Here is a 57,671-nt window from a genome sequence, read left to right as displayed (position 1 = left end):
ATCGGGACGTTTTGGTCTATTTATTTGCATGGTACGAGTAGTCAACAAGCCTGGCTTTTGTTTAGTCGAACGTATGCCTTTGCCGGTTTAGGACTAGCTTTTGCTGTAGGCGTTGATTTTGAAGAATTATTGTTGTTATTGGAACAAAAGGGGCTAGCACCAAACTTTGTTTATGGAATTTTAGTGGTGGTTCACGCCTTACCGGAAGTGAAAAGAGAAATTAATGATTTAAAAGAAGCAAGCCTACTCCGTGGCAAAACGTTTCATTTTTGGTCGCCGATGCTTTATGTTAAAACACTGCTCGTTGCTGTTTCTTGGCGAGATAAATATACGGAAGCAATGTCTGCCCATGGATATGAAGAAGGAGCCACCAGAAGTCGAAAAGAGCATTTTGTGTCAGCAAAAGTCAGTCTTGGGCTTGCTATTTTAATCATCATTTTTACCAATTTGTTTATTTTTCTAACGTAAAGGAGAAACCTATGACATTTACAGAACAAGCTAAAGAACAAGCGCAAGCTTCTTGGCAAGGGAGTTTTCAGCATCCTTTTATCACAGAATTACATGAAGGAACCTTGAATCCAACGATTTTTCGCTACTATTTAATTCAAGATCATTACTATTTAAAACACTTTAGTCAGCTTTATCGCTTGATTGCGGCACAAACGCAACAACCTCGATTGAAAAAATTACTCTTAACAAATGCGGAAAATCTTGCGTTGGGCGAATTAGCTATTCGTGAAACTTTTTTTGAAGAACTAGCAATTACGGAAGAAGAAGTTGCAGCGACACCGATTGCACCAACCGCTTATCACTATGTTTCTCATATGTATCGCCAACTTATTGAAGGAACGCCTAAGACGGCCGCAGCAAGTATGTTGCCTTGTTCTTGGCTCTATCAAGAAATTGGTGCACAGTTAGTCAAACAACACTCACCAGAGCCACTGTACCAACGTTGGATTGAAACCTATGCTGGGGAGGAAGCGTACCAACACGTCCAAGAGGAACGCCAACTGTTAGACCAATTATATGAAGAAAGTTCACCACAAGAACAAGCAGCTATGATCACCGCTTTTGTTATCAGCAGTGAGATGGAATACGCTTTTTGGGAAATGGCCTATACACACGAAACCTGGATACAAAAAGAAGAGATGAACATGTGGTAAAATAAATTTATCAAAATAGGAGGATAAATTTATGAAAAGTGTTGGTATACTATTGTTCATTGTTGGCATTGGAAATTTTGTTTATCAAGGGATTTTGACCTTACGGAAACTGCGTAAAGAAGCAAATGAGGTACGCACAACGCATAGGTTTTGTTGCACGGCTTGTGGTGAAAAATATGAGTTAAGTACTGTGGAAACAAAGGAAAAAATCAAGTGGAGTATTCATATCCGCAAAGAGACGTTGAATACACAAAAAAGCTTGTACAAATTTATTTGTCCAATCTGTGGTGAAAAAAATTTTCAGGAACGATTGTATGATTTGAATATTACCAAATTGAAAGGTAGAATTCGGTATCAAGGTACAGAATTTCAGCTAAGAGAATTAGTTCTTTTTTTCTTGAAAGGTGTATTACCATTATTACTAGTACGTTATCTATTGCGATTTTTAATTTGAGCAAAATAAAAAAACTTCCATTTTGTCACAACAAAGTGGAAGTTTTTTTGATTCTTTAAATAGCGGTTAAATATTGCTTTTTTGACAGGGCGTGATAAGATATTCAGTGACGCAAAATCTGTTGTAACTCGCTCAGTAATAACAGAAACGCCTTGCTAAGAAAGGACTGTAGAAGCCTCATGAATTATCCAGAACCGATTGCAAAATTGATTGAAAGTTATATGAAATTACCAGGAATTGGTCAAAAAACAGCGACACGGCTTGCTTTTTATACAATTGATATGAAAGAAGAAGATGCTAATGCTTTTGCAAAAGCGCTAATTAGTGTCAAGAGAGATCTCCATTTCTGTAGTATTTGCGGAAATATTACTGAAGAAGATCCTTGTGAAATTTGCCAAGATAAAAATCGTGACCGTAGTATTATTTTAGTAGTGGAAGAACCAAAAGACGTTATGGCAATGGAAAAAATGCGTGAATATCAAGGCTTGTATCACGTACTCCACGGGGTGCTTTCACCGATGGAAGGAACAGGACCAGAAGATATTAATATTGCCTCTTTGATCAAACGATTGCACGATGATGAAGTGAAAGAGGTCATTATAGCAACCAACGCTACCACTGAAGGAGAAGCGACGGCGATGTATTTATCACGGCTCATTAAACCAGCTGGAATCACCGTTACTCGTTTGGCACACGGCTTGTCTGTCGGCAGTGATATTGAATATGCAGACGAAATAACCTTGTTGAAAGCAGTTGAGGGGCGTCGAGAAATTTAAAAGAAACATCGTTGGAAAAAGAGGTTGAAATCGAAGTAGGTCGTTTCTGTGAGAAAATGTCGCAGTTCAAGCTTTTCCGTACTTCTTTTTCAGTTTCTTTTTTTCAGCGGATGCATCACTTTAAATAGGACATAAGGATTTCAATTAGACTGATAGAGCAAGATGAAGTATAATAGATACAAGTAAAAATTGATTGGAGTTTTCGCACGTGCAGGGTATTTTTATCACATTTGAAGGTCCAGATGGCGCTGGCAAAACCAGTGTTTTGAAGGAAGTTTCTGAAAGATTAGCTAAAGAGTCAAAACGAAAAATTGTCACTACAAGAGAACCAGGCGGCATACCGATTGCCGAAAAGATTCGAACAGTTATTTTAGATCCAAGAAATGACAGAATGGATGAGCGAACAGAAGCTTTACTTTACGCAGCTGCTCGTCGTCAACATTTAGTGGAAAAAATCTTGCCAGCTTTGGAAGCAGGTCATTTAGTCCTATGTGATCGTTTTGTTGACAGCTCATTAGCCTACCAAGGCGCTGGGCGTAGAATTGGGATTGCCCCCATTGCTTCAATTAATGCGTTTGCGACAGAAGGTGTCTCACCAGATTTTACAATTTATTTAGACGTTGACTCAGATACTGGCTTACGGCGGATTCAAGAAAATCGAACACAGCAAATTGATCGCTTAGATTCAGAAGGATTAGAATTTCATCAACGTGTTCGTCATGAATATTTGAAATTAGCAGAAGAAAATCCACAACGTATCAAAAAGATTGATGCACGGATGAGTTTAGAACTTGTCGTAGAAGCAACGTATCAGGCGATTATTGAACGTTATCCAGAAAACTTTTAATTATAGGAAGGTGTAGACCATGAAGATTATTTTAGCCATTGTACAAGACAAAGATAGTAACCGATTAGCCAACGAATTTATTGATGCCAATATTCGTGCTACAAAATTATCCTCAACAGGTGGATTCTTAAAAGCGGGAAACAGCACATTTATTATTGGGATTGATGATGAACGTGTCGACGAAACATTAGCTTTAATTAAAGAAACATGTCAATCAAGAAAACAATATGTTTCAACACCTGTGACTTTAGATATCACAATGGATGGCCAAATTCCTTATCCTGTGGAAGTTGAAGTAGGCGGCGCTACTTGCTTCGTCTTACCAGTTGAAGGATTCCATCAATATTAAGATGAATGAAGCACAACAGCTACAGCAAATGCAACCTTTGCTGTACAAGCAACTCCAAAAAAGTTTTGAGCATGGTCGTCTTGCCCATGCTTATCTTTTTGAAGGAGATACAGGAACTGGAAAACAAGAATTTGGCTTATGGATGGCGAAACATGTCTTTTGTACGAATTTAGTAAATCAACAGCCTTGTAACGAATGCCATAATTGTGTGCGGATTAATGAAAATGAACATCCAGATGTTTTAAGAATTGCGCCAGATGGGCAAACCATCAAAGTGAACCAAATCCGTGAATTAAAAGCGGAGTTTTCTAAAAGTGGGGTCGAGACTGCTAAAAAAGTTTTCTTAATTCAAGAAGCAGATAAAATGAGTACCGGCGCAGCCAATAGTCTCTTAAAATTTTTAGAAGAACCAGAAGGACAAATTTTAGCTATTTTAGAAACCACTTCGCTCTCTCGAATTTTACCAACGATTCAATCACGATGCCAAACCTTACATTTTCAACCATTAGTCAAAAAAATATTAATTGATCGCTTAATCAAACAGGGGATTGGTGAAAAGACTGCAACCCTTTTAGCTGAGCTGACAAATAGTTTTGAGAAAGCAGTTGAAATCTCTCAAGATGAATGGTTTAATGAAGCTAGGGAAATCATTTTGCAATGGTTTAATTATCTAAAAAGTAATGATTTACAGGCATTTATCTACGTTCAGAAGAAAATGGTCAAAGTATTTAAGGAAAAAGAACAACAAGCGCTTAGCTTTGACTTGCTCATGGTTTATTACCGTCAATTATTGGAAGAAAGTGTTGCGACACAGCAAGCCAAAAAAATAACGGAAGAGCAGGCGGAACGGTTGGCGCTAATTTTGAAAGCACGCCAAAAATGGACTGCCAATGTTAGTTGGCAAAATGTTTGTGAACAATTAGTTATCCAAATGATTCACCCTAAATCATAAAGGAAAAAAGTGCCAAGTGGCATTCAGTTTCATAATATAGTAGGAACTTAGTTGTTTCAGCAAGTTCCTTAACCGATTGAAGCGACGTTCACTTGAACTAGATTAGGAGGAATAAAATGGTAGAAGTAGTAGGAGTTCGCTTCCGTGAAGCCGGTCATATCTATTATTTTGCTCCTGGAAAATCTGAGTATATTTATAATGAGAAAGTACTCGTTGAATCTCAACAGTCAAAACAATTAGCTACTGTTGCTATTCCTAAAAAAACAGTCGATTCAGACGATTTACCAGAGGACCTAAAACCCATTTTAAATAAAGCAACAGCCAATGATTTAGAAAAAGAACAAAAAAATTTGGCTGATGCAGAAGCTGCCAAAAGCATTGCCAATGAAAAAATTCGAGCTCATGATTTAAAAATGAAATTAGTGCGAGTAGAATATACCTTCGATCGTAGCAAAATGATTTTTTACTTTACGGCAGATGGGCGAATTGATTTTCGTGAATTAGTCAAAGATTTAGCGGCTATTTTCCGGACGCGAATTGAGTTACGTCAAATTGGTGTCCGAGATGAAGCGAAAATATTAGGTGGCATTGGCCCTTGTGGCAGACAACTGTGTTGCTCAACATTTCTAGGAGATTTTATGCCAGTTTCAATCAAAATGGCTAAAGATCAAGGGTTATCTTTAAATCCTGTCAAAATTTCGGGATTATGTGGCCGCTTAATGTGTTGTTTGAAATATGAAAACGACGAATATGAAGCCGCTAAAAAAGAATTACCAGATTATGGAAAAGAAGTAATAACACCAGATGGCAAAGGCAAAGTCGTCGGGTTGAATCTATTAAGTCGGATTGTCAAAGTTCGTCTGCATGGTCGTGAAATCGCAGCGGATTATGATTACGAAGAAATCAAAGAAGCTACTGCGAAAGTTGCTGCTGAAAAAGGTGATCAAAATGGATAAACGTTCGCTCTATGATGGATTAAATTCGTTGGAAACTGATTTAGACAGTTCCGTGACACAATTAAGAGAAATTAAAGCAGCACTCCATGAGTTGGTAGAAAAAAATACCACGTTGGAAATCGAAAACCAACGCTTACGAGAGCATCTCCAAGAACTGAATAAGTTAGCAGGAAATACAACTGAAACTGAAAAACAAGAGCTATCAAAATCACGTATGAATTTGGAAAAACTTTATGAAGAGGGCTTCCATGTCTGCAATATTTTATATGGTTCAAGACGTGAAAATGATGAAGAATGTGCCTTTTGTCTTGATGTTATTTATGGGGAACGTACGCGTTAAGTCTAATGGACACTGCAAATAAAAAGGAAAGGTTTGGTTTGACAGTCAATCGATTGTCAAATCAAACCTTTATCTATTTATAGAACGAAAAAGGAAAATGAGGGATGCGCTATGCAAAAACAGAAAAGTTTTGATAAGCAAACAACAAAAGGAAAATTGTATCTTGTCCCAACACCAATCGGCAATTTAGAAGATATGAGTATTCGTTGTTTAAACATATTGAAAGAAGCAACGGTGATTGCTAGTGAGGACACAAGAAACACACAAAAATTGCTAAATCATTTTGAGATTACAACACCACAAATTAGTTTACACGAACATAATTACAAAGAGCGAATTCCTCAACTGATTACACGATTGCTGAGTGGTGAAACGATTGCCCAAGTTAGCGATGCAGGTATGCCTTCAATTAGTGATCCTGGTCATGAATTGGTTACAGCATGTCTTGAAGAAGAACTGGCAGTGATTGCCTTGCCAGGACCTACGGCAGGAATGACCGCCTTGATTGCCTCGGGTCTTTTACCACAGCCATTTACGTTTTATGGTTTTTTACCAAGAAAGAAAAAAGAACAGAAAGACGTGTTATCAGCATTAAAAGAAGAACGGCCGACACAGATTTTTTATGAGTCCCCCTATCGGATTGCTAAAACGGTCGCAACGTTTGCTGAAGTCTATGGTCAAGAACGCTCCGCTGTGATTTGTCGAGAATTAACGAAACTTCATGAAGAGTATTTGCGTGGTACCTTAGGAGAACTAACAGAATATTTAGCAGAAAATACGCTAAAAGGCGAGTGTTGTTTATTAGTTAGCGGATTTACTGGTGAGAAAGAGACAATAGCAGCAATGCCGGCTATTTCCCTCAAGGAACATGTACAAGTTTTAATGGAGGAAGAGGGACGGAGTTCCAAAGAGGCAATCAAAGAAGTGGCCAAATTGAGAAATGTAAAAAAACAAGAAGTATATAAAGAATATCATTCCATTTAAAAAAGGAGAGAAACATGAGTAATTTATTGCGAGCAGAAGGCGTGTCTTATCAAGTAAATGGTCGTAGCATTCTTTCTGATATTGATTTGTCATTTGAAACAGGCAGCAATACAACAATTGTTGGTCCTTCAGGTAGCGGGAAAAGTACATTTTTAAAAATTTTATCTTCATTATTAAGTCCTACAGAAGGCGAAATTTTTTATCAAGAAGCGCCAATTACTACAATGCCAATCGAAACATACCGCCAAAAGGTTTCTTATTGTTTTCAGCAGCCAACTTTATTTGGTGAAACCGTGTATGATAATTTATTATTTCCATTTACCGTCAGACAAGAAGCGTTTAATCAGGAAAAAGTCGTGGCATTGCTCCAACAAGTGAAATTGCCCGCTGCTTATCTTGAAAAGAAAATAGCCGAACTCTCTGGTGGTGAGCGACAACGGGTTGCTTTGCTACGAAACATTATTTTTGTACCAGATGTTTTATTATTAGACGAAGTTACAACGGGATTAGATGAAGAAAGCAAACAGATTGTCAATCAATTGTTAAACCAATTAAACAAAGAGCAAGGAGTCACGCTGGTTCGTGTCACGCATGATACCGAAGAAATTCAGCAAGCACAGCAAGTGATTCGTATTGTAGCAGGAAAGGTGGCGCCGACAGATGGATTTAGCAGTTAATAATTTATCCTTATTTTTTTCAGCCATGCTAGTGGTGGTCGCATTAATTATTAGTACTAAAGAAAAATTAGGTTTTACCAAAGATATTATTATTAGTGTGATTCGAGCAGTCATTCAATTAGTCGCAGTCGGCTATTTATTAAAATATGTTTTTCAAGTCAATAACCTGATTTTAACGCTCATCATGGTTTTGGTGATTGTTTCCAACGCAGCCTTTAATGCAAAAAAACGCAGCCAGCAATTACAAAAGGGCTTTTTGATTTCTTTCATTGCAATTGGTTGTAGCACAGGAATTACCATTGGTATTTTGATTTTTTCTGGTTCTATTAAATTTATTCCTTCTCAAATCATTCCTATCAGTGGGATGATTGCCAGCAATTCGATGGTGGCAATTGGTTTATGCTATCGCAATTTAGATACTCTTTTTCAAAACCAACGGCAAGCGGTAATGGAGAAACTAGCATTAGGTGCAACTATCAAACTCGCCTCTTTACCAATCATCCAACAAAGTGTGAAAACCGGGATGGCGCCGACGATTGATTCTGCCAAAACTGTCGGAATTGTTAGTTTGCCTGGGATGATGTCAGGCTTGATTTTTGCGGGCGTTGATCCGGTCCATGCGATAAAATATCAGATTATGGTGACTTTTATGTTGCTATCAGCAACAAGTATTGGTTCAGTGATTGCAACTTATCTTGCCTATAAAGGCTACTATAATCAACAAAAACAATTGGTTGTTTAATTAAAAAGCTGGAAATCTGTGTTTATAACTTCACGGATTTTCAGCTTTTTCTGGTTGAAATAAAGAAGTTTCAATTTGAAAAAGAACGGACGTTCGTATATAATGGAGGGAGGAGGCGAATCAAAATGATGAGCGAATTACGTTTTCCCTTAAAAAAAGATACGTCGAGAAAAATTATACATATAGATATGGACGCGTTTTTTGCTTCAGTTGAAGAACGAGATCATCCAGAGCTAGTAGGACATCCGTTAGTTATTGCGCGCCATCCAAGTGATACTGGGGGCAAAGGAGTGGTGACCACAGCGAATTATATTGCTCGACAGTACGGTATTCACTCGGCTATGAGTGCTCAAAAGGCGTATGAACTATGTCCAAGTGCCATTTTTAAGCCAGGTAATTATCAGAAATATAGTGAAATTTCTCAAGAAATCCGTGAAATTTTTCGCCGCTATACAGATGTGATTGAACCAGTATCTATTGACGAAGCGTATTTAGATGTAACTGAAAATAAGGTCAACAGTAAGTCGGCTATTAAAATTGCGAAAATGATTCAATATGATATTTGGCATGAATTGCAGTTAACTTGCTCGGCAGGTGTTAGTTACAATAAGTTTTTAGCCAAGTTAGCATCAGATTTTCAGAAACCAAAGGGCCTGACGGTTGTCTTACCAGAAGAGGCCGAAGATTTTTTGAAAGCATTACCGATTGAAGATTTCCACGGAATCGGGAAAAAAACAGTGCCTAAAATGCATGAACTAGGGATTTTTACTGGAGCAGATTTATACAAGCAAGATGAGATGACGTTGATTCGGTTATTCGGTAAAATGGGTTATTCATTGTATCGTAAAGTCCGTGGTATCCATGATGCGCCAGTTCAAGTGACTAGAGATCGTAAGTCGGTAGGCAAGGAACATACTTACGGCACCCCTTTAACGACGGAAGAGCAGGTTACGGCTCAATTGAGACAATTAGCAGCAGGTGTTGAGCATGCATTGCAACGAGTGCAAAAACATGGCAAAACAGTAGTCCTGAAAGTTCGTTATACTGACTATACGACGATTACGAAACGTGTGACATTACCTGAATATATTTCTAAAAAAGAAGAACTTTTCTATCAAGCGAATTTAATTTGGGAAGATATTTTAGGTTTAGAACAAGGAATCCGTTTATTAGGCATTACTTTAACGAATTTAGATCCACTAGCGTATGAAAACATTGTTTTACCTTTATGGGAAAAAAGTTAGCCCTTTAGCCACATCCTCAAGAGATGGCTAAAGGGCTAACTTTTTTAAATTGATTTTTTGATTTGTTCATAAGACGTTTCGGCGTCATGACATTTTTCCCAAATAACAGCTTTGCCAGCAGCAAGTGATTTGGGTACATCAATAATCCGTTGATTACTACTGCCACGAAATTGTAAATTTAAATTACGTTTTGCCAGTTCAAAGCGCCCATCAACTAAAATGTCAATTGAATGGAGTAGTTCAAGCTTATCAGGCGTTTCTAAAAGTAGTTCTTCAAAGGTATACCCAGACCAAGACCAGATATCTTTGGCTGAGCCAAATGTTTCCCGCACACGTTTGACTACACTAAGACAAACATCTGTATTCAGAAAAGGTTCACCACCCAAAAGAGTCAAACCTTGGACATAGTCATGGGACAAATCTTCAATAATTTGATTCATTAAAGATTCTGTAAACGGCGTACCGTAATTGAAATTTTGGACAGCTTTGTTAAAACAACCTTCACAAGCAAAGAGACAGCCACTCACGTATAAACTATTGCGTACACCTTCGCCATCAACAAAGTTGAACGCTTTGTAATCGGCAATCTTTTTTTGGCTGTAGTCTTCGGTTTTCCATTCTTGTGGTTTCGGATTACGCATCAGCAAAACTTCTTTCTATAGAATAATCGAGTTTAATTTTTTAAATGTTTCACACGAGAGGAAATTTCTTTGTGACGACCATGTACCATTGGGCGAGCTTGCGGGTTACCTAAATAACCACAAGTCCGTTTAACGACATCACAAGTCTTAGGATCATGATTGCCACATTCTGGACATTCAAAGCCACGTTCAGTTGGATGGAAGTCCCCTTCAAAACCACAGGCATAACAATGATCAATTGGCGTATTGGTTCCTAAATAGCCAACTTTGTCATAAGCGTAATCCCAGACAGCTTCAAGCGCTTTGGGATTTTGCTGTAACATGGGGTATTCACAGTAGTGGATAAAACCACCAGAACAGTATTTTGGATAATCCTTTTCAAAATCAAGTTTTTCAAAAGGCGTTGGATTTTTGCGTACATCATAATGGAAACTATTTGTGTAATATTCTTTATCTGTAATATTTTCGACGATGCCAAATTTTTCAGTATCTAAACGGCAAAAACGGTCAGTCAAGCTTTCGCTCGGTGTAGAGTAGACACTAAAATGATAGCCGTATTCATTGCCCCAGTTGTCGGCATTTTTTTTCAGTTCTTTTAAAATATCCAGTGTAAAGTTTTTGGCCTCTTGATTGTCCTCCCAAGCACCGCCGTAAAAGGCAGAAGCCACTTCATACAAGCCAATATAGCCAAGTGAAACCGTGGCACGTTTGTTTTTAAACAGTTCATCTACGGCATCCTGTGTAGCTAAACGTTTTCCAAATGCACCATACATGTATAAAATCGGTGCATTCGCTGGTTTAGCTTCTTTAACACGTTCAACCCGATAAACCAAAGCATCTTTAACGATCGCTAAACGTTCATTTAAAATTTGCCAGAACTTTTCTTGGCTTCCTTGCGCTTCTAAAGCGATTCTTGGTAAGTTCAAGGTCACAACGCCTAAATTCATTCGGCCAACATTTACTTCTCCACCTTGTTCGTCTTTCCAGCCTTGTAAAAAGGAACGACAGCCCATTGGTACCTTAAAACTACCTGTTAGTTCAACGATTTTATCATAGTTTAAAACATCAGGATACATGCGTTTCGTTGCGCATTCCAGTGCCAGTTGTTTAATATCGTAGTTTGGATCAGTAGGTTGCGCATTGACGCCGCGCTTAATTGTGAAAATCAGTTTTGGGAAAATAGCTGTTCGTTTTTCAATCCCTAAACCATTAATTCGGATTTGTAAAATCGCCCGTTGAATTTCTCGCTCAAACCAGTTGGTACCTAAACCAAATCCCAGAGAAGTAAAAGGGGTTTGTCCATTGGAAGTAAATAAGGTATTAATTTCATACTCAAGACTTTGCATGGCATCAAAAATATCTTTTTTCGTTTTCTTCCGAGCGAATGCTTTTTGGCGTTCTTCTCCTTCAATCCATTCTTGCGCATCTGCTAAATGTTTTTCATAATTACGTTCCGCAAAAGGCGCTAATAATTCATCAATCCGATCGGCAGAGCAACCACCATATTGACTGGAAGCTACATTGGCAATAATTTGAGAAATTTGTGCAGTGGCCGTTTGAATTGATTTTGGTGATTCGACATCAGCGTTCCCAATTTTAAAGCCATTGTTTAGCATGCCTTTAAAATCAATTAAACAGCAGTTTGTCATGGGCGTATATGGATGATAATCTAAATCGTGGTAATGAATGTCGCCTTTTTGATGGGCATTAGCCACGTGTGAAGGCAACATCTTTAAACCAATTGATTTTCCAACAATCCCAGCGGTTAGATCACGTTGCGTATTAAAAACGTCACTGTCTTTGTTGGCATTTTCGTTCACGACAGTCTGATCTTTATTAATTAATTTGCCGATAGATACATTAATATCAGTCGCTTTACTACGCTCAAAATCACGTTGGGTTCTGTAATGAATGTATTCTTCGGCTAAGGCATATTCATTGTTGGATAGCAGAGTATGTTCCACAATATTTTGAATTTCATAAATTTTTACGTTATTGGTAAAACGTTCGGCAATTTCTCGATTGACATCGGCAACAATCGATTGGACTTTTTGATGTGTCAAAGGAGTGACTTGGTCATGTATTTTTTGTTCAGCTTTGATCAAAGCGTCGTATATTTTTTGATCATCGAAAGTCACTAAACGACCATCCCGTTTGACGACTTTAATTGTTGAGAGATTAACATCCTCGGCTTTTTCATCAGTAATCTTCATCATTTTATCCAGCTCCTTATATCTCGTTAGTAACTATCCTAATACAAAGGTCGGCTAAATTCAATCGATATATTGCGTATTTTTAGTAAAATATCACTAGACAAACACTATATATTGTGCTTGTGCTGTTTTGAAAAAATATGAAAACAAATGAAGAAAAGGATTGAGCAAATTTTTTTGTGTGAAAAAAATTCTTTGTCAAAATTAAAAAACAGCAAAGAGTTTTTTGCCAAATTGCTAAAAGCAACACTAAAAAATAACAATTATTAAATAATAATTGTTTGCGGATTTATTCACGAAATGCCAATTATTCTTTGACTACCGAACGATATTGTAAGATAAAACGATGTTCATTCAGATTTTTTCTTGGTAAAATAAGAGTAATAACAAAACGTTGGAGCGAGAAAAATGAAAAAAATTGTAGAAGTAAACCATGTCAGCAAGACATATGGTCGTTTAAATAATAAAACAGAAGTATTAGATAATATTTCGTTTACCGTTGATGAAGGCGAATTTGTGGGGATTATGGGTCCCAGCGGTGCTGGGAAATCGACACTGTTGAATGTCTTATCCTCGATTATTTTGCCAACCGCAGGAATCGTGCGCATCGCCGGACAAGATATTTTAAAAATGCGAGATAATCAATTAAGTGATTTTCGGAGAAACGAAATGGGGTTTATTTTTCAATCGTTTAACCTAATTGATACGTTAAATGTGAAGGACAATATTCTGTTGCCTTTAGCTGTAGAAAAAGTTTCATTAGAAGAAATGGATAAACGTTTGTTACATGTGACTTCGATTTTGGGGATTCAGGAGCTTTTATCTGCTTATCCACCAGAGATATCTGTGGGACAAAAACAACGGGTAGCAGCTGCTCGTGCTTTGATTACGAACCCTAAAATTATTTTTGCAGATGAACCAACTGGCTCACTGGATTCAAAATCAGCAACAGAATTGTTGAAATATTTAGCTGAAATTAATCTGCATGATGATGCCACAATTTTGATGGTGACACATGACCCGTACACGGCCAGTTTTTGCAATCGCATCTTATTCATTAAAGACGGTGCGATTTTCTCAGAAGTTGTTCGTCAAGGATCACGTAAGGAATTTTTTAATCGTGTGATAGATATGCAAGCAACGATTGGTGGAGGCGGGCGCGCAAATGATTTTTAAACTATCATTAAAAAATTTAAAAGCTCATGTACCTAATTATCTGGTTTATTACATTAGTATGACTTTTGCAGCGGTCGTTTATTATTGTTTCCGTGCGATTGCTTACAACCAGCCTCTTGTCGCAGGTGCAGGCCGTGATATCGAAATTAAGCGATCTTTAGGACTCGGTAGTACCTTAGTCACCATTATTATTTTGGGCTTTATGTTGGCAGCAAATCGTTTTTTTATAGGAAAACGTAGCCAAGAAATTGGCTTGTATCGATTAATTGGCTTGAGAAAGAGCCAAGTTTCACTAATTTTTTTAGTAGAAAATTTAGTTTTAGGCTTTGTTTCACTAATTAATGGAATTATTTTAGGAGTGATTTTCACCAAGTTGTTTTCAATGATTTTAGCCAAAGTTATGTTTTTAGAAGTCCCCAGTTTCTTCTATATTTCTTGGCGTTCCGTTATTGAAACCGGTGTAGCTTTTGCATTTATGATTTTGATTGTCTGCTTAAGAAGTATTTGGATGATTTATCGTTATCCATTGTCGCAGCTTATGCACCAAGAAAAAATTGGTCAAATTAATTATAGTCGTTTAACGAAACGGCGGCAGTTTCTAGGTATTTTAGGACCTATTTGTTTACTGGCTGGTTATTTTATTGCGTTTGATTTTCGGAATTTAGCGACAGGTATTGTGTATAAACAATTAAATGATTCATTGGATATCTCGATTCCGATGATTATTACATTGACGCCTTTTATCATTTTGGGTCTATGTGTGGTGGGAACTTATTTATTTTTCCGTTATACCATGTATTTTATCATTCGCTTATTTAATCATAGAAAAAAATGGTATTACCAAGATTTACGCATGATTACTTTAGGCAATGCCAAACGCTACTTATTTAAAAGTAGCAAAACACTCACTGGTTTGACCTTGTTAATTGCGACAGCCTTGAGTGGGATCGGCGTGATGGTTTTTGTGTATACGATTAGTATGCACACGGTCAACAGTGATGGCCCCGTGGACTTTTTAGTTTCACAGGAAAGCTATCCTAAATTGAAGAAAGTTCTCGATGAAGCGAAGGACACCAAAATAAAAAATGAAGTGACACTTTCTTATAAAATTACTGGAATTGAACGAAGTTTGCGAATTGGTCAAGCGCAAGAGGAACAAGAAACGATTGAAGCAGTTAATGTTTTATCCTTCTCAAATTACCGCAACTATCAAAAAATTAATCCTTATTTAAACGATTTACATTTAAAAAATGACCAAAGTGTTATCTATATGGATAGCTTTACCAATATTTTAAGTGGTATGTCTCGTTATGAATCGAAACTGCAATTTGTTGAAGGAGAGAAGGCACAACTGCAACAAGTGCTGCCTAACTATCTAGGCAATTTTTTATTGCAATATTCCTTACCAACGATTGTCGTTTCCGATGCCCTTTATCAGAAAGTGACAAAAAATTCCATTCAGTATCAGATTAACGCCGTAAATGTTGACACGAAAAGCCGTGAAAAACTTTATGAAGCCGTAAATAAACAGATTGCCACAGAATGGCAAGCGCCAATTTTGTATAAGTATGAAAAAAATAACCAGCAGTTGAGTGGTTTTGCCAAACAAATGCCTAACGAAGAGGTAAAGAATACGCAAGATGATGTCACAGAAACTTGGCGGCTAAATATGAATGATCGCTACGCCTCTTTACGCTATGAACGAAAAATTAACGGCTTGACTTTATATGTCTCCATGTTTGTGGCAATTTTAGCGTTGTTTATTACGGGCAGTATTTTGATGTTACGACAACTCTTTTCAGCTGTAAGTGAGCGTCAAGATTACGTGACTTTAAAACGGATGGGTGTTTCTAGTAAAGCGATAACTAAGCAAATTTATCGACAGAATAGTTTGATTTTCTTTCCGCCGATGGTCATTGGGATTTTGCATACCACCTTTGCCATTTATTTGTTAAGCCAATTTATTAAGAGTCCAGGATATTTGTTAGTATATCTTTCTTGTGGAATCTTAATAATTGTTTATCTAATTTTTTATATTTTAACGTCTGCCATTTATGCGCGGATGATTCGACACATCCATTTTTAAAAAACTGTAAAAGCCGTTGTGAAGCGGTTTTTACAGTTTCTTTATGCGAAAAAATTATGAGAGTTCCGTTTATGAAAATCATGAAAATTTAAGAAGTGACGAAATTGTTAGTTTTTTTATTAAATTGTAAGAAATTTCAATGGACTTTGCTGAAATATAGCATAAAATAATGGATAGCGATTAACCTTAGGAGGTGAATGATAATGAAAACAACTTTTCAGAAAATTCTCAATAACGAAAGTCTTAAATTCATCGGTAAAACGTTATTTTATTCTTTCATTGTCATTGCATTAATTTATCTTTATCATTACAAGAATATCAATGGAGGAACCTTCATTTATAACGAGTTTTAAGGAGGCGGCTATACATGGAAAAAGTAATTAATATGATTCAAACGATTGATGAATGGGCACGTAAAGAACCCCAACGTCCTGTTTATTTAACCGAAGAAAAAGTCTCTACGTATGGAGAGTTAAAAGAAAAGTCAGACAATCTAGCCGCTTATTTAGCTGAGCTGAAAACGGACAAGTCAGCGATTGTCGTATACGGAGAATTAGATTTTGAAATGATTGTGAGTTTTCTAGGCGCATCGAAAGCTGGTTTTAGCTATATCCCCATTGATGCACATACACCAAAAGAACGCATTGAACTAATTCTAAACGTAGCCAAACCAACCGCAGTGATTGCTGTGCATGAATGGCCTGAGTTAGCCACCGAAGTGCCAGTAATTACGGCGGAAGAATTAACAGAAATGATGATGCATGCACCTCGGCATGCGCCTGCGTTAATACCTGTCACAGGAGCAAGTAATTACTATATCATTTTCACTTCAGGGACAACTGGCGTACCAAAGGGTGTGCAAATCAGCCATGATAATTTAGTTAGCTTTACGAATTGGTTGTTGCAAGATTTTGGTTTAGAAGAAGGGGCCCGCTTTTTAGCACAGGCACCTTATTCGTTTGATTTATCGGTGATGTCTATTTATCCCGCATTGGCGTTAGGTGGCTCATTAACTCCGTTACCCAATGAAATCATTAACGATTTTAAACAATTATTTACGCGTTTGCCACAATTAACAATCGACGTCTGGGTTTCAACACCGTCCTTTATTGAATTGTGTCTAATGGAACCAAGCTTCGATGGTGAACATCTACCAGCACTGCGCACGTTTTTATTCTGCGGAGAAGAATTACCAAAACCAACGGCTGAGAAATTAGCCGCTCGTTTCCCAACTGCGCATATTTATAATACGTATGGGCCGACAGAAGCGACTGTAGCGATTAGTGCCATTGAAATCACTCAAGAAGTTTTAAAAAGTGTCCAACGTTTACCAATTGGGTATGTGAAAGAGGATACGCAAATTTATATTATGGAAGGCATGTCAAAATTACCTGCAGGTGAAATTGGTGAAATCGTCATTGCTGGACCAAGTGTTTCCAAAGGATATCTAAATAATCCTGCGAAAACAGCTGAAGCTTTTTTCCAATTAGATGGCGTACCAGCTTATCGCACAGGCGATGCTGGAAAGTTAGTCGATAACCTATTGCAGTATGAGGGACGCTTAGATTTTCAAATTAAATTGCATGGCTACCGCATTGAGTTAGAAGAAGTGGATCATCACTTAACGAATGTTTCCTACGTGAAACAAGCAGTCGTTGTGCCGAAATATCAAGGAAATAAAGTCCAACAATTAATTGCCTATGTCGTTCCGCAAGCACATGAATTTTCAAGTGATTTTCAATTAACTAAGGCAATTAAACAAGAATTAGCCACGTTGACAATGGACTATATGATTCCGCAAAAATTTGTATATGTTGAACAATTACCTTTGACAAGTAATGGCAAAATTGATCGGAAAGGGTTGATGAATGAGGTGAATGCCACATGATGAATTTTCCTCATATGATTCCCTATAATGCACCGTATTACTTTGTTCTGCTAATTGCGGCTCTGTTGCCAATGATTTTAACTTTAGCCATTAAAGGGACACGTTGGCCTTGGTACCAAACACTCGTGACACTGGTCTTTCTATATATCAGTTTTGGTGGCGAATTTTGGCAACAAGGAGTCGCTCTGATTGTATATGTTATTTATCAGACGTTACTAACGTGGGGCTATGCGGCTTATCGAAAAAATAAAAATGCAGGTTGGGTCTTTTATCTGGCTGTCTTTTTAGCTATATTACCGCTTGTTTGGGTGAAAGTTTCTCCCTTCATGACAGGCAAAACAACCTTACTTGGCTTTTTAGGGATTTCTTATTTAACCTTTAAAGCGGTCCAAGTGGTCATGGATTTACGGGATGGCGTAATGAAAGAATATCATCCGTTTCGTTACATTCAGTTTCTCTTGTTTTTCCCGACTATTTCTTCAGGACCCATCGATCGTTATCGGCGCTTTGAAAAAGATTTGAAAAACCCGCCGAGTGCGGAGAAATATTTAGACTTTTTAGAAAAAGGAATTTTCTATTTATTTCTAGGATTTTTATATAAGTTTATTATCAGTCATTATCTTGGTGGTGTCTTTTTACCACATGTGGAAAAAATGGCCTTGGCACAAGGTGGTTTATCCTGGTGGACAGTCGGCTATATGTATAATTACAGTTTGTATCTATTCTTTGATTTCGCAGGCTATAGTTTACTGGCCGTTGGCACAAGTTATTTAATGGGCTATGATACACCAATGAACTTTAACAAACCGTTTCTAAGTTGGAATATTAAAGAATTCTGGAATCGTTGGCACATGACCTTATCTTTTTGGTTCCGTGATTACATTTACATGCGCTTAATGTTTTTCTTAATGAAAAAGAAAGTCTTTAAAAGTCGGATCGTGACTTCTAATATTGGTTACTTTGCGTTGTTCTTAATCATGGGCATTTGGCATGGATTAACGTGGTTCTACATCGCTTATGGGCTCTACCATGCAACACTAATTTGTGTAACAGATGCTTGGCTACGTTTTAAGAAAAAACATAAAGACAAGATACCATCAAACAAATTTACACATGCATTTGCAGTCTTTTTAACTTTCCAAGCGGTTTGTGTCAGCTTCCTGATTTTCTCAGGATTTTTAGACAAACTATGGTTTAAATAAATAAAAATAAAAATATAAAGGGGCAATTTATAATGAACATTCAAGAAACAGTATTAAACATTTTAGAAGATATTACAGGAACAGACGAAGTTGTGAACAATCAAGACATTCAATTATTTGAAGAAGGATTATTGGACTCTTTAGCGACGGTTCAATTATTAGTAGAAATTGAAGGACAATTAGGAATCCAAGTTCCTGTATCAGACTTTGACCGTGAAGTATGGGGAACACCAAAACAAATCATTCAACAAGTGGAAGCTTTACAATAATGTCTAGAAAAAAACGACTAATCAGAATCTTAGGTCCAGTGCTTTGTTCAGCGGTCTTGGTTGCAGTGTTCTTTTTTGCACCGTTCAGAATCAATTTAACTTCCGAAAAAACGTTGAAGGAAGCATCAACGTCAATGGCACCGAACGTTTTAAAAGGCAATGTGATTAAAAACAAAGCAGTGGCTTCTGGTAAATATGTTCCTTTTTTTGGCTCTTCTGAATTAAGTCGATTTAGTGCTTTCCACCCTAGTGTGCTCTCTGAAAAGTATCAACGGAACTACCGACCGTTTTTACTAGGAGAAGCGGGCACACAGTCATTAACCCAAGCAATGGTCATTCATTCGATGGGCGATGCGATTGCCAATAAGAAAGCGGTCTTTATTTTATCTCCGCAATGGTTTGTCAAAAAGGGTGTACCTAATGATAGTTTTGGTGCGCACTATTCACAATTACAAACCTATCAATGGTTAGCTAATTTAACCGAATTAACCAGCGGTGACCAATATCTAGCACAACGTTTGACCAAATTTCCAGTTGTTCAAAAAGACAAAGTCTTAATGGAAACCTTGGCAAATCTGCAGGCAGGGCAACTTCCCCAACGCTCTCAACGAGATTATTTTATAATGAATCTCCGTTTCTTGAATCGTGAAGATGAATTGTTTAGCCAAATTGGCATGGTTAGCAGAGAACCAATTGTTGAAAAAGATATGAAACAATTACCTGCTACGTATAATTTTAATGAATTAGATCAGCTAGCTGGAAAAATTGCGGCAAAAGCCATTAATAATAATAAATTTGAAATTAGTAACGGTTTTTATCGCCAACGGATTAAACCAGTTTTACCGAAATTAGCTCATTCACAAAAGAAATGGGATTATCGTTTTTCTCCAGAATATGGTGATTTCCAAGCTGCGTTAGAACAGTTAGCAGAAAAAAATGTCGATGTTTTATTTGTAATCCCACCTGTTAACAAACGTTGGTCGGACTATACGGGCTTGTCACAAGATATGTTGCAACAAGTAGCACGCAAGCTGAAATATCAACTTCAAGAGCAAGGGTTTACTAACATTGCTGACTTCTCAACATGTAGTAATGAACGCTACTTTATGGCGGACACGATTCATTTAGGTTGGCGTGGTTGGCTCGCTGTTGATCGTCAAGTAGATGAATTTATGAAACAACCTGCGTCTAAAAAGTTAGCGTATCAAATTGATGATCGTTTTTATCAGACAGATTGGCAACAACAAAATCCATTGGTCTTACCTCAATTTTAAGAAGGCAAGATGGATCAAGTACCAATTATCTGAAGCGGACTAGAAGCGCTTCGTAACAATGAAAATAGCCTGTACCTGCCGTTGAATAACGAGCGTGCAGGCTGTTTTTTCGTTTATTTTTAGTGGAGAACGTTGCTCAATTTATTTTTTGTAAGTATTTTTTTAGTTCGTGGTATAATGGATAAAATTGGTTTTTGAGGGGAGTTATTTTTATGGATGCAAAAGAAGAAAAAATGTTAATTGATTTAACAAGTGCTAAAGGGATTGCTGGGAATGAAGACGAAGTACGTTCGTTATTTAAAAAGTATGCAGCACCGTATGCGGATAAATTTTTATATGATGGCCTTGGCAGTATTATTGCAAAAAATGTTGGTGATAAAGAAGGACCAAAAGTCTACATTTCTGGGCATATGGATGAAGTCGGTTTCATGGTTACCCAAATCACAGAAAAAGGCTTTTTAAAATTTCAAACCGTTGGTGGTTGGTGGGGGCAAGTGATGTTGGCCCAACAAGTTCAGATTAAAACCACGACTGGTAAGGTTTACCATGGTGTCATTGGGTCTAAACCACCGCATGTGTTAACAGCGGAAGTTCGTAACAAACCCTATGAGATTGCAGATATGTTTATTGATATTGGTGCAAGTAGCGATCAACAAGTTGCAGAATGGGGGATTCATCCAGGGGATATGGTGACACCATATATTGACTATCGTCGCATGAATGATACAAAATTTTTATTGGCAAAAGCGTGGGATAACCGAATTGGTACGGCCGTTTCATTAAAAGTTTTAGAAAATTTAGCGACAGAAGGGCACCCCAATATTTTATTTGCAGGCAGTGATGTGCAAGAAGAAGTGGGGCTACGCGGTGCGCAAACAAGTACGCATCTTGTGAATCCAGACATAGCGTTTGCTTTAGACACAGGAACAGCTGGTGACACACCAGGAATGACACCTAAAGAAGCCGACTCTGTTTTAGGTGAAGGGCCACAAATTTTGATTTATGATGCATCAATGATTCCGCATAAAAAATTACGTGATTTTGTTATTCAAGTGGCGGAAGAAAATAACATTCCCTTCCAATATACAGTGATTACAGGGGGAGGTACGGATGCTGGCCGCATGCATTTAACGCGCAACGGGATTCCATCATTAGCCATCACGGTGCCTGTTAGATATCTGCATTCACATACCTCAGTTATTCATGAAGATGATTATTTCAACACAGTCAAATTAGTCACAGAAGTGGTGAAACGTCTAGATAAAGAAACAGTCGCTAAATTGACTAGTTATTAGTTTCAGAAAGGATGGAATGAATGAAAAGTTTAGTAACAAATTCGCAACATCGTGCCAATGCTCGCAGAGCTCTTGATGGGCAATGGGGGATCATGGCTTGGTTAACTTTCTTAGGAGTGGTTTTACAGAGCTTCTTAACATCGATTGTGCAAAATTTATTTTCTGGTGAAAATCAAGTTTTTCAAAGTAGTTTTGCCGCAGTATTACTGCAAATTTTTGTTTTATTCGCGTTAAGTTATGCGCTATATTACGCAGCCTTGAAGGTGTTACGTGGTGAAAAGGTGCGGGTCAATATTTTAATGAGTGTTTTTCAAGGAAAATATTATGGTCCGCTATTTGTGGTCAACCTACTTCAAAAAGTACTTGAACGTGTAATTGGTTTGTTATTTTTGTTACCAATTTTATTTGGGGCAGGGACAACCTTGTATTTCAAATTGATGTTTAATACAGTTACACCAGAGGAAATCCAAGCCTTTTTCTTAAATGATTTTTCCTTTTTCCTAGCATTTGGCGTTGCCACTATCTTGATCTTTTTAATTGGTTTATTTGTGAGTGGCGTTTTTCAATTTGCTGTGTGGCTACGTTTTGATAATCCAGAACTGCCAATTATGATGGCATTGAAACAGGCGTTATATTTAATGAAAAATCGTTTTTGGCAATATTTATGTTTACAATTTTCTTTTATTGGTTGGTATATTGTGGGCTTTTTAGCTATTGGTATCGGTCTATTATGGGTGATTCCTTATAACTATGTAGCGTTAGCTAGTTTTTATCAAACTGCCTTAGAAGAAAAAGGTTTAGCCGAAGAATAAAAAAGAAGCTTGAATCCTTCGTTATCTCGACAAAGGGTTCAGGTTTTTTCTTTGGTCTTTTTGTGAAAATTTAAGCGTTTTAACCTCGTTTTTCCGTTATTTTATGGTAACATGGAAGTATCGTATTGAAGGAGGTTGTCCACACATGAAATTGACTGTCTTAGGCTGTTTAGGTGCTTATCCATACAAAGGAGAAGGAACGAGTTCCTATTTGTTAGAATCTGAAGGCTTTCATTTGCTTATTGATGCAGGCAGTACGACATTAGTGCGTTTAGAAAACTATCTAGATCCATTGAAATTAGATGCTGTCATTCTGTCGCATTACCATCATGACCATATCGCAGATTTAGGTGTTTTACAATATTATCGTCAGCTTTATCCAACGCTGGAACCGACTCCTATTTTGCCAATATATGGCCATACACAAGATCAAATGCATTTCAAAGAACTAACGCTTCCTAACGTTTCCGAAGGGAAAGAGTATTTTGAAGCAGAAGAGTTGGCAGTAGGACCATTTTTAATTACTTTCATGGAAACGATTCATCCTGTCACTTGTTACGCGATGCGGATTGTTGAAAAAGCGACTGGCAAAGTCTTTGTCTTTACAGGAGACTCTGGTTACTTAGCAAGTTTTGAAGACTTTGCAAAAGACGCTGATTTATTCTTAGCGGATACGTACTTATTTGAAGGTAATGAACGACATCATGCACACTTTACGTCAAGAGAAGCGGGTGAAATTGCCAAAGCAGCACAAGTCAAACAATTGATGTTGACCCATTTACCACAACATGGGTCATTGGAACAACTACGTGAAGAAGCGCAAAACTATGCTGGAACGGAAATTCCAGTGACATTAGCCCAACCAGATTTAACAGTTGAGATTTAAAAAAGTAACTATACCAAGGGAGAGAACCGATTGTGATTTTTGTACCGAATGAAAATAATGACCCACGAGTGAACTTAGCAATTGAAACATATTTGTTAACAGAAATGCCTTTAGATGAGCCCATTCTTTTATTTTACATTAACGAGCCGTCAATCATTATTGGCCGTAACCAAAATACAATTGAAGAAATTAACAAAGAATATGTAGATGAGCACGGCATTCATGTTGTTCGTCGCTTAAGTGGCGGCGGCGCCGTTTATCATGATCATGGTAATTTGAATTTTAGTTTTATTATGCCAGATGACGGCAACTCTTTCCGTGATTTTGCGAAAGTTACCCAACCAATTATTCAAGCATTGCACGACTTAGGCGTTGAAGGTGCCGAATTAAAAGGGCGCAATGACCTAGTGATTAATGATATGAAGTTTTCAGGAAATGCGATGTACGCTACCAACGGCCGCATGTTTGCACATGGAACCTTAATGTTTGATAGTGATATTGATGAAGTTGTAAATACATTGAAAGTACGGAAAGATAAAATCGAATCTAAAGGTATCAAGTCTGTTCGTTCACGGGTAACAAACATTAAACCATTTTTATCTGAAGATAAACAAGAGATGACAACGGAAGAATTCCGCCAAGAAATTCTTTTGAAAATTTTCGGCGTAGATTCGATCGACCAAGTTAAAACGTATGAATTAACTGATCAAGACTGGGCGGCTATTAACAAAATTTCAGAGCAATACTATCGCAATTGGGATTGGAATTATGGTAAATCACCTGCATTTAACTTAGAACGTCGCCATCGTTTTCCAATTGGTTCAATTGAAATGAAAATGAATGTGGCGGATGGTGCCATTCAAGAAATTAAAATCTTTGGGGACTTCTTTGGGCTTGGTGAAATTAAAGATGTTGAAGATATTTTAACCGGCGTGAAATATGATAAAGCTTCTTTAGAAGAAGCCATTGATCAAATTGACGTTAAAAAATACTTTGGCAATATCGAAAAAGAAGATTTGCTTGGGTTAATTTATTAAAAAAAAGACAGCCGTTTCAAACGGTTGTCTTTTTTCTAGCTAAAAAATAATATTTAGCTTTTAGAAAGGTAGTGCTATGTGCAAAATCGTCGAAACGATTTTTATCAGGGAACTATCAAATAGCTCGCCTGCATATGTACTTGAACCAAGTCAAGTTCGGGAATTTGTTTATGTGCTTCACTATAAATCACTATCTGTAAAGAGTATACAAGATTTCCTTCCTTTTGTGATATCAAATTTTTGCAGACAAAGTAGTAAAATTTGACGTTTCTTATTTTAGCAAGGTTATAGGCTTGTTTTGGGGCTTGAAATAGCAAGAATTAATAGTGATTTAAGAGAAAATATTAACATATGTAGAAGTATTTTTATAAGAAATAACGAGAAAAAATCAATAGGTATGTTCTTGAGGGCTATTTTTTGACGTTTTCTGAATAAAACTTAATAAAAAATAGCAGAAACAAAGAAAAAATGTGCTTACAAGAAGTAATCCGCACTTAGCTAGGAAGTTAAGAATGTGCATGTTATTTTCAAACAAATAATAAGAATCCTATTTCAATCCTTTACAGAGGAACAAGGACTTCGTATAATAAAGGGACGAAAAGGAGCGAAAGTGATGAGAAACGAAATGATGCATCGACCAGTCGTTAAACCAGAATTGGTTGAGTATATGCGTACAAAACAAAAGAAACTTCCCGGAGAATTAGGTGCAGTGGAGGCGGAAGCCAATGAAGCAGGGGTGCCGATTATTCCACACGAAACAGTAGTTTTTCTACAATTTTTGCTAGGACAACTAAAGCCCAAAAATATTTTAGAAATCGGGGCAGCAATTGGTTTTTCTTCAAGCTTGATGGCTCAATTTGTTGGTGAAGATGGTCACGTGACCACGATTGATCGTTTTGACGTAATGATAAAAAAAGCGAAGAAAACCTACCAACGCCTAGACTTAGAAGAAAAGGTCACTCTTTTAGAAGGACAAGCAGCTGAGATTCTACCAACGTTGGAAGGACCTTATGACTTTATTTTTATGGATAGTGCCAAATCAAAATACATTGAATTTTTACCTGAATGTTTACGATTGCTACCAGTTGGCGGCGTTTTGATGGTGGATGATGTATTTCAAGCTGGGACAATTTTAGACCCTGCTGAGGAAGTACCGAAAAAAAATCGAGCGATTCATCGTAAATTAAACCAATTTTTAGATGTAGTCATGGTTCACCCTGATTTAACTTCTACTTTAGTTCCTCTTGGTGATGGAGTTATTTTAATTACCAAAGAGAAAGAAACGATTATTTTAGATAGTTAAAGAATGTCTTCACAAAAAGAAAGCGAATCGTTAAAAAGCAAGTTCTTTTAATGATTCGCTTTCTTTTTTTTGTTATTTAAAAAGTTATCTCGCTATTTCTAATTGAGAATGATAATCATAAAATTCTCAATAGTACAGTATTATACGTTAATAAAACCTCGTTTGTTTATAATTATTCTATTGACGGAATAATTATAAACTGTTATCCTTAAAGAGTAAAAAAACAGAGGAGGAACGACAATGAATTTAATTAATCAAAAACTTTTTGACTTTGAATGTGATGCCTATCACGATGGTGAATTTACACGAGTATCAACAGAAGATATTTTAGGAAAATGGAGTATTTTCTTCTTTTATCCAGCTGATTTTTCTTTCGTGTGTCCTACGGAATTAGGGGATATGCAAGAGCATTATGCGCATTTACAGGAATTAAATTGTGAGGTTTACTCTGTTTCAGAAGATAGTCATTATGTGCATAAAGCATGGGCTGACGCTACAGAAACGATTGGAAAAATTAAATATCCAATGTTAGCCGATCCCAACGGTCAACTTGCTCGTTTCTTTGGCGTTTTAGATGAAGCTTCTGGAATGGCTTACCGTGCTTCATTTATTGTGAGTCCAGAAGGGGACATCAAATCTTATGAAATCAACGACATGGGTATTGGTCGTAATGCTGAAGAACTTGTTCGTAAATTAGAAGCTTCTCAATTTGTAGCAGAACATGGTGATAAAGTTTGTCCAGCCAATTGGCAACCAGGAGAAGAAACAATTGCGCCAAGCTTAGATTTAGTTGGTAAAATTTAAATTCGCTTTGTAAATAGAGGTCAAAGAGTTGGATAAAACAGAGAAAATGTTTTGTTCAGCTCTTTTTCTGAAACACAGAAGAAAGAGGAGAAGCAAGTGACAGAAGAAATCTACGATTTGATTATTATTGGTGGCGGCTCAGCTGCTTTATCTGCAGGTATCTATGCAGGTCGCGCAATGATGGATACCTTAATTATTGAAAAAGACAAAATTGGCGGACAAGTAACGACGACTTCTGAAATTGTGAACTATCCAGCGATTCGTCACACAACAGGTCCAGAACTAATGGAAGAAATGCGCATTCAAGCACAAGACTTCGGTGTAGCTTTTACAAACGACGAGATTATTGATGTTGATTTTAGTCAAACGATAAAAACTGTTCAATCGGCGAGTCAAACCTACCAAGCATATGCAGTATTGATTGCGACAGGAGCTTCTGCTCGTAAAATTGGTTTCCCTGGTGAAAGTGAATTTACAGGACGCGGCGTGGCCTATTGTTCTACTTGTGATGGGGAGTTTTTCCAAGGCCTAGATATTTTTGTGATTGGTGGCGGTTATGCAGCAGCGGAAGAGGCCGTTTATTTGACACGTTACGGTAAATCAGTAACGATGATTATCCGAGAACCTGATTTTACATGTGCAAAATTAACTGCGGAGGCGGCTAAAAATCACCCGAAAATTAAGATTGTTTATAACACAGAAGTGAAAGAAATTATGGGCGATGATTTTGTCCGGAAAGCTGTGTTTGTCAATAACCAGACGGGAGAAGAAACGGTTTATGAAGCGCCAAAAGACAGTACATTTGGTCTGTTTGTTTTTGCTGGAAATAAACCAAGTACAGAAATTTTTGAAGGGAAAATTGCCTTAGACCGTGGGTATGTGCCAACAACTGAAAATATGGAAACCAATATTCCCGGAGTTTATGCAGCAGGAGATTTACGAATAAAAGAATTACGTCAAATTGTGACGGCGGTTGCAGACGGTGCAATTGCCGCCACTCATGCGCAACGTTACGTGACAGAACAAAAAACACAGGCAGGTCAACCGATTGTAACGAAGCGAATGACTGAACGATTAGCTAATCAATCTGTCCCTGAAACAAACAGTCAGCAACCAAAAGAAAAACAGCCAGCGAAAGTTACTGGTAAGCATCAGTGGTTCCCAGAAAGTATGCGCCAACAATTAAGCGGTATTTTCGCTAAACTAACCAAAAAAGTGACATTGCTTCAGTTTTTGGATGCAAGTGATGAAAAATCATTGGAACTTCAGTCATTCTTAACAGAATTTGCAAGTCTGGATCAGAAGATTACTTTAGAAACGATTTTGAAAGATACTGAGCCAGCCAAAGAATTGCTGTATGGGATTGAAAAAATGCCTAGCGTTGTGCTCTTAGATACGGCAGGAAACTATACAGGAATTAAATTTAGTGGTATTCCTAGTGGCCATGAAGTAAACTCGTTGGTTTTGGCGGTTTATAATGTCGGCAGCGAGGGGCAGCCGTTAGAAGCAAGTCTGCAAAAGAACATACTTGCATTGCCAAAAAGAAAAATAGAAATCTTTGTTTCACTAACATGTCATTTCTGTCCCGATGTCGTGGCGGCTTGCCAACGTATTGCATCAATTAATCCTCATGTGGAAGCAGAAATGGTGGACATTAGTCTATTTCCAGAGTTGAAAAAAGAAAAGAAAATTATGAGCGTTCCAGCAATGCTAATTGATGGAGAACAAATGATTTTTGGTTCAAAAACAATGACCGAAATTATTGAAGCCTTGGCTTAAAAGAGGCGGAAAAAAGTAATTAGCCTAATGAACCTAAGTCATTCAAAAAAGTGAGAAATACGTCGAGATGACGTATTTCTCACTTTTTTCGCATAGTTAGTTAAGTACCTTTTTTGATTAAGCGATTGAGTTTCCTAAAAAGAATTAAAAAGACACAACAGCAAATGAACAACAGGCTTCCTGTTAGTGGTAAAAAGATACCTTGCATGTAGCTATCGATGTGCATTAAACCAGGTACCTCGCTGAAAAAATCATGGATAAACTGTTGAATGAGCTTATTAGCTAGAAAAGCAGCTAAAGGCAAAATAAAAATCAAATAATAGATGGGTTGTAAGGCATAGCTAATTAAAATTTGTAATTTTGTCGTACCTAAAAGAACTAAGATCAGTAAGTCGTTTTTTTGCTCTAAAAAAGTTAGGAAGAAAGCTCGGCAAATATAACTAATCAGGAAGAAAAAGAGTGTTCCAGCGCTGATTCCAGCCAAACCTCTGAAAATTGTCAAGGGAGGAATCACTGCATAATTATCAAGAAGAATCATTTGTGAAAGCCATCGAGAAAACAACAAAGTCAATAATAGAGCAGAAAAAGTCAGAAAACTAATAATAAAGATAAGAATCAACGTACTAAATTGGTTTTTTGAGCGCCACGCATTTTTGAGAGAGTCTGTGAATAAGTAAAGAATCGAATACATCATCGCGTCCTTTCTGAAAAATTTTTGGTTTAGCGGAAAAGTTATGTAAAAGAAAAGACGTTATCTCCTGCCAACTAGCCACTGAAAGAGATAACGTCTTCGCTGGAAACAAGAACTGGATTATTTCACCAATACTAATTTTTTTAAAGGTTCAACCCCAAATCGTTGTTCTTGCTGTAAAAGAATTTCGGCACAAGCTCGGCTATCTTCTAAAGCATCATGATGATTATTTAAAGTGATATTGAGGTTTTCACAAACGGTATTTAATTTATGATTAGGAAATTCAGGAAACAGTTTGCGACTCGTTTTGACTGTACATAAAGAAAGGTAATTAGGTTGTTCTAAGCCATAGTAATCTAAACAGCCAGCCAAAACACTACAATCAAAACTTGCATTGTGAGCGACCACTAACAGATTTGGTTGAAAACAATGCTGAATTTGTTGCCAGACTTCAGGGAATTTGGGCGCATTGGCAACATCTGATTCATGAATGCCGTGAATTTGCGTATTTCGCCAGAAAAAAGGTGTTTCTGGTTTGATTAACGTGTAAAATTCATCCACAATCCGACTATTTTCTACTTTAACAATTGCAATGGAACAGGCACTATGTTTATCATAACTAGCTGTTTCAAAGTCAAAAGCGTAAAAGTTCATTAAAAAAACTCCTTTCAACGCGTTGAGTAACACTTAAAAATCAAGTACAACTTCCACTGGACAATGATCACTACCAAGAATATCTGTATGGATTTTAGCACTGACTAAACGTTCATTCAAGGATTCTGACACAACGAAATAGTCAATCCGCCATCCTGCGTTATTTTTTCGTGCGTTAAAGCGATAACTCCACCATGAGTAGATGCCTTCAGCTTCTGGATAAAAATAACGGAATGTATCAGTGAAGCCACTGTCTAATAACTCAGTAAATTTTTGCCGTTCTTCAGGCGTGAACCCCGCATTTTTTTGATTGGTTTTCCAATTTTTTAAATCAATCTTTTGATGAGCTACGTTTAAATCACCGCAAAGAATGACGGGTTTTTCTTGATTTAATTCGTTTAAATAGGCACGAAAAGCATCTTCCCATGTCATTCGATAAGCTAAACGCTTTAGTTCAGCTTGTGAGTTTGGTGTGTAGCAAGTGACCATGAAAAATTCTGGATATTCTAAAGTGATCACGCGGCCTTCTTGATCGTGAGCCTCGATACCTAAGCCATAGCGAACACTTAACGCTTCTTCTTTAGCGAAAATTGCTGTGCCAGAATAGCCTTTTTTTTCGGCATAATTCCAATACTGATGATAGCCAGGAAGTTCTAAATCAATTTGCCCAGCTTGTAATTTTGTTTCTTGTAAACAGAAAAAATCTGCATCTAATTCATTAAAAACATCCATAAAATTCTTTTTAACAACCGCTCGTAAGCCGTTGACATTCCAAGAAATACATTTCATTGTTGAAACTCCTTTCAAATAAGAAACGCTTTTGCTCGTTTCAGTGCAAACCAGAACCAAAGAAAAGGTCGCTTGGTGCTTTCTTCTATTCTAATACTTTTTAAAGAAGTTTTAAATACTTGAAAAGAAAAAGAGAAAATGACTGATTTTTGGAAAGAAGTAGTCTATGATAAAATAGTAAAAAGAGCAGAAATGAGGACAAACGAATGAAAATTGGAGTCATTGGTTTAGGAAATATTGCACAAAAAGCGTATTTGCCAACTTATAGTGAATGCCGCCACTTGGCAGAGTTTGTATTAGCGACTAGGAACCCAGAAACACGACAAAAAATCGCTGATCAGTATGGCTTTACAGAAACCGTTGGGACCATAGAAGAATTGATTGAAGCGAAGATTGATGCTTGTTTTGTCCATGTAGCCACAAAAGTGCATGGTGCAGTCGTTCGCCAATTATTACAGGCCGGTATTCACGTCTTTGTGGACAAACCTTTAAGTGAAGAGCTTGCTGAAGTCAAAGAATTACAAGCATTGGCAGCAGCCAAAAATCTGCGCCTGATGGTTGGCTTCAATCGTCGTTTTGCCCCTTATACGGAAGTATTGAAAAATATTCCTGAAAAACAAACAATTTTTATTAAAAAGAACCGCATCAATACAACGAGAGAAACAAGTTTTATGATGTATGATTTATTTTTACATGTCGTTGATACCGCCGTTTATTTAGCGGAAGGACCGCTCCTCGTGGTGCAGTCAAAATTAGTGGAAGAAAACGGTCATTTAAAACGAGCAATTTTACAATTAGAAACCGAACAGACAACGATTGTTTGTTCCATGGATTTACACTCTGGGGCCAATACAGAAACTTTTGAAGTCACCAGCCCCACAGGTACTTATCGCTTGGAAAATTTAACGCATTTGACCATCCAAACAGAAGAAGAATACCAAGTAAAAGAGATGGGGGATTGGACGCCAACATTGGAAAAAAGAGGTTTTTACCAAATGGTTACTGCTTTCATTCAGGCCATTCAAAAACCGCAAGAGCAAGAGTTAAAACAAGAAAAAGTCTATGAAAGTCATGCGTTATGTGAAGAAATGCTACGCCAACAACAACGGCATGTTCTTTAAAGAGGACTAGCAACTTTCTTTCTATCATGCTAGAATAAGACAGATATTTTGAAAAGAAAGGACTAACTTTCGTGAACACTAAAGCTATGTTAGAAACATTAAACGAAATTACTTTATTAGTAGATGAACCATTAAAAAACGTAACCTTTACCAAAACAGGTGGCCCAGCTGATGTGTTGGCCTTACCCAAAACAAAAAAAGAAGTCGAAGAGATTGTGGCGTATTGCCGAGAACAAGGACTTTCATGGTTAGTATTAGGCAATGCTAGCAACTTGATTGTTCGTGATGGCGGTATTCGCGATGTCGTGATTATGCTAACAGAAATGAAAGAAATCAAAGTAGCCGGTACCACCATGATTGTGGATGCTGGTGCCAAGCTGATTGATACAACCTACGAAGCCTTAGCAGCTGATTTAACTGGTTTTGAATTTGCTTGTGGTATTCCAGGAAGTGTCGGCGGTGCTGTTTATATGAATGCTGGAGCATATGGCGGGGAAATTAAAGATGTTTTCCAGTCTGCAGAAGTGCTGTTGGCAGATGGGACTATTCAAACCATGACGAAAGAAGACCTGAATTTCCGTTATCGTCATAGTGAAATTCAAGAATTACATTGTATTGTCTTGCAAGCAACGTTTGCTTTAGAAAAAGGAAACCATGCAGAAATTAAAGCCCAAATGGATGAATTAACGGAACTTCGTGAACTGAAGCAACCGCTAGAGTATCCCTCTTGTGGCAGTGTCTTTAAACGCCCTGTTGGTCATTTTACAGGGAAATTAATTCAAGACGCTGGCTTACAAGGCTTAAAATGGGGCGGTGCTCAAATTTCCGAAAAGCATGCGGGATTTATTGTTAACATCGATCATGCAACCGCCACGGATTATGTGGAATTAATTGCACATATCCAAGAAGTGATTAAAGAAAAATTTGATGTTGAATTGCAAACGGAAGTTCGAATTATTGGTGAAGAAGTCTAAAAAAATAAGCTAGGGAGGTAAGTCAAATTGGCTTACCTCCCTAGCTTTAAATCCTAAGCTAAAGGTCGTAAATTTTACTCGTCTTCTAAATTTTCCAATTCTACAACTTTAAAGTTTTTCCGCTCTAAATGTTCTACAATGGCTGTACACGTTTCGGCAGTTGTGCCGGCTGGTAAAGTAATAAGTGTGCGACGAACAAATTCTTCACTATCGACATCCAATGTAATACAGCTGGCGATGCTGCTATATTTGGCAATGATTTTTGAAATGGCTGCTAAGTCGCCTTGTTGACCAACTGAAGCAATCGTTAAAACATAGCTCCCTTGTTTTACATTCCAAGATTGCGCTAAAATATTTAATAAGGTGCTGTGTGTTAAAATACCATAAAAATAATTATTTTCATCTAAAACAGCAATGTAAGGTAGTTCTTTAATAGTAAAAAATACCTTGAAAAATGAAGTGTTGACATAAATAAATTTTGTGGCATTTTTTAACAAATAGGTAACAGGTAAACTCATATCGCCACCGTTTGCTTTGTGGCGGTAAATATGCATTTTATAGATATTTCCTCGGAAAATTTTTCCAGATTCGTCTAAAATTGGGACACAACGGTAACCTGAGTCTTCTAAAATAGAAAGAGCTTCTTCTAGAGTACAAGATTCATTGACGGTTGTTAAATTATCTTTTTTAATAACTACAGATTTTAATAACATAAACAGGCCTCCTAAGGGTTCATTTTTAATAAATTTATCATATCATAACTTAGCAGAAAACAATAGCTGAGACCTCAGAATAAAAGCAATTTTGTTAAAATAAATAGAAAATAAAGAAAAATCAGATATTTTATAAAAGAAATCAAGCACGTATTCGCGATAATGGTAAAAAATTACGTAAGAATCGGCACGGTGCTTCTTTAAAAAGTAAATTAAACTTTGACAACTTTTTCGAATAATGGTACTGTTAAGAAGTAAATTTGTGAATAGAGGAGGTCGAAGAACATGGCAACAAAGAAAGCAGCTCTTGCTTGTTCCGTTTGTGGCTCTCGCAACTATTCTAAATCCGTTAGTGAAGGTAAACGTGGCGAACGCTTAGAAATCAATAAATTCTGTAAATATTGTAATCAATACACGTTACATAAAGAAACGAAATAGATTTAGAGGAGGGTATCAACATGAAATTTTTCCGCAGCGTTGCTGATGAGATGAAGCAAGTAACTTGGCCAACAAAAAAACAATTGCGTAAAGATACATTAGTTGTAATTGAAACATCTATTTTATTTGCAGCATTGTTCTTTATCATGGATACTGTTATCCAAACGGCATTTGGCTGGATTTTAAAATAATTAATTCTAGTATTTCCCGACGAGGGGTGCTATAATAGTATTCGAGAAAAAGCTTCGGGAAACTGAGCTTTTTTTATTTGCTCGAAAAAAATAAACTAAAACATTTAAAGGAGCCGAATCAGTAATGGAAACTTTTGAAAGAAATTGGTACGTATTGCACACCTATTCAGGCTATGAAAATAAAGTAAAAGCAAACATTGAATCACGTGCACAAAGCATGGGGATGGGCGATTATATTTTTCGTGTCGTTGTACCAGAAGAAACAGAAAAAGAAGTCAAAAATGGTAAAGAAAAAGAAATCGTTCATAAAACTTTCCCTGGTTATGTGTTAGTGGAAATGATTATGACCGATGATTCTTGGTATATTGTTCGTAACACGCCAGGCGTAACTGGTTTTGTAGGCTCACATGGTGCTGGTAGTAAACCCGCTCCTTTATTACAAGAAGAAATTAACCACATTTTACGTTCAATTGGCATGAGCACCCGTCAATCAGACTTAGAAGTAGCGCTAGGCGATACAGTGAAAATTATCGAAGGTGCCTTTTCTGGTCTTGAAGGTGTTGTGACAGAAATCGATGAAGAAAAACAAAAATTAAAAGTAAACATCGATATGTTTGGTCGTGAAACAAGTACAGAATTAGACTTTGAACAAGTCGATAACATTGATTAATAAACAAGCTGACAAACTATTGTTCAGCTGATTGATACAGATTGTAGGGTCTGGAAAAGCAGTCAACTGACTTCTTTTCCAAGCCCTTTTTTAGTTCATCGCAGAAAGGAATGAAAAAAATGAAACATGCCCAAAAATATCGTTATTTTTCTTTGCTAATGGGTCTTGTTCTATTATTAAGTGCTTGCCAAATTGGGGCAACCACGAAGAATGACAATCAAGCCGCCACAAAAGAAGCAACTGTTGAGTTAAACCGCACAACAACACCAACACTTTTTTTTCATGGTTACGCAGGAACTAAAAATTCGTTTGGCTCGTTACTGCATCGCTTGGAGAAACAAGGTGCCACAACTCAAGAATTAGTGCTACTCGTTAAACCTGATGGGACCGTGGTTAAAGAGCGAGGAGCTTTAAGTGGCAAAGCGACGAATCCCAGTGTTCAAGTTCTATTTGAAGATAATAAAAACAATGAATGGAATCAAACAGAATGGATAAAAAACACATTACTCTATTTACAAAAAAATTATCAAGTGAACAAAGCCAATATTGTCGGGCACTCTATGGGTGGTGTTAGTGGTTTACGTTATTTAGGAACCTATGGGCAAGACGCATCGTTACCTAAAATTGAAAAATTCGTCAGCATTGGAGCACCTTTCAATGATTTTATTGATACGAGTCAACAGCAAACCATCGAAACGGAACTAGAAAACGGCCCCACAGAAAAAAGTAGCCGCTATTTGGATTATCAAGAGATGATCAATGTTGTTCCAGAAAAACTGCCCATTTTATTAATTGGTGGTCAATTAAGTGCAACAGATTTAAGTGATGGAACGGTACCGTTATCTAGTGCCTTAGCAGTCAACGCCTTGCTAAGACAGCGAGGAACTCAAGTCACTAGCCAGATTATTAAAGGAGAAAATGCACAACATAGCCAATTACATGAAAATCCTGAAGTAGATCAATTGCTAATTGAATTTCTATGGCCGAGTAAAAAATAGCAAAAAGGCACATGTTCCATAAAAAATGGAACATGTGCCTTTTTCTATACTTTGGCTAGCGAAATAGCTTTTTTCAGCTATAATAAATAAAATTATTTATTTTTAGGAGATATTGGAATGTAATCCTCATGATTTAAATAAGCACAAATCAAGGCTTCAAAGGTGATTAATGTTTGGCCAAAAAACATTTGTGGCTGAGCGACACTTGTTGAAAACGGGCTGTAAGAGTCAGTTGAAAAAACGAGATCTGCCAGTCGACCAAGAGTTGAATTTTTGGCACCAACAAAAGAAATGATAGGATGTTTTTTCTCTTTCGCAAGCAGAGCTGTTTCTTTTAGGTATTTTTCTTCACCAGAATGTGAAAGAATGATAAAAAGAAAATTCTGATTATTTTGACTATTTATCGAATGAGTATGGGCTGTTGTGATACTGGGGATGCCATGAAAATTGAAAACTTCACTAATGTAAGCCGCCAAATGTCGTGAAAAGTCATGACCTAAAATAACAAATAAATGACTCTTGTGTTTGGCAAGCAGTCGACAAAACTCGTTGGTTGTTTCAAATGAAGGCGCTGTTTCATAAGGGATTGGCTGAGAAAAATGGGCTTCTTTTAATTTGTAAATAAGTTCATTATAACCTGATAAATTTAATTTTTTGGCTAAACGAATGATGGAACTAGGCGAAGAAAAGCAGTGTTTGGCAACTTCTCGAATACTCAAATCGGCCGCGTTCGTACTTTGTTGATCCAAATAATACAAAATCTGACTTTCTGTTTTCGTTAAATGATACGTTTCTTTTAAGTAATCTAAGTTCATGAGCAAACCTCCTTTATCAGATTATAAATAATTTTGTGGGAAAAAGGTATCAAAAAATAAGAAAATGAGGTGTTTTTATGAAAAGGGCAACAAAGCAAAGGCTGTCTTTGGCAGCAATCATAGTTCTACTTCTCTCGGGCTGTGGAAATGTTGGGAAAGAAACCAAAAAGCAAGAACAACAGGTATTACGGGTCGGGATTGATTCGGAATTATCAACGGCAGACGTGTCGTTGGCAATGGATAATACAGCAGCAGATGTAATGAGTCAAGTAGGAGAGGGACTTTTCTCCTTTGACGAAAAAGGAGAAGCTAAACCAGCATTGGCAACTGAAAAAGTACAGCCCTCTAATGATGGTTTAATCTATACTTTTACGATTCGAAAAGATGCAAAATGGAGTAACGGCGAGCCAATCACAGCCAATGATTTTGAATATTCTTGGAAGCGCACAGTAGACCCAAAAACAGCTTCCCCGCAAGCGTATTATTTTGAAGGGCTAAAAAATTATCGTGCTATTGTTGACGGTGGCAAATCTAAAGAAGAGCTAGGGGTAACAGCCATTGATGACCATACCTTGGAAGTAGAGCTGAGCTATCCTATGAGTTATTTTCAACAATTATTGGCGGTGCCAGCTTTTTATCCTTTAAATGAAGCATTTGTCGAAAAAACGGGCAAAAACTATGGTACATCAGCTGAGTCAACACTTTACAATGGCGCTTTCACATTGGAAGGTTGGGATGGCACGAATAATACTTGGTCCTATGTGAAGAATAAAAATTATTGGGATCAAGCGAATGTTTCGCTGGATAAGGTGGATGTCCAAGTCGTTAAAGAAGTCAATACTGGGAAAAATCTTTTCGAAGGGAAAGAATTAGATGTTGTAAAAATTTCTGGAGAAATTGTTGCACAAGAACACGGCAATGCAGCTTTGAAAATTCGTGAAATTCCTGGAACGTATTATATCCAATTAAATACGCAAAAAGATCTTTTGGCAAATAAGAATGCACGTCGAGCAATAGCATTATCATTGAATTCTGAACGTTTAGCTAAAAATGTTTTAAATGATGGCTCAAAAAAAGCACTTGGTTTCGTGCCAACAGGTTTCACTAATCAAGAAACGCAAAAAGATTTTGCAGAGGAATTAGGAGATTTAAATCCTAGTGAACCAGAAAAAGCGAAAGAGTTATGGCAAACAGCTAAAAAAGAATTAGGAATTGAAAAAGCGGAGCTAACCATTTTAAGTTCGGATACAGAAAATGCAAAAAAAATCAGTGAGTATGTTCAAGGAGCTTTAGCAGATAATTTAGAAAATTTAACAGTCAATGTTTCGCCAGTTCCTTTTAATAATCGTTTAGAAAAAAGTCGCAGCGGAGATTTCGACATTGTGGTTGGTGGCTGGACGCCAGTATATGCTGATCCAATCGATTTCTTAAACTTACTGCAATCAAAAAATTCCAATAATTTTGGTAAATGGTCTAATAAGACCTTTGATCAGTTGCTTCAAGAAGCAAACGTAACTTATGCAAACAAATATGAAGAACGTTGGAAAACATTACAAAAAGCGGATCGATTGGTTGCGGAAGAAGCTCCCCTAGTTCCTCTTTATCAATTAACAGAAGCACGCTTAGTGGCCGATTCTGTCCAAAATTTAGTCTATGGTCCATTAGGTTCAGGCTATTACAAATCAGTCTCTATCAGTGACAAGTAAAGGTTGGGAAAAAATGAAAAAAAGTCAAGCTGTTCAATTAATTCAGGAACTTTCAAATGCTAATGGTGTTTCAGGCTTTGAAACAGAAGTCGTTAGAATCCTTCAACACGCAACTGCGGATTTTACTATTCAACGGCTAGATGCCATTAAAAATTTATATCTTGAGAAGAAAAATAATCTAAGTGAAGGTCCAGTTGTGCTTTTTGATGCTCATAGTGACGAAGTGGGTTTTATGATTCAAGCAATTAAAGAAAACGGCTTGTTGCGTTTTCTTCCCTTAGGTGGCTGGGTCCCTAATACGATTTCTGCACAAAAAGTTCGGATTCGTAACCGGGAAGGTACCTATCTGCCAGGCGTAGTTACTAGTCGGCCCCCTCATTTTATGACACCAGAGGAACGTCAGCGGCCATTAACCATTGCTGATTTGACGATCGACATTGGTGCTACCTCAAAAGAAGAAGTAATTGAAACGTACAAAATCGATCTTGGTGCACCGGTCATTCCAGATGTGACGTGCTGTTACAACGAACAGACAGATCTTTTTTTAGGAAAAGCTTTTGATTGTCGCATTGGCTGTGCTTGCTTAGTGGATGTCATGGAGGAGTTGAAAGAAGAGACGCTTCCATTCAAGTTAGTTGCGACAGTAACTGCACAAGAAGAAGTTGGCGAAAGAGGAGCACTTATTGCCGCAAAGCAAGTCAATCCTGATTTAGCTATTGTTTTCGAAGGCTGCCCGGCTGATGATACGGCAGAAACGCCAGAGATGATTCAATCAGCAATGGGAAAAGGACCGATGTTACGTTATTTTGATGTTTCTATGATTACGAATCCGGAATTTCAAGAGTATGCACTAGAGATTGCTAAAATACACAAAATTCCTGTTCAAGTTTCTGTTCGAAGTGGTGGTGGAACCAATGGCATGGCGATTACACAAGTTCAAGGAGCCCCGACGATTGTTGTAGGAATTCCTGTCCGTTACGCTCACACACCCCATTGCTATGTGGACTTTCAAGATTACCAAGCGGCGAAAGAATTAGTCATTCAATTAATCAAAAATTTAGATGCTGACAAAATTCAAGCACTGGTTCAGCCATTGTCAAAGGAGTGGAACAAATGAAGATTTATGTATCATGCGATATTGAAGGATTAGCAGGTATTGCGACATTTGATATGGAAAAAGAAGACACCGTTTTATTCCGAGAATTATATCACCAACATGTGGCTTGGTTAATTGAAGGGATTCAAAAGAGTGCCAAAAATGAACAAATTACAGAAATTACTATTGCCGATTCGCATAGCCGTGGATTGAATTTAGCTTATGCGCGCTTGGCAGAAATGGATGAACGAATTTCCTTAGTGAGCGGCTTTCCTCGCATGGATTATATGATGAGTGGCTTGGATAGTAGCTATGATGTGGTCTTTTTCTTAGGTTATCATGCCGGTATTGGTAAACAAAAAGGGAATATGGATCATGGGTATAGCGCTAGTGTTGCTTATGATTTAAAAATAAACGACTTAGCGATGAATGAAACGACAATTAATGCAGCTTACGCTAGCGAATTAGGTGTCCCTGTTGGTTTAATTATCGGTGAATCAGGCTTAGAGGAACAACTTTTTCAAGAAAAAATGATGCCCGAAGTCCCCTTTGTTTCCACCAAAGAATCTCTGGGACGTTATGCAATCAAAAATAGACCCATGCAACAAGTTCGGGAAGCTATCGTAGCAACTACAAGTCAGGTGTTAACTTCCTTTGCGTTGTCTGAATTACCCCGATATACCTTGCAAACACCAGCAACTGTAAAATTGCAATGTGTGACGACAGCACAAGCAGATCGTATTGAAATGTTACCAATGATTAAACGCATTGATGGTAGAACTGTTTCATTTGTAGGTGAAACGATGAAAGATGTCATGAATGGAATTGTCGCTGTGGTTGGTTTAGGCGGAACAAGTTATTAAAGAAGAAGCTTACGGAAAAAACGAATGGACGTTTTTTTCTGTAAGCTTCTTGCTATAGTTATTTCTATTTTTGTTTCTCTAGAATTTCTTTGCTTAAACGTTGTGCAGTTGGTGTCACCGCAAGACCGCCTTCAGCGGTTTCCTTGAAAATTTGTGGCATTTGGCGACCCACTTGGTACATTGCGTGGATGACTTCATCTGGTGGAATGACACTTCGGATCCCCGCTAAAGCCATGTCAGCTGAGATGAAGGCTTGAGAAGAACCTAATGCATTTCGCTTCACGCAAGGAACTTCAACAAGTCCCGCAACAGGATCACAAATGAGGCCCATCATATTTTTTATCGTAATGGCCACAGCTTGAGCAGATTGATCAGGCGTACCGCCAGAAGCCGCAACTAAAGCGGCACTGGCCATTGCACTAGCAGAACCGACTTCAGCTTGACAACCACCTTCGGCACCACTGATTGAGGCATTGTTGGCAATCACTAAGCCAAAAGCCCCAGCTGTAAATAGAAAATCCAATTGTTGCTGATGCGTTAACTTTAAGCGGTCAATAACTGCCAACAAGACGCCAGAAACTACTCCGGCACTGCCTGCGGTTGGTGTAGCACAAATCAAGCCCATTTTCGCATTAACTTCATTAACGGCAATCGCATTTCGCACGGCTTGTAAAATGGTCTCACCGCTTAAAAAGTTGCCTGAATGTATGTAATCATTTAAGCGGGTTGCATCGCCACCAGTTAGCCCTGTTACTGAGGTAACACCAGCGATTCCTTCAGCGACAGATTGTTTCATAACGGCTAGATTTTTTTCCATTGTTTCAATAATTCGTTCACGAGAATACCCGCCATGAGCCATTTCTGTTGCAATCATTAATTCGCTCACAGAAGGGTACTCTTTCGCTTGAGCTACCAAATCTTCAATTGAATAAAACATCGTATTACTCCTTTACGTTCATTTAGTCAAAATAGTTAACGCTATATATATGAGGGATTTCAGCTAATTGCATGACAATGTCACCGACTTCGGCTTGATCAACTTCAATAATCATAATCGCTTTTTCCCCTTTAGATTCTCGGGTAACGGTCATTGTACTAATATTGATATCGCTAGCTGAAAGGATGTTGGTCACCTTAGCAATCATGCCAGGAACATCTTGATGGACAACAATAAATGTTGGCGTGCCCATACTTAAAGACAATTTGAAGCCATTTAATTCAGAAATTTGAATGTTTCCACCACCAATTGAAATTCCTGTCACGGATAGTTTTCGGTCGCCAGAAGAAACCACAATTTTAACGGAATTAGGGTGGTCCGCTTTTTCACTTTTAGGAATAAAACAAACTTCCATTCCTTGTTCATAGGCAATTTCCAAAGAATTGGCTAGTTGCTCATCATCTGGTTCCATGCCTAAAAGGCCGCCAACTAAGGCGATATCTGTTCCGTGACCACGATAAGTTTTGGCAAAAGACTCATATAAATAAATGTCAACGCTATCAGGTTGCTGTCCAAAAATACTGCGAACCACTTTTCCAATTCTTGCCGCTCCAGCTGTATGAGAACTGCTTGGACCAATCATAACGGGTCCGATAATATCAAAAACACTATTAAAGCGTAACTCTTCCATTTCAGCACCTTCTTCATTAGAATATGTTTTCATTGGAAGTCTAACACAAAAAATGGCGGGGAACTAGGCAATCGCTTGTGTTTTAGCGAATAATTTAAATTTTTATCAGAATGAAAGCAAGGGGCCTTCGTTGACAAATCAGTGAAGAGATGCTAAATTCTAGATAATAAAAGACGAAAAGAGGGATTCGTACGTTGAAAATTTAAGTTAATTTTTTAGAGAAACTGTATAACTTTGCCTGAATATAGCGGGTGGAGTGTGCGGATTTTCGGAAATTAGCTTAAAGAATTCAGCCACGGGTCTTTTTGTATACCTTGGATTGATGCCGCTGATTTCCGTAAAGCTGCATCAATTTTGCTTTATGGAGGTATATTTATGTCGAAAATTGAACTAAAACAACTATCTTTTGCCTATGATAATCAAGAAGTATTGCTTTTTGATCAGGCAAATATCACGATGGATACCAATTGGAAATTAGGACTGATTGGCCGCAATGGCCGTGGGAAAACAACCTTATTAAGATTGTTACAAAAGCAGTTGGATTACCAAGGAGAGATTCTTCATCAAGTCGATTTCGTCTATTTTCCACAAACAGTTGCAGAAGGACAACAGCTCACTTATTATGTCTTACAAGAGGTGACTTCTTTTGAACAGTGGGAATTAGAACGAGAATTAACGCTTTTAAACGTTGATCCTGAAGTTTTATGGCGGCCCTTTTCTTCTTTATCAGGCGGCGAAAAGACGAAAGTTTTATTAGGTCTTCTTTTTATTGAAGAGAATGCCTTTCCTTTAATTGACGAGCCAACAAATCATTTAGATTTAGCTGGCAGACAACAAGTGGCTGAATATTTGAAGAAAAAGAAACACGGGTTTATTTTAGTCAGCCACGATCGGGCATTTGTTGATGAAGTGGTTGATCATATTTTGGCGATTGAAAAAAGTCAATTGACGCTGTATCAAGGGAATTTTTCTATTTATGAAGAGCAAAAAAAATTAAGAGATGCTTTTGAACTAGCAGAAAATGAAAAAATCAAAAAAGAAGTCAATCGCTTGAAAGAAACCGCTCGTAAAAAAGCGGAATGGTCGATGAACCGTGAAGGTGATAAGTACGGTAACGCTAAAGAAAAAGGGAGCGGGGCGATTTTTGATACAGGAGCCATTGGTGCCCGGGCAGCGCGCGTAATGAAGCGCTCGAAACACATTCAACAACGTGCCGAAACACAATTAGCAGAAAAAGAAAAACTATTAAAAGATCTTGAGTATATTGATCCTTTGTCAATGGATTATCAGCCAACGCATCACAAAACATTATTGACGGTGGAAGAGCTTCGTCTAGGCTACGAGAAAAATTGGCTATTTGCGCCAATTTCTTTTTCAATAAACGCAGGAGAAATTGTTGGAATAACAGGGAAAAATGGCTCAGGAAAATCGAGCTTGATTCAGTATTTATTGGATAATTTTTCTGGGGATTCAGAAGGCGAAGCCACTTTGGCTCACCAATTAACCATTTCTTATGTGCGCCAAGATTATGAAGACAATCAAGGAACTTTATCCGAATTTGCAGAGAAAAATCAGTTAGATTACACCCAATTTTTAAATAACTTACGAAAACTTGGGATGGAGCGCGCCGTTTTCACTAATCGAATTGAACAAATGAGTATGGGGCAACGGAAAAAAGTCGAAGTAGCCAAATCATTGTCTCAATCAGCTGAACTTTATATTTGGGATGAACCCCTTAATTACTTGGATGTGTTTAATCATCAACAATTAGAAGCGCTAATCTTATCTGTGAAGCCTGCAATGCTAGTGATTGAGCATGATGCGCATTTCATGAAGAAAATAACGGATAAAAAAATTGCCTTGAAATCATAAAAACATCTTGAAAAAGTAAAGGGAATCCTGTATAGTAATAGGGTATGTTTTAAATGTACGTTGAGTGGGAGGGGAAATCTCAACCCCATTAACCACGCACGAGAACTTAAGGAGGTATTTTCGTGGCTAAAAAAGTAGAAAAAATCGTTAAATTACAAATTCCTGCGGGGAAAGCAACACCAGCTCCACCAGTAGGTCCAGCGTTAGGTCAAGCAGGTATCAACATCATGGGATTCACTAAAGAATTCAATGCTCGTACAGCTGACCAAGCAGGCTTGATTATTCCAGTAGTAATCTCTGTATATGAAGATCGTTCATTTACATTCATTACTAAAACACCACCTGCTGCAGTCTTATTGAAAAAAGCTGCAAAAATCGAAAAAGGTTCAGGTGAACCAAACAAAACTAAAGTTGCAACAGTTTCAAGCGATCAAGTGAAAGAAATCGCTGAACTTAAAATGGCAGACCTAAACGCCGCTGACGTTGAAGCAGCAATGCGCATGGTTGCAGGAACTGCACGAAGCATGGGTATCATCGTAGAATAATTTTTATTCCACACTTACTCAAAGAAGTAGCTTCTCAGTTCGTTTCATATTTAAAGATATGAAAGACGTGGGAGGTACAACCGTTATAACCACAATCAAGGAGGAAACAAAATGGCTAAAAAGAGCAAAAAAATGCAAGAAGCATTGAAAAAAGTTGATGCTACAAAAGCTTACTCAGTTGAAGAAGCAGTAGCTTTAGCAAAAGATACAAACATCGCGAAATTTGACGCAACAGTTGAAGTTGCTTACAAATTGAACGTTGACCCTAAAAAAGCAGACCAACAAATCCGTGGAGCAGTTGTGCTTCCAAACGGAACTGGTAAAACACAAACTGTTTTAGTATTCGCTAAAGGCGAAAAAGCTAAAGAAGCTGAAGCTGCTGGTGCAGATTTCGTAGGCGACGACGACATGGTTGCAAAAATCCAAGGTGGATGGTTCGACTTTGACGTAGTTGTTGCGACTCCTGACATGATGGCTACAGTTGGTAAATTAGGCCGTGTCTTAGGACCAAAAGGTTTAATGCCAAACCCTAAAACTGGTACTGTAACAATGGACGTTACAAAAGCTGTTGAAGAAGTTAAAGCTGGTAAAGTAACTTACCGCGTTGACAAAGCTGGTAACATCCACGTACCAATCGGTAAAGTTTCATTTGATAACGAAAAATTGGTTGAAAACTTCAACACAATTAACGACGTATTATTGAAAGCTAAACCATCAACTGCTAAAGGTCAATACATCAAAAACATTTCAGTAACAACAACATTTGGACCTGGAATCCACGTTGACCAAGCTTCTTTCTAATTTGAAAGAAAATAATTAAAAAATTCTTGACTCACTCACTTACCCTATGGTAAAGTGAGTGAGGTTAATAATTAACTGTACCGAAGACAGTAGGTGACGCAAGTCTTAATTTCCTACCGAGGACAATTGTTGAGTTATATACAATTCGGTCCCTCTATGTCTACGGTGGCATGGAGTTTTGTTGTTTTACACGACTTTTTGAAAAAAAGCCGATGTAAAACAATACTTGGCGAACGAAGTGAGCGAAGCTTCATTTGATTCTTCTACTTTACATATCGTAAACCAAGTCCAACTCCACCATCAAAATCAGGAGGTGAAATAAATGAGTGAAGCAGCAATCGCTAAAAAAGAAACCCTAGTTCAAGCAGCCGCTGAGAAATTTGAATCAGCAGCATCAGTTGTAATCGTGGACTACCGTGGTTTAACAGTTGAAGAAGTCACTAACTTACGTAAACAATTACGTGATGCAGGCGTAGAAATGAAAGTCATCAAAAACTCAATCCTTTCTCGTGCAGCTAAAAAAGTTGGTTTAGACGGCTTAGACGAAGTCTTTACAGGCCCAACTGCTGTCGCGTTCAGCAACGACGATGTAGTAGCACCAGCTAAAATCATCGACGAATTTGCTAAAGATGCAAAAGCATTAGAAATCAAAGGTGGCGTCATCGAAGGAAAAGTTTCTTCAGTGGAACAAATTACTGCGTTGGCAAAACTACCAAACCGCGAAGGTTTACTATCTATGCTATTATCTGTATTACAAGCGCCAGTCCGCAACGTGGCTTACGCTGTCAAAGCAGTGGCAGAGAAAAACGAAGAAGTTGCTTAATTGCAGTCTAATTCAAACAAATAAAAAACAAACAATTTTAATTTAAATGGAGGAAATTCAAAATGGCATTAAACATTGAAAACATCGTTGCTGAGTTAGAAACAGCAACTATCTTAGAACTAAGCGAATTAGTTAAAGCTATCGAAGAAAAATTTGACGTATCAGCAGCAGCTCCTGTAGCAGTAGCTGGACCAGCAGCAGGTGGAGCAGCAGAAGAACAAACTGAATTCACTGTTGAATTAACAGCAGCTGGCGATCAAAAAGTTAAAGTTATCAAAGCAGTTCGTGAAGCAACTGGCTTAGGCTTGAAAGAAGCTAAAGCTGTAGTTGATGGCGCTCCTGCACCAGTTAAAGAAGCTGTTTCTAAAGAAGAAGCAGAAGCTTTAAAAGCTGCTTTAGAAGAAGTTGGCGCTTCAGTAACAGTAAAATAATTCATTCAACTTTGAATGTTCGAGAACCCTTGTGTTGCAAGGGTTCTTTTTTTATTAAGTTTTTAAATGGTGGTAAAGTTAGTGAATTGATTGTCAAAATAATCTTTTCGTTTAATAAAGATAAGCATTCCTAGCTAAAGAGAAAATCCAGAGGATCTTAACCTCTGGATTTGATAATTTCTATAAGTTCTCGTTACCAATATTATTTGATAAAAAGCAAATTATTTAAATAATGATTGAATAGTAGGTCTATTTCTTTTTATTTTTTATAATGAATATACTAACTAAAGATAGTAAGATGATTCCAATGATGGTAAATAAAACTGATTTTTTTTCGCCAGTACTGGGAAATATCCCCTTTTTGTGCTCAGTTGAACTTGATGTAGTAGCTTTCTTCGAACTGCTTGTAGTTGTTTGTAATGTAGATTCTGTATTAGTAGTATCCGAAGAAACACTTTCAGCACTTTGATTAATTGACGTATAATCGTTTGCTTTTATTTTATCTGCCATTGATGCTAAACCATAATCGCCACGAACATCAGATGGGTAATTTTGGTTAGCGTAGTCTACCTTGACTTGATTAATTAAATCGACGAGTGTTTGATCGCTTAAATTATTTACAACATCACTATTTAAATCATATACATAAATTAACGAAAGTCGAATTTGAGGTAAATAATTTTTTAAGTCATCAATCGTTAATGTTGAGTAATCTGTGGAGTAGGAGTCCTCCGGGATAGGTTTCTCACCATATAATTTAGTAATCATTCTCGCTGTTCCACTGATGTCTTGGTTTACAAAATGAAACGAAACTTTTTTTGCGTAGTCCAGTTCGTCATCAGATAAACGATTTATCAAGGTTTCTGTTAAACCATACATACCTACGTAATTAAGAAGTGTTTGACGAAGCGATGGAAGTTCCTCGCTTTCAGCTGTAAGTGCTGTTGAATCAGTTGAAGCATTAATTGTTGTTGCTGAAGTTTCTTGCGTTAAAGAAGTAACTGTTGACTTTTCCACAGAAGCTTCATTAGCCGAATCTTCTGCCCATACATTAGAAACTGATAGTGTGGTAATCGAAACAAAACAAAAGAGTCCTAAAAACATTTTTTTCATTTTAATCATTCCTTTCGTTACCTATTGTAACATTTTTGAAATATTTTTGTAACAATTAAATATTAAGAAAAGCTTAAGAATATATACTAGGTGATAAAAAATATAAATTTTAAACTATTAATCTATCAAAAATACGATCCGTAGAGACTATTACATTAGTGTCAAAATATTTCAAAGGTGTTGGTTAAAGAAGTACTGTATTCGCTTAATGGTAGTTTCGAGTAAATTAGTCATTATATAAAAGATTGACAAGTATGCTGCATAGCGAAAACTTCGTCAATCTTTTAAAAGGATAAAAATACAGATTTAAGAATAATGACAATTTATTTTAAGTCAAAAACTGTTGACGATATTGTCGAGGTGTCATCTCTTTTTTCTGGAAGAAAAATTTTGAAAAATAAGAAGGTGAAGAAAAACCTGCTTCAAAACTGATTTCCGTGATGGTTAAGGAACTTTTTCTTAACAGAGAACAGGCTTTTTGCAATTTTAAGTTTTGTACATAAATACTAGGATTTGTTTGTTCATAACGCTGAAATAGCTTAAATAAATAGCTACGATCAATGTTATACTCAGAAGCTAATTGACTAATTGAAAGATTGTTTGAAAAATTTTCGTGAATAGCCATTTTAATTTGGTTAAATAATTGTTGGCTTTGATTTTCGTGCTGTGTAACGGAATGATGCTCTAGATAATTCAACAATTGAAAGCTTTCACTTAAACTGCCAAAATGATTATGTTTCTTCGCTTCTTGGTAAATATTTTTAAATAAACTTTCTAATTTATTATCAACAGTTCCTTTTAAAATACAATTTTCGGTAGTCAGGCCTATTTTTTCTAAATACTGAGACGAAAGATCTCCAACAAAACCGACCCAATGATAGGTCCAAGGATTTTGCCGATTAGGATAATAAATATTGCGACAATTGGCTGGGATCATAAACAAATCGCCAGCGGTAATGTGTTGTTTTTCCATAAAGGGTGTTGAAAAATAGCCTTCACCATCGCTACAATAATGCAAAACCCAATAATTAATAGGGGCAAACTCAGTTGGTTTTGTCGGGCGGCATTTTTCATAGCCAGCTTCATAAAGATGAAATTCTTGGCTAATAGGTTGATCATTAATCAGGATGCTGACATTATTTGTAAAAACATTTTGCATGCTATCACCTCTTTATAAGAGTATGTAAAGGCTTTCTAAAAGTCAACATCTTTACAAGAAATAGGCAACATTTTTTATTTTTAAAAAACTGTAAGCGTTTTACAATGTGTGAGTACTAATTAATTTGATAAAGAGAGGATGTAGTAAAATGGCAACACATTCACGGGAACGATTAGGTTCTGTCGCATTGATGCTCATGACTTTTTCAGCGGTTTTTGCCTTTCCCAGCATTGTTAACAACAGTATTCAGATTGGCCTAGCAACTATTCCAGGCTATTTATTCGGCTCTATTTTTTACTTTTTACCATTTATTCTAATGATTGCAGAATTTGCTTCTGCTAATTCTGAAAATGAATCAGGTGTTCACAGTTGGTTGGAATCTGTGCTAGGACCTAAATGGGCATTTTTAGGCGCTTGGTCGTATTTCTTTGTCAACTTGTTTTTCTTCTGTTCATTGCTACCGAATACATTGATTTATGGTTCATACGCTTTTTTAGGTCAAAACGTTTTTCAAGGAAACCATAGTACTAAAATAATTGCAGTGATTTCTATTCTGTTATTTTGGTTAATGACATGGGTTTGTATTAAAGGGGTTTCGTGGATTTCGAAAGTGACTAGCTTAGCGGGTGGTGCTCGTTTATTTATGGGCGTAGCTTTTGTGGTTTTAGCCTTTGTCGTCGTGTTTGGTTTTGGCAATGAGCCAGCGCAAGAGTTTACCACGACGTCAATTATGCCAACTTTTAATTGGACTTTTTTCATGACGATGGCGTGGATTTTACAAGCTGTTGGCGGTGGTGAAAGTATCGGCGTATACATTAAGGATGTTAAAGGCGGCAATAAAACGTTTGTCCGCACGATGATTGGTGCAACGATTGCGGTCGGTATCATGTATATTCTTGGTGCCGTCGCTGTAGGTTTGGTAGTGCCAACGGACGTCTTAAAAGGAAATTTTTCAAATGGTATTTTTGATATCTTTAAAATTTTAGGTACGTATTTCCATATTCCCGCAGCAATGATGGTGCGCTTAGTAGGAATTATCTTATTTGTCGGAAGTCTTGGTTCTTTGGCTCTGTGGACAGCAGCACCAGTTAAAGTATTTTTCTCAGAAATTCCTGATGGGGTCTTCGGTAAGTGGCTAGTGAAAACGAACGAAGAGGGAAATCCAACCAATGCTTTGTTAGTTCAAGGAATTATTGTGACGATTTTAGTTGCCATTCCAGCATTAGGAATTGGAAATATGGATAGCTTTTTAGAAACGTTAATTAATATGACAGCTTCTACGTCATTAGTGCCTGTCTTGTTCTTGTTAATCGCCTATATTGGGCTTCGTTGGAAAAAAGAAACAATGCCGAGAAGTTTCCGCTTTGGTAATCGAACCTTTGGCTTAATTGCGGGAATTCTCTTATTAGCCATTTTTATCTTTGTATTCTTTATGTCAACTGTGCCGGATCCAAAATTAATCATGGAAGAAATCAATGGCACGTTACCGAAAGGAACCGCTAGTCCACTGGGCATGTTGGCGTATAACATCATTGGGTTAATTGTCTTTATGGGCTTTGCTTGGATTTGTTGGAAACGATATGAAACAAAAGAAAAAAATGAAGTTGGTAAAGGAGAAATGGATTATGAAGACTTGGGAAAATTATAAAGTAGATAGTATTAATCGGTTGCCTGGACGAGCACACTTTTCGAGCTTTCCTTCGAAAGAAACAGCGTTATTAAATGAAAATAAATATACACAAGCATACAAAAATTTAAACGGATGCTGGCATTTTCTCTTTTTAGAAGCGCCAGAATACAGCCCAGAAAACTTTTTTGCGATGGACTTTGATACAAGCCAAATGGATCAAATCACTGTTCCTGGAAATTGGCAAGTCCAAGGATATGGCAAAATGCATTACTCTGATTTATGGTACAATTTTCCCATTAATCCGCCGTATGTACCAACGGAAAACCCAACAGGTATTTACAAACGGACATTTGCTATAGATGAAACATTTCACGATAAAAAAATCATTTTACGTTTTTGTGGCGTAGATTCAGCTTATCATGTTTGGGTGAACGGCCATGAAGTTGGCTACAGTAAAGGTGCACGAAATGAAGCAGAATTTGACATTACGCCTTACGCTAAAATTGGTGAAAAAAATGATTTAACGGTGCGAGTCTATCAATGGTCAGATGGTACGTATTTAGAGGATCAAGATATGTGGTGGTTAAGTGGTATTTTTCGTGATGTTGAATTACTCGGTGTACCAGAAAATGGGCTGGAAGATTTCTTTATTATTTCCGATTTAGATGATTCGTATCAAAATGGCCACTTGGCAATTACGGGTAAATTTTGGCAAGACAAAGGACAACAAGTTCAATTGGAGTTGATGGATCAGCAGGGAAAAACGGTTCTTAAAGAGACTGTCGCAGGAAATCAAGGTACAGTTGAATTTTCAGTAAGTTTACCGTCTGTCACTGCTTGGTCAGCTGAAAAACCATACTTGTATCAACTATTTATAACTGTTTTTTCTGAAGGGGAAGTCGTCGAAGTTATTCCGCAAAAAGTTGGTTTCAGAAATATTCATGTATCTGGTGAGACTTTCTTAGTCAATGGTGTGGCCATTAAACTAAAAGGAATGAATCGTCATGATTATAATCCGAAAAATGGTCGAGTGGTTAGTCGTGAAGAAATTGAAAAAGATATTCGTTTAATGAAACAATTTAATATTAATGCCATTCGAACCAGTCATTATCCAGCATCTGCTTATTTCTATGATTTATGCGATGAATATGGAATGTATGTGATTGATGAAACTGATTTGGAATGTCACGGCTTTGAATTAACCGGAGAATATGATTGGATTAGCAACGATCCAGAATGGGAAACGGCTTATGTTTCTCGGATGGTACGGATGATTCAACGGGATAAAAATCATCCATCAATTCTCTTTTGGTCGTTAGGGAATGAATCTGCGTTTGGTCATAACTTTATTGAAATGGCCCGTATTGCCAAAGAAATGGATCCAACACGTTTGGTTCATTATGAAGGTGATTTTGAGGCAGAGGTCACGGATGTCTATTCTACAATGTATACGTGGTTGGAACACCCAACTAGAGAATTACTGATGAATACGATTATTGAAAATTCAAAAAAACCGCATATTTTATGTGAATATTGTCATGCGATGGGGAATGGCCCTGGGAATTTAAAAGAATACCAAGAGCTATTTTATGCTCATGATAAATTACAAGGTGGCTTTATTTGGGAATGGTTTGACCATGGCATTGAATCTGTAACAGATAACGGTGAAGTTTATTATCGTTATGGCGGCGATTTCGGCGATGATCCAAGTAACAAAGATTTTTGTATTGATGGGATGTTGATGCCTGACCGTACGCCATCTCCTAGCTTGTATGAATACAAAAAAGTCATTGAACCCATTACAACTAGCGCTATTGACGTTCTGTCAGGTGAATTCTCATTATTGAGTCGGTTTGACTTTGAAAACTTGGCTATCTTTAAGCTGGTTTATACAATTACTGAAGATCAAACAGTGATTCAATCAGGGACAGTAGCAGTGCCAGCAATTGCTGCTAGAGAAGAAGGAAGACTGCACTTACCTTATCATTTAGATTTTCCTAAAAAGGCAGGAGCCGCCTATTATTTAACTCTTTCATATCAATTGAAAGAAACGACCGCCTATGCATCTGCTGGTCATGAATTAGCTACCGCACAGTTTGAATTGTCAATTGCAACACCAGGGATTGAGATTACACCAGTTGGCACGATGATGGCAAAGGAAATTGGCCCTCATTTATACATTGAAGGACCAAACTTTTCAATTAATTTTGATAAAGTGAAGGGTGCCTTAACGAATGTGACACGAGATGGTAAAAAATTATTGCATAAAGGGCCGAAATTTACATTTTGGCGGGCACCGATCAGTAATGATATGGAAATTATTGATGAAATGAAGAAGAAATATTTCTTACATTTAGAGCATGAAATTGTCCGTTCTTTTGAGTGGAAAAAAGTTGATGATTTTATCCAAGTCATCGTAAAAACAATTAACGGAACGACTAACAGTGCTTGGCATTATCAATGTACCTATCAGTATTTAATTGCACCAAATGGCGAAATTTTCTTCGACTTAAAAGGTAGTCCTGCTGGTAAAATTGAAAATGCGCCAGATATGTTACCACGTTTGGGTGTGACTCTCCATTTAGACAAGTCTCTATCAGAAGTAAAATATTTCGGTAAAGGGCCAAGAGAAAACTATGTAGATTCACAAGAAGCTGGTTTGCTTGGCGTTTATGATGCTACAGTGGCGGAAATGTTCACTAATTATGTTGTTCCACAAGCCAATGGTAACCACATGGCGACTAAATGGTCCGCATTCACGGATGATCGCGGCCAAGGAGTAGTAGCAACAGCGGCTGATTCATATAATTTTAGTGTTTCTTACTTTGAAGAACAAGCGCTAGATGTTGCTAAGCATACCAATGAATTACAAGAAAGTGAGTATGTTGTTTTAAATATCGATTACAAACAAAACGCCCTAGGTAGCTACTCTTGTGGCCAGTGGCAATTAGAAAAATACCGGACTACGTTTGAAGAATTCCAATTGGCATTCCGCTTAACACCTTTTAATAATAAAGAGATTCAAGCAGCGGATGTCGCACATGAACGAGTAAAACGACCAACAATTTCTTAAATAAAAGCTCAGAACAGTGCACTTCGGTCTCCTGTTCTGAGTTTTTTTAATGAAATTATCAGAAATTATTGCTTTTTTTCATGGAAACAAGCAAACTATTTTGTTATCTAATAAAAGTAGTCCATAATAGTAACATAGCGAATTATTCGCTAGATAAAGCATTTAGGAGGAATTATTTTATGCATACTTTATGGGTTTTAATCGTTGGTGCTGTTATCGGTGCTATCGCTGGCGCGCTTACAAGCAAAGGTCAATCAATGGGTTGGATTGCGAATATCGTTGCCGGTTTAGTTGGTTCATTTATCGGAGAAAAAATCTTAGGTAGCTGGGGTCCTCACGTAGCAGGTATGGCAATTGTGCCATCAATTATTGGGGCAGTAATTTTAGTTGCTGTGGTTTCATTCTTCTTCGGACGAAAAAATAGCTAATTAAGTAAATAATTGTTTAATTAGTTAAAGGAGGTCGGGACAGAACCGTTTAGCTCCGAGAAATAAGAAGAAATTTCCGAAAATTGCTTTTTAATTTTTGGATAATTTCGGCTTATTTCCGAAGGAGTTGGTTCTGTTCCCGCCGTTTATCAGTTTTTGAGCGTGGAGCAAAAATCCAAAGTGATTTTTGTCCCACGCTCCTTTTTTTATTTTCTCGTTAATTTTACGACAACTTCACAACGAGCGGTTTGTGGAAACATATCAACAGATTGTAAATAGTCTACTTGATATACTTTGGCTAATTGAACTAAATCACGTGCTAACGTGGATACATTACAAGAAATATACACCATTTTCTTAGGTGGTTGTTTCAAAAGGGCCGTTAATAATTTACGATCCAAACCAGTCCGTGGGGGATCAACTACAATGGCATCAGGTTTAAAGCCTTCTTTGAACCATTTAGGTAATAAGTCTTCAGCTGTTCCAACAGCATAATGTGTGTTCGTAACACCAAGTCGTTTTGCATTGAATCTAGCATCGTCAATTGCGGCGGGAATGGTATCCATACCACGAACTTGATGCGCTTGTTTCGCTAAACTTAAGCCAATGGTCCCGACGCCACAATAAGCATCAACAACAGTTTCATTTGGTTGTAAATCTAAGGCCTTGATTCCTTCATTATATAAAACTTCCGTTTGTTCTGGATTCAATTGGAAAAATGCTCGCGGCGATAAATCAAAGACAACGTCGTTAATGTGTTCTTCAATGCTTTCTTTGCCCCATAAGTGAAGGGTATCATCACCCATTACTAGAGAGGTTTTTTTATTTTGGACATTTTGCATAATAGAAACAACTTCTGGTAATTGTTCATTAATTGCGCGAACCATTTTTTCTTTTTGTGGAAATTTCTGCGATTGTGTAATGAAAACTACTTGGACTTCGCCAGTTTGGATGCCCACTCGAACCATTAATGTTCGAAAGATACCACTATTTTTACGTTCATCATAAATTGGTAATTGAAAGTCATTCAATAAATCAACTAATGTATTCATCACCTTGGTTGTCGCAGGCTGTTGGACCAAACAGTTATCAATCGGTACTAATTGATGTGAATCAGCTTGATAGAGACCAGCTTCTACTTGGCCATCGATTTGGCGTAATTGGAATTGGGCTTTATTTCGATAATTCCAAGGATTCTCCATCCCAATTGTTTTTCGTAGTTCATAGTTTTGATAATTGGCTGGTTTAAATTTGTTAAGCGCCTGCTTTAATAAATCTTTTTTAAAGTCTAATTGTGCTTTGTAGGCTAAATGTTGTAGTTGGCAGCCGCCACATGTTTCATAGACAGGACAAGGAGGGACCACGCGATCTTTAGCAGCTTTTTTGACAGATTGAAGGGTTCCTTCAGCAAATTTGGGTGTAACATTTGTGATTGTGGCAGTCACTTCTTCTTTGGGTAGCGCCCCAGGAACGAAAATAATTAATTTTTTATAATAGCCGATACCTTCGCCATTAATTCCTAATCGTTTAATTTTTAAAGAAATTTGTTGGCCTTTTTTTACTAGTTGTTGGGTCATATTCTTTCATCCTTTAGTCATCTCACATTTTTCACTTCCTCCCATTTTAGCACATTTTTATTTATTTGGCTTCCAAGGATTCTATGGTATAGTAGAATATATGTTCTGATTTAGAGGGGCAGGAGAATAAGATGACAACAATCACACGAATTAGTAAAGATAAAGGTGAATTTTATCTACTTTGGCTATCTTCAGGCGAAAAACTGCGTGTCTCGGAAGATATTTTAGTACGGCAGCGTCTGCTAAAAGGCCAAGAGTTATCAGATACTTTAATAGAAGAAATAAAAAAAGCCAGTTCTTATGATGTCGGGTTACAAATGGCGATGAATTACTTAAGCTATCAATTACGTTCAAAGAAAGAGATTTTTACTTATTTAAAAGAGAAAGAAATTGTACCTGAAGATCGAGTAAAAATCGTTCAACGTTTAGAAGAGCTACGGTTGTTGGATGATGCAATTTTTAGTGAAAGTTACGTACGGACAGCTATGCGAACCAGTGATAAAGGACCACGAAATGTGGCACAACAATTAAAGCAAAAAGGCATTAGTGAAGAAGATATTCAGCATGGCTTGACCTTTTATACGTTAGATGAACAGCTTAATGTTGCTACAGCAACTGCAGAAAAAGCCATGAAACGCTATCGAACTAAAAGTTTTAAAGATGCACTTCAGAAAACGCGTCTGCATCTGATGCAAAAGGGCTTTACAAATGAAATCATTGATCTAGCTTTGGAATCTTTAGCTTTTGAAAAGGACGAAGAACAAGAACAACAAGCGTTAAACAAGGAAGGCGAACGTTTATGGCGCGCCAATCAGCGATTTGATTTTTCTAAAAAAGTCCAAAAAGTCAAACAAAGCTTATTCCAAAAAGGGTTTGACTATGATTTGATTCAGCAATTTATTAGCGAAAAGGAAGTAGAACATGACGAATAAAGAGCCTTGGGAGGCGTGGAGTCCCGAAAAAGTTAGTTCATTCCAGGAAGATTTTTTAGCTTGGTATGAACGAGAAAAACGCAATTTACCTTGGCGAGCGAATACAGATGCATATCGTATTTGGATTTCTGAAATTATGCTACAACAAACTCGCGTAGATACAGTCATTGATTATTTTTATCGATTTATGGAATGGTTTCCGACGATTCAAGATTTAGCGGAAGCGCCAGATGATAAGTTGTTGAAAGCTTGGGAAGGGTTAGGCTACTATTCACGAGCGCGTAATTTAAAAGTGGCAGCGCAACAGATTGTTTCAGAATTTGGTGGGAAAATGCCTGACACAATCGAAGATATTCGTAGTTTAAAAGGAATCGGCCCCTATACGGCTGGTGCGATTGGTAGTATTGCCTTTAATTTACCCGAACCAGCAATTGACGGTAACGTCATGCGGGTAGTGAGCCGTTTATTTGAAATTGATGCAGATATTGCAAAAGCGAGTAGTCGTAAAGTATTTGAAGCGGCGATGCTTAAAATCATCGATCGTGAGCGTCCAGGGGATTTTAATCAAGCCTTAATGGATCTAGGCTCAGCCGTCTGCACCCCAACTTCACCTAAGTGTGAAAGCTGTCCGCTTCAGCAATATTGTGCGGCCTATCAGGCAGATAAAATGACCGCTTATCCAGTCAAATCAAAAAAAGTTAAGCCGAAAGATGTGTATTATGTCGGCACTATTATTGAAAATAAAAAGCAAGAATTTTTATTAGAACAACGACCTGAAACCGGTTTGTTAGCCAATATGTGGCTGTTTCCGATTGAAGAAATTAGCAAAAAACAATTTCAACAATTGCAAAAAATGGCGCAACCAGTAGAAACGGAAAAACAATTAACTTTAGAGTTAGATCCTGTAACAGAGCCTTTGGTTGCTGAAGAACCTGTCAATGTTTTTGCTGACTATGACACAGTTGTCTGGCAAAAACGTGCCTTAGGCGAAGTCGTTCATATTTTCAGTCATTTAAAATGGCATATCTTAGTCTTTTATGGCCGAAATACAGGCGAATTAGCCACACTAGAGTCGCAGCGATGGGTGGCAGCACAACAATTTTCGGACTATGTTTTTCCAAAACCACAGCAAAAAATGGTGGAATTGTTCAAAAAAGAACACGAAAACAAATAACAAAAAAGAAAGGCTTATAAACAAATAAGCCTCTCTTTTTCGTTCCCTCTAGGTTATACCCCTATATAAATTCTGCTATGTTTAGTTTTGAAGGGGACTGGTAAGATAGACTTGTCTCTTGTCTGCTTAGAGGAGTAGTAATGATGGTGGAGACTTTTCAAGAGAGAGGAAGTACAGCCAATGAGTAGGAAGCGAAAAATCAGCTTAATTAGTTTAGTCATCATTTTGTTTTTTGTCACAGTCGGCTCAGCATACTTTGCTGTAGCGGGTAGCTATTTAAAGAAAACAATTGATAAAGGCTATGTTCCCATAAAAAATGATTATAATGAAGCGCAAAATAAAGATAGTCAATCGTTTTTGATTATGGGGCTAGACAATACAATTGAACGGAAATTAGGCACAACTAGGACTGATGCTATGATGGTGATTACCGTGAATAACAAGACGAAGAAAATAACCTATTTAAGTTTGCCACGGGATAGTTTTGTTCAAATTGATGCAAAAAATTACCAAGGGATGCAACGAATTGAAGCTGCCTATACCTACGATGGACCAACAGCTTCTGTTAACACAGTTGAGAAATTATTGAATATTCCAATCAATCATTACGTTGTGTT

At 37.3% G+C, this 57,671-nt stretch carries 59 protein-coding genes and 1 other annotated feature (2 of these 60 only partly in view); of the genes, 47 read left to right on the top strand and 12 right to left on the bottom strand.

Features of this window, described 5'->3' with window-relative positions:
- The 13 genes from IGJ90_RS11290 to dinB form a co-directional block, all read left to right on the top strand.
- Positions 1-468: the 3' portion of a CbiQ family ECF transporter T component gene (locus tag IGJ90_RS11290; RefSeq protein WP_002362491.1), read on the top strand. The gene continues 186 nt to the left of window position 1, outside the view; only the last 468 of its 654 coding nucleotides appear in the window; its start codon lies beyond the left edge, outside the window; it ends in the stop codon at positions 466-468.
- An 11-nt stretch (positions 469-479) separates the two neighbouring features.
- Positions 480-1,163, top strand: coding sequence for a thiaminase II (gene tenA, locus IGJ90_RS11285; protein ID WP_002367220.1), 684 nt, complete (start codon positions 480-482; stop codon positions 1,161-1,163).
- A 31-nt stretch (positions 1,164-1,194) separates the two neighbouring features.
- Positions 1,195-1,617 carry a hypothetical protein gene (locus IGJ90_RS11280; protein WP_002367219.1) on the top strand — a complete coding sequence of 141 codons (423 nt, stop codon included), beginning with the start codon at positions 1,195-1,197 and terminating at the stop codon, positions 1,615-1,617.
- 179 nt (positions 1,618-1,796) lie between these two features.
- Positions 1,797-2,393, top strand: coding sequence for a recombination mediator RecR (recR, locus tag IGJ90_RS11275; RefSeq protein ID WP_002356363.1), 597 nt, complete (start codon positions 1,797-1,799; stop codon positions 2,391-2,393).
- Between the two features lie 208 nt (positions 2,394-2,601).
- Complete coding sequence (gene tmk / locus IGJ90_RS11270) at positions 2,602-3,240, top strand: dTMP kinase (RefSeq protein ID WP_002356366.1); 639 nt, start codon at positions 2,602-2,604, stop codon at positions 3,238-3,240.
- Between the two features lie 19 nt (positions 3,241-3,259).
- Positions 3,260-3,589 (top strand): cyclic-di-AMP receptor, encoded by a 330-nt coding sequence (locus IGJ90_RS11265; RefSeq protein ID WP_002356367.1) that lies wholly within the window; start codon positions 3,260-3,262, stop codon positions 3,587-3,589.
- Between the two features lies 1 nt (position 3,590).
- The gene (gene holB, locus IGJ90_RS11260; RefSeq protein WP_438768127.1) at positions 3,591-4,541 is read left to right on the top strand and encodes a DNA polymerase III subunit delta'; all 951 of its coding nucleotides are present in this window, start codon (positions 3,591-3,593) and stop codon (positions 4,539-4,541) included.
- A gap of 116 nt (positions 4,542-4,657) precedes the next feature.
- Positions 4,658-5,497 carry a PSP1 domain-containing protein gene (locus IGJ90_RS11255; RefSeq protein ID WP_002356371.1) on the top strand — a complete coding sequence of 280 codons (840 nt, stop codon included), beginning with the start codon at positions 4,658-4,660 and terminating at the stop codon, positions 5,495-5,497.
- Complete coding sequence (locus IGJ90_RS11250) at positions 5,490-5,837, top strand: DNA replication initiation control protein YabA (protein WP_002356372.1); 348 nt, start codon at positions 5,490-5,492, stop codon at positions 5,835-5,837. Before IGJ90_RS11255 ends, IGJ90_RS11250 begins: the two co-directional genes overlap by 8 nt.
- A 111-nt stretch (positions 5,838-5,948) precedes the next feature.
- Entirely contained in the window at positions 5,949-6,821 is an 873-nt protein-coding gene (gene rsmI, locus IGJ90_RS11245) for a 16S rRNA (cytidine(1402)-2'-O)-methyltransferase (RefSeq protein WP_049095892.1), read from the top strand.
- Positions 6,822-6,835: 14 nt separating this feature from the next.
- Positions 6,836-7,498 (top strand): ABC transporter ATP-binding protein, encoded by a 663-nt coding sequence (locus IGJ90_RS11240; protein ID WP_002356375.1) that lies wholly within the window; start codon positions 6,836-6,838, stop codon positions 7,496-7,498.
- Positions 7,482-8,240 carry an ABC transporter permease gene (locus IGJ90_RS11235; protein ID WP_002356377.1) on the top strand — a complete coding sequence of 253 codons (759 nt, stop codon included), beginning with the start codon at positions 7,482-7,484 and terminating at the stop codon, positions 8,238-8,240. The genes IGJ90_RS11240 and IGJ90_RS11235 overlap by 17 nt, the downstream gene beginning before the upstream one ends.
- A 128-nt stretch (positions 8,241-8,368) precedes the next feature.
- Entirely contained in the window at positions 8,369-9,484 is a 1,116-nt protein-coding gene (dinB, locus tag IGJ90_RS11230) for a DNA polymerase IV (RefSeq protein WP_289858165.1), read from the top strand.
- 44 nt (positions 9,485-9,528) lie between these two features.
- Here the strand turns inward: dinB and nrdG are convergent, their stop codons facing one another.
- Together nrdG and nrdD are read right to left on the bottom strand one after the other, a co-directional pair.
- A complete protein-coding gene (nrdG, locus tag IGJ90_RS11225) occupies positions 9,529-10,125 on the bottom strand; it encodes an anaerobic ribonucleoside-triphosphate reductase activating protein (RefSeq protein ID WP_002356379.1) in 597 nt (198 codons plus the stop codon).
- A 32-nt stretch (positions 10,126-10,157) separates the two neighbouring features.
- Complete coding sequence (gene nrdD / locus IGJ90_RS11220; RefSeq protein WP_438768125.1) at positions 10,158-12,341, bottom strand: anaerobic ribonucleoside-triphosphate reductase; 2,184 nt, start codon at positions 12,339-12,341, stop codon at positions 10,158-10,160.
- Positions 12,342-12,746: 405 nt separating this feature from the next.
- Between nrdD and IGJ90_RS11215 the strand changes: the two genes are divergently transcribed.
- The 14 genes from IGJ90_RS11215 (at position 12,747) to IGJ90_RS11150 (ending at position 28,149) form a co-directional block, all read left to right on the top strand.
- A complete protein-coding gene (locus IGJ90_RS11215) occupies positions 12,747-13,514 on the top strand; it encodes an ABC transporter ATP-binding protein (RefSeq protein ID WP_002356382.1) in 768 nt (255 codons plus the stop codon).
- Positions 13,504-15,600 (top strand): ABC transporter permease, encoded by a 2,097-nt coding sequence (locus IGJ90_RS11210; protein ID WP_002384061.1) that lies wholly within the window; start codon positions 13,504-13,506, stop codon positions 15,598-15,600. Before IGJ90_RS11215 ends, IGJ90_RS11210 begins: the two co-directional genes overlap by 11 nt.
- Positions 15,601-15,803: 203 nt before the next feature.
- Entirely contained in the window at positions 15,804-15,953 is a 150-nt protein-coding gene (locus tag IGJ90_RS11205) for a teichoic acid D-Ala incorporation-associated protein DltX (RefSeq protein ID WP_002356384.1), read from the top strand.
- A 14-nt stretch (positions 15,954-15,967) separates the two neighbouring features.
- Positions 15,968-17,488, top strand: a complete 1,521-nt coding sequence (gene dltA, locus IGJ90_RS11200) for a D-alanine--poly(phosphoribitol) ligase subunit DltA (RefSeq protein WP_002359445.1) — start codon at positions 15,968-15,970, stop codon at positions 17,486-17,488.
- A complete protein-coding gene (gene dltB / locus IGJ90_RS11195) occupies positions 17,485-18,690 on the top strand; it encodes a D-alanyl-lipoteichoic acid biosynthesis protein DltB (RefSeq protein WP_002382500.1) in 1,206 nt (401 codons plus the stop codon). Before dltA ends, dltB begins: the two co-directional genes overlap by 4 nt.
- Positions 18,691-18,722: 32 nt before the next feature.
- Entirely contained in the window at positions 18,723-18,959 is a 237-nt protein-coding gene (dltC, locus tag IGJ90_RS11190; RefSeq protein ID WP_002356389.1) for a D-alanine--poly(phosphoribitol) ligase subunit DltC, read from the top strand.
- Positions 18,959-20,233 (top strand): D-alanyl-lipoteichoic acid biosynthesis protein DltD, encoded by a 1,275-nt coding sequence (gene dltD, locus IGJ90_RS11185; RefSeq protein ID WP_002356390.1) that lies wholly within the window; start codon positions 18,959-18,961, stop codon positions 20,231-20,233. Before dltC ends, dltD begins: the two co-directional genes overlap by 1 nt.
- Positions 20,234-20,445: 212 nt before the next feature.
- Positions 20,446-21,528: a M42 family metallopeptidase gene (locus tag IGJ90_RS11180; RefSeq protein ID WP_002367214.1), complete on the top strand. Its 1,083-nt coding sequence runs from the start codon at positions 20,446-20,448 to the stop codon at positions 21,526-21,528.
- Between the two features lie 20 nt (positions 21,529-21,548).
- On the top strand, positions 21,549-22,340 hold the full coding sequence (locus tag IGJ90_RS11175; RefSeq protein WP_002365061.1) for a DUF975 family protein: 792 nt from the start codon (positions 21,549-21,551) through the stop codon (positions 22,338-22,340).
- A gap of 145 nt (positions 22,341-22,485) precedes the next feature.
- Positions 22,486-23,226, top strand: a complete 741-nt coding sequence (locus tag IGJ90_RS11170; protein ID WP_002356393.1) for an MBL fold metallo-hydrolase — start codon at positions 22,486-22,488, stop codon at positions 23,224-23,226.
- Positions 23,227-23,258: 32 nt separating this feature from the next.
- On the top strand, positions 23,259-24,263 hold the full coding sequence (locus IGJ90_RS11165; RefSeq protein WP_002356394.1) for a lipoate--protein ligase: 1,005 nt from the start codon (positions 23,259-23,261) through the stop codon (positions 24,261-24,263).
- Between the two features lie 613 nt (positions 24,264-24,876).
- A complete protein-coding gene (locus IGJ90_RS11160) occupies positions 24,877-25,566 on the top strand; it encodes an O-methyltransferase (protein WP_080001662.1) in 690 nt (229 codons plus the stop codon).
- Between the two features lie 240 nt (positions 25,567-25,806).
- Positions 25,807-26,370, top strand: a complete 564-nt coding sequence (gene ahpC / locus IGJ90_RS11155) for an alkyl hydroperoxide reductase subunit C (RefSeq protein ID WP_002367212.1) — start codon at positions 25,807-25,809, stop codon at positions 26,368-26,370.
- 96 nt (positions 26,371-26,466) lie between these two features.
- Entirely contained in the window at positions 26,467-28,149 is a 1,683-nt protein-coding gene (locus tag IGJ90_RS11150; protein WP_002367210.1) for an FAD-dependent oxidoreductase, read from the top strand.
- A gap of 100 nt (positions 28,150-28,249) precedes the next feature.
- Here the strand turns inward: IGJ90_RS11150 and IGJ90_RS11145 are convergent, their stop codons facing one another.
- The 3 genes from IGJ90_RS11145 to IGJ90_RS11135 all read right to left on the bottom strand — a co-directional run bounded on the left by IGJ90_RS11145 (position 28,250) and on the right by IGJ90_RS11135 (position 30,283).
- On the bottom strand, positions 28,250-28,840 hold the full coding sequence (locus IGJ90_RS11145; RefSeq protein ID WP_002367209.1) for a hypothetical protein: 591 nt from the start codon (positions 28,838-28,840) through the stop codon (positions 28,250-28,252).
- 120 nt (positions 28,841-28,960) lie between these two features.
- The gene (locus tag IGJ90_RS11140) at positions 28,961-29,494 is read right to left on the bottom strand and encodes a 3'-5' exonuclease (RefSeq protein ID WP_438768121.1); all 534 of its coding nucleotides are present in this window, start codon (positions 29,492-29,494) and stop codon (positions 28,961-28,963) included.
- Positions 29,495-29,527: 33 nt separating this feature from the next.
- Entirely contained in the window at positions 29,528-30,283 is a 756-nt protein-coding gene (locus IGJ90_RS11135) for an exodeoxyribonuclease III (RefSeq protein WP_002367205.1), read from the bottom strand.
- Between the two features lie 206 nt (positions 30,284-30,489).
- Here IGJ90_RS11135 and IGJ90_RS11130 point away from each other — a divergent pair, with 206 nt between their 5' ends.
- Both IGJ90_RS11130 and murB read left to right on the top strand, forming a co-directional pair.
- Positions 30,490-31,404, top strand: coding sequence for a Gfo/Idh/MocA family protein (locus tag IGJ90_RS11130; RefSeq protein WP_002367204.1), 915 nt, complete (start codon positions 30,490-30,492; stop codon positions 31,402-31,404).
- A gap of 86 nt (positions 31,405-31,490) precedes the next feature.
- Positions 31,491-32,378 carry a UDP-N-acetylmuramate dehydrogenase gene (gene murB, locus IGJ90_RS11125; protein ID WP_002387193.1) on the top strand — a complete coding sequence of 296 codons (888 nt, stop codon included), beginning with the start codon at positions 31,491-31,493 and terminating at the stop codon, positions 32,376-32,378.
- A gap of 74 nt (positions 32,379-32,452) precedes the next feature.
- On the opposite strand, the gene cbpA is transcribed toward murB, so the two are convergent.
- Entirely contained in the window at positions 32,453-33,091 is a 639-nt protein-coding gene (gene cbpA, locus IGJ90_RS11120) for a cyclic di-AMP binding protein CbpA (protein ID WP_002365057.1), read from the bottom strand.
- 285 nt (positions 33,092-33,376) lie between these two features.
- On the opposite strand from cbpA, the gene rpmG reads away from it, so the two are divergent.
- From rpmG to IGJ90_RS11100, 4 genes are all read left to right on the top strand, one after another.
- Positions 33,377-33,529: a 50S ribosomal protein L33 gene (gene rpmG, locus IGJ90_RS11115; RefSeq protein ID WP_002356408.1), complete on the top strand. Its 153-nt coding sequence runs from the start codon at positions 33,377-33,379 to the stop codon at positions 33,527-33,529.
- Between the two features lie 20 nt (positions 33,530-33,549).
- Positions 33,550-33,720 carry a preprotein translocase subunit SecE gene (gene secE, locus IGJ90_RS11110; RefSeq protein WP_002356409.1) on the top strand — a complete coding sequence of 57 codons (171 nt, stop codon included), beginning with the start codon at positions 33,550-33,552 and terminating at the stop codon, positions 33,718-33,720.
- A gap of 124 nt (positions 33,721-33,844) precedes the next feature.
- The gene (gene nusG, locus IGJ90_RS11105) at positions 33,845-34,390 is read left to right on the top strand and encodes a transcription termination/antitermination protein NusG (RefSeq protein WP_002384070.1); all 546 of its coding nucleotides are present in this window, start codon (positions 33,845-33,847) and stop codon (positions 34,388-34,390) included.
- A gap of 110 nt (positions 34,391-34,500) precedes the next feature.
- The gene (locus IGJ90_RS11100; protein WP_002367203.1) at positions 34,501-35,388 is read left to right on the top strand and encodes an alpha/beta hydrolase; all 888 of its coding nucleotides are present in this window, start codon (positions 34,501-34,503) and stop codon (positions 35,386-35,388) included.
- Between the two features lie 92 nt (positions 35,389-35,480).
- Here the strand turns inward: IGJ90_RS11100 and IGJ90_RS11095 are convergent, their stop codons facing one another.
- Complete coding sequence (locus IGJ90_RS11095) at positions 35,481-36,203, bottom strand: MurR/RpiR family transcriptional regulator (RefSeq protein WP_002382511.1); 723 nt, start codon at positions 36,201-36,203, stop codon at positions 35,481-35,483.
- Between the two features lie 77 nt (positions 36,204-36,280).
- On the opposite strand from IGJ90_RS11095, the gene IGJ90_RS11090 reads away from it, so the two are divergent.
- The 3 genes from IGJ90_RS11090 to IGJ90_RS11080 are packed head-to-tail and all read left to right on the top strand — an operon-like array spanning position 36,281 to position 39,868.
- Positions 36,281-37,909: a peptide ABC transporter substrate-binding protein gene (locus tag IGJ90_RS11090; RefSeq protein ID WP_438768117.1), complete on the top strand. Its 1,629-nt coding sequence runs from the start codon at positions 36,281-36,283 to the stop codon at positions 37,907-37,909.
- A gap of 13 nt (positions 37,910-37,922) precedes the next feature.
- Positions 37,923-39,026 (top strand): M42 family metallopeptidase, encoded by a 1,104-nt coding sequence (locus IGJ90_RS11085; RefSeq protein WP_002356417.1) that lies wholly within the window; start codon positions 37,923-37,925, stop codon positions 39,024-39,026.
- Positions 39,023-39,868, top strand: coding sequence for a M55 family metallopeptidase (locus IGJ90_RS11080; protein WP_002367200.1), 846 nt, complete (start codon positions 39,023-39,025; stop codon positions 39,866-39,868). The genes IGJ90_RS11085 and IGJ90_RS11080 overlap by 4 nt, the downstream gene beginning before the upstream one ends.
- Before the next feature lie 64 nt (positions 39,869-39,932).
- Here IGJ90_RS11080 and sdaAA read toward each other — a convergent pair whose 3' ends face one another.
- Positions 39,933-40,805: an L-serine ammonia-lyase, iron-sulfur-dependent, subunit alpha gene (sdaAA, locus tag IGJ90_RS11075; RefSeq protein WP_002367199.1), complete on the bottom strand. Its 873-nt coding sequence runs from the start codon at positions 40,803-40,805 to the stop codon at positions 39,933-39,935.
- 22 nt (positions 40,806-40,827) lie between these two features.
- The gene (sdaAB, locus tag IGJ90_RS11070; RefSeq protein ID WP_002414070.1) at positions 40,828-41,496 is read right to left on the bottom strand and encodes an L-serine ammonia-lyase, iron-sulfur-dependent subunit beta; all 669 of its coding nucleotides are present in this window, start codon (positions 41,494-41,496) and stop codon (positions 40,828-40,830) included.
- Between the two features lie 375 nt (positions 41,497-41,871).
- Between sdaAB and lsa(A) the strand changes: the two genes are divergently transcribed.
- The 5 genes from lsa(A) to rplL all read left to right on the top strand — a co-directional run bounded on the left by lsa(A) (position 41,872) and on the right by rplL (position 45,968).
- Positions 41,872-43,368 (top strand): ABC-F type ribosomal protection protein Lsa(A), encoded by a 1,497-nt coding sequence (gene lsa(A), locus IGJ90_RS11065; protein ID WP_104659768.1) that lies wholly within the window; start codon positions 41,872-41,874, stop codon positions 43,366-43,368.
- Between the two features lie 122 nt (positions 43,369-43,490).
- Positions 43,491-43,913, top strand: coding sequence for a 50S ribosomal protein L11 (rplK, locus tag IGJ90_RS11060; RefSeq protein ID WP_002356424.1), 423 nt, complete (start codon positions 43,491-43,493; stop codon positions 43,911-43,913).
- A 111-nt stretch (positions 43,914-44,024) separates the two neighbouring features.
- Positions 44,025-44,714 carry a 50S ribosomal protein L1 gene (gene rplA, locus IGJ90_RS11055; protein WP_002356425.1) on the top strand — a complete coding sequence of 230 codons (690 nt, stop codon included), beginning with the start codon at positions 44,025-44,027 and terminating at the stop codon, positions 44,712-44,714.
- 62 nt (positions 44,715-44,776) lie between these two features.
- Positions 44,777-44,906 (top strand) — a sequence feature (ribosomal protein L10 leader region).
- Positions 44,907-45,036: 130 nt separating this feature from the next.
- The gene (rplJ, locus tag IGJ90_RS11050; protein WP_002356426.1) at positions 45,037-45,537 is read left to right on the top strand and encodes a 50S ribosomal protein L10; all 501 of its coding nucleotides are present in this window, start codon (positions 45,037-45,039) and stop codon (positions 45,535-45,537) included.
- A gap of 62 nt (positions 45,538-45,599) precedes the next feature.
- Positions 45,600-45,968 carry a 50S ribosomal protein L7/L12 gene (rplL, locus tag IGJ90_RS11045; RefSeq protein ID WP_002356427.1) on the top strand — a complete coding sequence of 123 codons (369 nt, stop codon included), beginning with the start codon at positions 45,600-45,602 and terminating at the stop codon, positions 45,966-45,968.
- Between the two features lie 249 nt (positions 45,969-46,217).
- Here the strand turns inward: rplL and IGJ90_RS11040 are convergent, their stop codons facing one another.
- Entirely contained in the window at positions 46,218-47,090 is an 873-nt protein-coding gene (locus IGJ90_RS11040; protein ID WP_002367197.1) for an LPXTG cell wall anchor domain-containing protein, read from the bottom strand.
- A gap of 319 nt (positions 47,091-47,409) precedes the next feature.
- Positions 47,410-48,240, bottom strand: coding sequence for an AraC family transcriptional regulator (locus IGJ90_RS11035; RefSeq protein ID WP_438768113.1), 831 nt, complete (start codon positions 48,238-48,240; stop codon positions 47,410-47,412).
- Between the two features lie 148 nt (positions 48,241-48,388).
- Between IGJ90_RS11035 and IGJ90_RS11030 the strand changes: the two genes are divergently transcribed.
- The 3 genes from IGJ90_RS11030 to IGJ90_RS11020 all read left to right on the top strand — a co-directional run bounded on the left by IGJ90_RS11030 (position 48,389) and on the right by IGJ90_RS11020 (position 53,371).
- Positions 48,389-49,888, top strand: coding sequence for an amino acid permease (locus tag IGJ90_RS11030; RefSeq protein WP_438768111.1), 1,500 nt, complete (start codon positions 48,389-48,391; stop codon positions 49,886-49,888).
- Positions 49,821-52,943 (top strand): beta-galactosidase subunit alpha, encoded by a 3,123-nt coding sequence (gene ebgA, locus IGJ90_RS11025; protein WP_438768108.1) that lies wholly within the window; start codon positions 49,821-49,823, stop codon positions 52,941-52,943. The genes IGJ90_RS11030 and ebgA overlap by 68 nt, the downstream gene beginning before the upstream one ends.
- 179 nt (positions 52,944-53,122) lie before the next feature.
- Complete coding sequence (locus IGJ90_RS11020) at positions 53,123-53,371, top strand: GlsB/YeaQ/YmgE family stress response membrane protein (protein ID WP_002356434.1); 249 nt, start codon at positions 53,123-53,125, stop codon at positions 53,369-53,371.
- 206 nt (positions 53,372-53,577) lie between these two features.
- On the opposite strand, the gene rlmD is transcribed toward IGJ90_RS11020, so the two are convergent.
- Positions 53,578-54,948: a 23S rRNA (uracil(1939)-C(5))-methyltransferase RlmD gene (rlmD, locus tag IGJ90_RS11015; RefSeq protein ID WP_002359466.1), complete on the bottom strand. Its 1,371-nt coding sequence runs from the start codon at positions 54,946-54,948 to the stop codon at positions 53,578-53,580.
- A gap of 131 nt (positions 54,949-55,079) precedes the next feature.
- Between rlmD and recX the strand changes: the two genes are divergently transcribed.
- From recX to IGJ90_RS11000, 3 genes are all read left to right on the top strand, one after another.
- Positions 55,080-55,880, top strand: a complete 801-nt coding sequence (gene recX, locus IGJ90_RS11010) for a recombination regulator RecX (RefSeq protein WP_002356439.1) — start codon at positions 55,080-55,082, stop codon at positions 55,878-55,880.
- Positions 55,870-57,054, top strand: a complete 1,185-nt coding sequence (gene mutY, locus IGJ90_RS11005; protein ID WP_010827690.1) for an A/G-specific adenine glycosylase — start codon at positions 55,870-55,872, stop codon at positions 57,052-57,054. Before recX ends, mutY begins: the two co-directional genes overlap by 11 nt.
- A gap of 180 nt (positions 57,055-57,234) precedes the next feature.
- A protein-coding gene (locus IGJ90_RS11000) for an LCP family protein (protein ID WP_002374081.1) crosses the window boundary here: on the top strand, positions 57,235-57,671 show its 5' portion. The gene runs 688 nt beyond the window's last position; only the first 437 of its 1,125 coding nucleotides appear in the window; its start codon is at positions 57,235-57,237; its stop codon lies off the right edge, out of view.

It is taken from the genome of Enterococcus sp. AZ129, assembly GCF_051714505.1.
GTDB lineage: Bacteria > Bacillota > Bacilli > Lactobacillales > Enterococcaceae > Enterococcus > Enterococcus faecalis.
Note: the sequence above shows the minus strand (reverse complement) of the source record. Positions and strands in the feature narration are given on the sequence as shown.

Bases quoted from the DNA above. Each gene is read 5' to 3' on its own strand.
- tenA (WP_002367220.1), top strand. From the start codon at position 480: ATGACATTTACAGAACAAGCTAAAGAACAAGCGCAAGCTTCTTGGCAA.
- IGJ90_RS11280 (WP_002367219.1), top strand. From the start codon at position 1,195: ATGAAAAGTGTTGGTATACTATTGTTCATTGTTGGCATTGGAAATTTT.
- recR (WP_002356363.1), top strand. From the start codon at position 1,797: ATGAATTATCCAGAACCGATTGCAAAATTGATTGAAAGTTATATGAAA.
- IGJ90_RS11265 (WP_002356367.1), top strand. From the start codon at position 3,260: ATGAAGATTATTTTAGCCATTGTACAAGACAAAGATAGTAACCGATTA.
- holB (WP_438768127.1), top strand. From the start codon at position 3,591: ATGAATGAAGCACAACAGCTACAGCAAATGCAACCTTTGCTGTACAAG.
- IGJ90_RS11255 (WP_002356371.1), top strand. From the start codon at position 4,658: ATGGTAGAAGTAGTAGGAGTTCGCTTCCGTGAAGCCGGTCATATCTAT.
- IGJ90_RS11250 (WP_002356372.1), top strand. From the start codon at position 5,490: ATGGATAAACGTTCGCTCTATGATGGATTAAATTCGTTGGAAACTGAT.
- rsmI (WP_049095892.1), top strand. From the start codon at position 5,949: ATGCAAAAACAGAAAAGTTTTGATAAGCAAACAACAAAAGGAAAATTG.
- IGJ90_RS11240 (WP_002356375.1), top strand. From the start codon at position 6,836: ATGAGTAATTTATTGCGAGCAGAAGGCGTGTCTTATCAAGTAAATGGT.
- IGJ90_RS11235 (WP_002356377.1), top strand. From the start codon at position 7,482: ATGGATTTAGCAGTTAATAATTTATCCTTATTTTTTTCAGCCATGCTA.
- dinB (WP_289858165.1), top strand. From the start codon at position 8,369: ATGAGCGAATTACGTTTTCCCTTAAAAAAAGATACGTCGAGAAAAATT.
- nrdG (WP_002356379.1), bottom strand. From the start codon at position 10,125: ATGCGTAATCCGAAACCACAAGAATGGAAAACCGAAGACTACAGCCAA.
- nrdD (WP_438768125.1), bottom strand. From the start codon at position 12,341: ATGATGAAGATTACTGATGAAAAAGCCGAGGATGTTAATCTCTCAACA.
- IGJ90_RS11215 (WP_002356382.1), top strand. From the start codon at position 12,747: ATGAAAAAAATTGTAGAAGTAAACCATGTCAGCAAGACATATGGTCGT.
- IGJ90_RS11210 (WP_002384061.1), top strand. From the start codon at position 13,504: ATGATTTTTAAACTATCATTAAAAAATTTAAAAGCTCATGTACCTAAT.
- IGJ90_RS11205 (WP_002356384.1), top strand. From the start codon at position 15,804: ATGAAAACAACTTTTCAGAAAATTCTCAATAACGAAAGTCTTAAATTC.
- dltA (WP_002359445.1), top strand. From the start codon at position 15,968: ATGGAAAAAGTAATTAATATGATTCAAACGATTGATGAATGGGCACGT.
- dltB (WP_002382500.1), top strand. From the start codon at position 17,485: ATGATGAATTTTCCTCATATGATTCCCTATAATGCACCGTATTACTTT.
- dltC (WP_002356389.1), top strand. From the start codon at position 18,723: ATGAACATTCAAGAAACAGTATTAAACATTTTAGAAGATATTACAGGA.
- dltD (WP_002356390.1), top strand. From the start codon at position 18,959: ATGTCTAGAAAAAAACGACTAATCAGAATCTTAGGTCCAGTGCTTTGT.
- IGJ90_RS11180 (WP_002367214.1), top strand. From the start codon at position 20,446: ATGGATGCAAAAGAAGAAAAAATGTTAATTGATTTAACAAGTGCTAAA.
- IGJ90_RS11175 (WP_002365061.1), top strand. From the start codon at position 21,549: ATGAAAAGTTTAGTAACAAATTCGCAACATCGTGCCAATGCTCGCAGA.
- IGJ90_RS11170 (WP_002356393.1), top strand. From the start codon at position 22,486: ATGAAATTGACTGTCTTAGGCTGTTTAGGTGCTTATCCATACAAAGGA.
- IGJ90_RS11160 (WP_080001662.1), top strand. From the start codon at position 24,877: ATGAGAAACGAAATGATGCATCGACCAGTCGTTAAACCAGAATTGGTT.
- ahpC (WP_002367212.1), top strand. From the start codon at position 25,807: ATGAATTTAATTAATCAAAAACTTTTTGACTTTGAATGTGATGCCTAT.
- IGJ90_RS11145 (WP_002367209.1), bottom strand. From the start codon at position 28,840: ATGTATTCGATTCTTTACTTATTCACAGACTCTCTCAAAAATGCGTGG.
- IGJ90_RS11140 (WP_438768121.1), bottom strand. From the start codon at position 29,494: ATGAACTTTTACGCTTTTGACTTTGAAACAGCTAGTTATGATAAACAT.
- IGJ90_RS11135 (WP_002367205.1), bottom strand. From the start codon at position 30,283: ATGAAATGTATTTCTTGGAATGTCAACGGCTTACGAGCGGTTGTTAAA.
- IGJ90_RS11130 (WP_002367204.1), top strand. From the start codon at position 30,490: ATGAAAATTGGAGTCATTGGTTTAGGAAATATTGCACAAAAAGCGTAT.
- murB (WP_002387193.1), top strand. From the start codon at position 31,491: ATGTTAGAAACATTAAACGAAATTACTTTATTAGTAGATGAACCATTA.
- cbpA (WP_002365057.1), bottom strand. From the start codon at position 33,091: ATGTTATTAAAATCTGTAGTTATTAAAAAAGATAATTTAACAACCGTC.
- rpmG (WP_002356408.1), top strand. From the start codon at position 33,377: ATGGCAACAAAGAAAGCAGCTCTTGCTTGTTCCGTTTGTGGCTCTCGC.
- secE (WP_002356409.1), top strand. From the start codon at position 33,550: ATGAAATTTTTCCGCAGCGTTGCTGATGAGATGAAGCAAGTAACTTGG.
- nusG (WP_002384070.1), top strand. From the start codon at position 33,845: ATGGAAACTTTTGAAAGAAATTGGTACGTATTGCACACCTATTCAGGC.
- IGJ90_RS11100 (WP_002367203.1), top strand. From the start codon at position 34,501: ATGAAAAAAATGAAACATGCCCAAAAATATCGTTATTTTTCTTTGCTA.
- IGJ90_RS11095 (WP_002382511.1), bottom strand. From the start codon at position 36,203: ATGAACTTAGATTACTTAAAAGAAACGTATCATTTAACGAAAACAGAA.
- IGJ90_RS11090 (WP_438768117.1), top strand. From the start codon at position 36,281: ATGAAAAGGGCAACAAAGCAAAGGCTGTCTTTGGCAGCAATCATAGTT.
- IGJ90_RS11085 (WP_002356417.1), top strand. From the start codon at position 37,923: ATGAAAAAAAGTCAAGCTGTTCAATTAATTCAGGAACTTTCAAATGCT.
- IGJ90_RS11080 (WP_002367200.1), top strand. From the start codon at position 39,023: ATGAAGATTTATGTATCATGCGATATTGAAGGATTAGCAGGTATTGCG.
- sdaAA (WP_002367199.1), bottom strand. From the start codon at position 40,805: ATGTTTTATTCAATTGAAGATTTGGTAGCTCAAGCGAAAGAGTACCCT.
- sdaAB (WP_002414070.1), bottom strand. From the start codon at position 41,496: ATGGAAGAGTTACGCTTTAATAGTGTTTTTGATATTATCGGACCCGTT.
- rplA (WP_002356425.1), top strand. From the start codon at position 44,025: ATGGCTAAAAAGAGCAAAAAAATGCAAGAAGCATTGAAAAAAGTTGAT.
- rplJ (WP_002356426.1), top strand. From the start codon at position 45,037: ATGAGTGAAGCAGCAATCGCTAAAAAAGAAACCCTAGTTCAAGCAGCC.
- rplL (WP_002356427.1), top strand. From the start codon at position 45,600: ATGGCATTAAACATTGAAAACATCGTTGCTGAGTTAGAAACAGCAACT.
- IGJ90_RS11040 (WP_002367197.1), bottom strand. From the start codon at position 47,090: ATGATTAAAATGAAAAAAATGTTTTTAGGACTCTTTTGTTTTGTTTCG.
- IGJ90_RS11035 (WP_438768113.1), bottom strand. From the start codon at position 48,240: ATGCAAAATGTTTTTACAAATAATGTCAGCATCCTGATTAATGATCAA.
- IGJ90_RS11030 (WP_438768111.1), top strand. From the start codon at position 48,389: ATGGCAACACATTCACGGGAACGATTAGGTTCTGTCGCATTGATGCTC.
- ebgA (WP_438768108.1), top strand. From the start codon at position 49,821: ATGAAACAAAAGAAAAAAATGAAGTTGGTAAAGGAGAAATGGATTATG.
- IGJ90_RS11020 (WP_002356434.1), top strand. From the start codon at position 53,123: ATGCATACTTTATGGGTTTTAATCGTTGGTGCTGTTATCGGTGCTATC.
- rlmD (WP_002359466.1), bottom strand. From the start codon at position 54,948: ATGACCCAACAACTAGTAAAAAAAGGCCAACAAATTTCTTTAAAAATT.
- recX (WP_002356439.1), top strand. From the start codon at position 55,080: ATGACAACAATCACACGAATTAGTAAAGATAAAGGTGAATTTTATCTA.
- mutY (WP_010827690.1), top strand. From the start codon at position 55,870: ATGACGAATAAAGAGCCTTGGGAGGCGTGGAGTCCCGAAAAAGTTAGT.